Raw genomic sequence first — 55103 nt, 5'->3', positions numbered from 1 at the left:
GTGCATCAATACGACGGTAATAATGCTGACCAAACTCCTGCTCCAACGAACGATAGTGATCCGCAGGGGAACGGCCGGTCACCGCCTGGATCTCCGCCGCCAGCAGGCACAGGATAAAGCCATCCTTGTCGGTGGAGAACGCCTGCCCCTCGAAATCGAGGAAGCTGGCACCGGCACTCTCTTCGCCACCAAACACCAGGGTGCCCGATGCCATGCCGTCGACAAACCATTTAAAGCCCACCGGCACTTCCATCAGGGTACGATCGTGCTTGGTCACCACCTTATCGATCATGGCACTGGACACCAGGGTCTTGCCCACCGCCAGCTCGGTTCCCCAGCCCAGCCTGTGTCCCATCAGGTAATCGATGGCCACCGCCAGATAATGGTTTGGGTTCATCAAACCGCCGTCTTGACAGACAATCCCGTGGCGGTCCGCATCGGGATCGTTGGCCAGGGCCAGATCGTAATCTTCTTTCAGGGCAAGCAAGGGAGCCATGGCGGCTGAGGAGGAGCAGTCCATCCGGATCTTGCCATCCTTATCCAGTGCCATAAAGGCAAAGGCGGCATCGACCCGGTCGTTGGTCACCGTCAGATCCAGGCCATAACGCTGGGCGATCCGAGACCAGACGGATACCGCAGCCCCCCCCATGGGATCGACTGCCAGGCGTAGCCCCGACTTGGCGATCGCCTCCATGTCGACGACTCGTCCCAGAGCCTCGATATATTGGCCAATCAAATCGACCGGCTCGATCAACCCCGTCGCCTGAGCGACGTCCCGGTTGATACGGCGCACGCCCTCCAGGTTGGCGGCCAGATAATCGTTGGCACGCTGAGCGATAAAGTCGGTGACGTCGGTATCTGCCGGTCCACCATGGGGCGGGTTGTACTTGATCCCCCCATCCTGGGGGGGATTGTGACTCGGGGTCAGGATCAACCCATCGGCCAACACGTGATGACGACGGTTGTGATCGATCACGCCATAGGAGAGCACCGGCGTCGGCAGGAAAGCCCCACGGGTTTGGATCTGAACCCGCACCCCATTGGCCGTCAGCACCTCCAAGGCACTGTAAAAGGCGGGCTGACTCAGCGCATGAGTATCGTACCCCAGCAGCAAGGGACCGGTGATCCCCGCCTCTTTGCGGTAATCGACGACCGCCTGGACAATGGCCAGGATATGACACTGATTGAAGCTGCGCTGAAGTGCCGTTCCCCGGTGACCCGAGGTGCCAAAGCTCACCGCCTCACCGGGCCGATCACTGCGCGGAGACAGGGTGTAGTAACAACTGATCAGGTGGGGGATATCCACCAGATCCTCGGTACGGGCCAAGGTGCCCGCACGGGGGTGTAGACTCATTGTTCTTCCTTGAGTAACACGAAATATAATTAGATGCGCTCGGCAATCTGTTCAGCCAGTTCCGAGCGACAGCCTAACTCTTCCAGAACTTCTACAAGGATAGCCTGCTTCTTACGGGTGTTATTGTTGGCCGTAACCCAAAACGGGCTCTCGCCAATCTGTTTGGGGTTGGCGGTTTTGCTGGCCTTGAGTAGGGCTTCTTTGCTGGTAGAGAAGTAGAGGCGATCGCGCCCCCGGATCTCCAGAACCTTTTCGAAGGCATTCGGGTACTGACGATACAGGCTGTCAAGCAGGTACAGGAAACGGCCTACGGCACCTTTTTGCTTGGTCAGGTAGGTATCATCCAGCAACTCCTCGAATACCCCGGCCTCGGCAAGGGCTGAGCGTACCTGAGTCACTGGGCGTTGCTTGCGGGTCACCGGCTTACCCTGACCTTCCAGGCCCGGCTGACTGATGGTTGTGGGTGCCGGCGTCTCGCTGACGATACTGTCCAGCCCCAGCAAGCGACGCAGGATATCGGACGCGCTCTCCCCGATCATCTGGGTATTGCTGGCAATGTGGCGGTACAGCTCGTCGTCGATTTCAATGTATTTCATATTTGCTCTGGCTAATTTTCCCGTACTAAATCAGCACCATTATACCCATCCCTCGACACGGTAACCATGCTTTCGGTTGCAAAGGTAACGGCGAGGTTGCGACAATGCCAACATCACACACATGACCACCTTTGCGACAGGGATCAATCCTGGGTGCATAAATGGAACCAAGGAGTCGATGCATGCGCTATCAGTTGGAGGGCCAGGGCCCCTGTGTGGTGTTGATCCACGGCCTGTTTGGCGATCTGGACAACCTGGCCGTGGCGGCCCGAAGCCTGAGGCGATCGGGCTTCCAAACCTTGCGAGTCTCATTGCGCAACCATGGGGGCAATCCGCCCACCCCGCAGATGAACTTTTCCGCCATGGCCGACGATCTGGAACGACTGCGTCAGCAATTGGCATTGACCCGCTGGTCCCTGCTGGGACATAGCCTGGGCGGTAAGGTCGCCATGACCTATGCCCAGGCCTATCCTGAGCAAACCGAAGCGCTGCTGGTCGCCGACATCGCCCCGGACGGCTACCCTCGCCGCCATGACGGGATCCTCAACGCCCTGGCCGGTATCGTTCCAGAACGCCTGACCAGCCGCCGTGACGCTCAATCCCAGTTAGCCGACGCCGGGATAGACGCTGCCACCATCGCCTTCTTGCTAAAAAACCTCAAGCCCGACGGCCACGGTGGCTATGCCTGGCAGATCCAACTCGGTGCCATTACCCAGGCCTACCCACAACTGATCCAGGCGATCCCCGACAATCCCCCCTATGCAGGCCCAACCCTCTTTATCAAAGGCAGTGCCTCGGATTACCTGCAGCCGGATCACCGCCCCGGGATCCTCACACGCTTTCCCCAGGCCCGAGCCAAGATCCTGGCCAGCGCCGGCCACTGGCTCCATGCGGAAAAACCGGAACAGTTTAACCGACTGATCTCTGACTTTTTGCACGCACATGCGCAAGCCGTAGTCAGCCCATAAGGGCTGTGGTATAGTTCGCCGCCTCAGGGTACCAGGAAAGGTAACGGCATGTTGAGCAGCCATATTGAGCAGTTGGAAGCCTTGGGGCTAAACCTGTTTTTTGCGGCCATTTTTTTTCTTATCGGCATGTCCATCAGGGACGTTCTCAAACAAGGTAAAGTACCGACTTTCGGTCGCTTTATCGTCTGGTTAGTACTGTTTTTAGGCTGTGCCGGCTTCATTGCCAAAGGAGTGATCCAACTGCTTTGGGAAGGCGCGGGTATAAGCTGACCGTCACACAAATGGCTATCGAAAAATCCGACAGAACCACGCTGGACATGTTCGCCACGGAGAAACGCCGTGGACGTCCCAGATCCAACCCCCTGCCGCGGGATGAACAGTTGCGCATCAATAAGCGCAACCAGATCCTGCGCGACAAGTCCAAGGGGCTAAAACGCATCGAGTTCAAGGTCTCGGAAGAGCTTTACAATGCCTTGAATGACCAGGCCCTGGACAGTAATATCACCCGCAGTCAATTGATTGAGTCGATACTGCAGGCGCAGTTAAATATCGACTCGGAGCACCCCTGAAGGGTGCAGTTTTTCGCAAACAGAACATAGGTATACGAATGGCAAGCGTAGGTCTGTTCTTCGGCAGCGACACCGGCAATACCGAAGCCGTTGCCAAGATGATCCAGAAAAAACTTGGCGCCCTGGTGGACGTCAAAGACATCGCCAAGAGCAGTAAAGAAGAGATCGACGAGTTCAGCTTGCTGATCTTCGGGATCCCCACCTGGTACTATGGCGAAGCCCAGTGTGACTGGGATGACTTCTTCCCTGAGTTGGAGTCCCTGGACTTCAACGACAAACTGGTGGCGATCTTCGGCTGTGGCGATCAGGAAGACTATGCAGAGTACTTCCTGGATGCCATGGGCCAACTCGGTGACATCGTGCGTGAGCGTGGCGCCATCATCGTCGGCCACACCTCCACCGAAGGCTTCGAATTCGAAGCATCCAAGGCACTGGTGGACGACAACACCTTCGTCGGCCTGGGCATTGACGAAGATCGTCAGCCAGAGTTGACCGAGCAACGTGTTGACGCCTGGGTCAAGCAGCTCTATGAAGAGATGTGCCTGGCTGAATTGGGCTAAGTTCCAGTCACCACATAAAAAAGGACCCTGATGGGTCCTTTTTTGTCGCTCTACTCCAACTGCTCTTTGGCCACCATGGAGTCATCGCCACTGCGCGGCGGCTTCTTGCGAACATAGAGTACCCGGCGCAGTCGGCAAACCAAGTCGCCGGTTTCATCTTTCACGTCTACCAGGAACTCTGGCAGCACCTTATCGCCACAGGCGGTCGCCCTGCGGATCGCCTCCAGTTGCCCCTCGGTCAGATGAAATTCGGCATAAACCCGACCTTTGCCCGGTCGGATGAAATTGATGTCTGCCTCTTTATCCCACACCCTGTACGCCTTACCAAAGATCCCCATCAGCATCATGGCATAGATGGGATCGGTCATCGAAAACAGGCTACCGCCGAAATGACTGCCGTTGGCATTCTTGTTCCAGGGGCGCAGCCGCAATGCCACCCGACAATACCGGTAATCTTGGGATAACCGCTCGATGTGGATCCCACTAAACAGGAACGGCGGCCACAGGTTGAGCACCCGTTTCACCGTCCTGGCACTGAACGACCAACTCACAACCCCTCCACTGGTCCAACCTCACTAAGGGCAATGATCTTATGCCGTGATACAGATCACATCAAGCCCCTCTTCCCTGTCCATCACAATTTGGCTATTGTGGTATATCTTTCCCCCCAGTATATCAAGCAGTAAGGTACCCCATGCGTCCCATCAACAAATCCAGCAAACTCAACACCGTCTGTTACGATATCCGTGGACCGGTGGCGAGGGAGGCCAAACGTCTGGAGGAAGAGGGACACAGGGTACTCAAGCTCAATATCGGTAACCCTGCCCCCTTTGGCTTTGAAGCGCCAGAAGAGATCATCCGTGACATGATCCTTAACCTACCGGAAAGCCAAGGGTACTGTGATTCAAAGGGGCTATTTTCCGCCCGCAAAGCCGTGATGCAGCACTACCAGCCCCATGGCATTCGCGACGTGGATGTCGAGGATATCTACATCGGCAACGGCGCCTCTGAACTGATCGTGATGGCGATGCAGGGCCTGCTCAATAACGACGATGAGATCCTGGTACCGGCACCGGATTACCCACTGTGGACCGCCGCCGTCAACCTTGGGGGCGGCACCGCACGCCACTACCTGTGTGATGAGCAGTCCGACTGGATGCCCGATCTGGACGACATTCGCCGTAAGATCACCCCCAAGACCCGGGGCATAGTGATCATCAACCCCAACAACCCCACAGGTGCCGTGTACAGCCGCGCCATGTTGCTGGAGTTGCTGCAGATCGCCCGGGAAAACAAGCTTATCGTGTTTGCCGATGAGATCTACGACAAGATCCTCTACGACGGTGCCCAGCATATCCCCATGGCCTCGCTGGCCGACGATCTCTTTATCATCACCTTCAACGGCCTCTCCAAGGCCTATCGGGCAGCAGGCTTTCGTGCCGGCTGGATGATGCTGTCCGGTGATCGCAGCCAGGCCAAAGGCTATATTGAAGGCTTGGAGATGTTGGCTTCCATGCGTCTGTGCGCCAATGTTCCGATGCAGCACGCGATCCAGACTGCGCTGGGGGGCTACCAGTCGGTCAATGAACTCTTGCTGCCAACCGGCCGACTGTGCCAACAAAGGGATCTTGTGGTCGATCGCCTTAACGCCATCGACGGGATCAGCTGCTACAAACCCAAAGGGGCCATGTACGCCTTCCCCAAACTGGACACCAAGAAGTTCAACCTGGTGGACGACCAGAAGCTGGTGCTGGATCTATTGATGCAGGAGAAGATCCTGCTGGTCCAGGGCACCGCCTTTAACTGGCCGGAGCCGGACCACCTGCGTTTTGTCTTCCTGCCTCATCTGGAAGATCTCAACAAGGCTTTGGATAAGTTTGAGAATTTCCTTTTCAAATACAAGCAGTAGGAACTCCTATGGCCACTGACTCCAGCACCTTCCTCGCCTGGCTATTCCGGATGCCACTGATCCGTCGATGGTCACTGATGTACTGCGTCAAGCCGGAGAACGTAGCCGAACACAGCCATCAGGTGGCCATCGTGGCCCACCTGCTGGCGGTGATCAAAAACCGCAAGTTTGGCGGTCAACTCGTGCCGGAGAAGGCCGCGACCATCGCCCTATATCACGAGTGCTCAGAAACTCGCCTTGGGGATATTGTCAGCCCGGTCAAATACTCCAATGCCAAGATCACTGAGGAGTTCAAGCGACTGGAAGCCGATGCGGAACGACAGTGTCTCGACAGCCTGCCCGCCGAATTGCGCGACGACTTCGCCCAGTTGCTGGTACAAAGCCAGGTTCCCAGGGAGTACGCCGCCCTGGTCAAAGCCGCCGATGTGATCTGCGCCTACCTCAAGGCCCAGGATGAGCATCGTCATCAAAACCATGAATTTGACCATGTCCTGGAGAAGCTGGATCCCCTGATGGCGCAACTGCGTCAGCAACCGGAAGTGGCCTACTTCCTCGATGTCTTTATGGCCTCCTGCAGTGCCACACTGGACGCCCTCGCCGCCCCCGAGGGATAAAAGTGGCTTGACCGCTGCCAAACCACTGCGCCAGACTGGACCTAAGTGGTTGAGGAGGCAGCATGGAAACAGATCCCGATCCCTGGCAGCAGCGACGCTATGATGAGCAACGCCAGCGCCAACACGATCAACGCACCGCCTATCACAGAGACAAGGGCCGAGTGCTCCACTCGGCGGCCTTTCGCCGCCTGCAATCCAAGACTCAGGTCTTGGGTGTGGGCATGAACGACTTCTATCGCACCCGTCTGACCCACTCCATCGAAGCCGCCCAGATCGGCACCGGTCTCAATGCCCAGCTGCGCAGCAAGCACCCTGAGATCGCCACCTGGCTCGACGATCAGCTGATCGAAGCCCTCTGCCTGTCGCACGACATCGGTCATCCCCCCTTCGGCCACGGTGGCGAGGTGGCCCTCAACTATATGATGCGGGAGCATGGCGGTTTTGAGGGTAACGGCCAGACTTTTCGGATCCTGACCCGGCTGGAGCCCTACACCCAACATTACGGCATGAACCTGGCCCGGCGAACCCTGCTGGGCGTGCTCAAATACCCGGTGTGCCATGGCAGCGTCGCCAAACCGACCCCCCATCCGCCACCGATCAACTTCCGCCAGCTCAAGGCCCGGGACTGGCAGCCCGCCAAGGCGGTCTTCGACGAAGACAGCGAAATTCTGGATTGGGTGCTGGCCCCCCTGTCGAAGGCGGACCGCACGCGCTTCCAGAGCGTTACCGATGAGCCCGGCCCCAACGGCCATCGCCGCGCCCATTTTCGCTCCCTCGACTGCTCCATCATGGAGCTGGCGGATGATATCGCCTACTCGGTGCACGATCTGGAGGACGCCATCGTCCTGGGGATCGTCCACCCGGATGCCTGGGAGCTGGAGGTGATCGCCCCCCTGGCCGATGGCAGCGGCCCCTACTCGCTCGACCAGATGAAACGGCTGACCGACGATCTCTTCTGCCAGGCCCCCTACCGGCGCAAGGATGCCATCGGCACCCTGGTCAACGGCCTGGTCTGTGCCGTCACCCTCAAGGCCCAGGACGGCCTGACCGCCCCCCTGCTGGCCCGACGAGCGGTGCTGGAGTCCCCGCACCAGGCCCTGCTCAAACTGCTCAAGCGCTTTGTCCTGCATAACGTGGTGCAAAAACCCGAGGTGCAACTGCTGGAGTTCAAGGGGCAACAGATCGTGATGGAGCTGTTTGAGGCCTTCGCCTCCGATCCCCAACGCCTGCTGCCTCGCGCCACCAGCCGGATCTGGCAGCAGCAGACCGAGCTGGGCCACAACGGCAACCGGGTGATCGCCGATTACATCTCGGGACTCACCGACGATTTTGCCGCCCGACTGCATGAGAACCTGTTCAGCGCCAACAGCGGCAATCTGTTCGAGCTGCAGTCGCGCCTGTAAAGCATGCCGACAGGGAGATAATTATGAAGAGGAATCGATTGGCCATGGAGGCTTTACGGCGCGGTTTCTTTTCCCCCCCAACGCCTCACCCCGAATAATTGTGTTTTTTCCTTCCACCCGCGCAAGCGCCGATCACAGATCGTTAACATCTGATATATTGATAGTAACTGTCGCCACAGGAGGTAAGTCGTAATGGAGTCACGTCTACTCATTGTGTTTCTGGTGATGGTATTGGGGAATCTGTACTGGTGGTATCGTTACCGTCAGACGGAAGCAAACCAGAATATCGACGGTAGGGAGCGGGAAGAACAGCTCAATGCCCTGCAAGATCACTGGGTTCAGTTTACCTGCGTTGCCATCATCATCATCATGCTGCTGGCCCCTCTGGCCCACGCCATCATGCAAGCGGGTGTCCAAGCCGGCCCATAAAGAACAAAACCGGACCCCATAGGCTCCGGTTTTGTTGTATCGACTGTACTCAGCCTATCAAGCTGGGAAACAACCCCTTTATGCCAGCGGCAATCACTTCGATGCCGATGGAGAGCATCAACAGCCCCATGATCCGGGTGATCACGTTAATGCCGGTTTGGCCCAACAGCTTAAAGATCACCGGAGCCAGGCGGAATATCGTCCAGCTCATCAGGCCAAAGGCGATAATGGCGACGCCCATACCCAGCATATTCACAGGTTTGCTGTATTCGGCGGCGAACACGATCACCGAACTGATCGCCCCTGGACCGGCCATCAGCGGCAGTGCCAAAGGCACCACGGCCACAGATTCACGCGCCGCAGACTCTCTGTCTTCCGCCTTGTTATGCTTCACCTCGCCCAACTTACCCTGCAACATCGACATGGCGATAAAGACGATCAGAGTACCGCCAGCGACTCGGAAGGCGGAGAGGGAAATACTGAACATATCCAGGATCAATTGGCCAGCCATCAGGGTAACCAGCAGGATCACCACCACGGCAAAGTTGGCGATGGTCCCGGTACGACGGCGCTCTGCCTCAGACTGGTGACTGGTCAGGGTGACGAAAACCGGCAACAGGCCGATGGGGTTGATGATGGCCACCAAACCCAAGAAAAACTGGAGATATAGAGTCAGATCCACGTCGCGTGCGTCTCAAAGTTAAGGGGTTTAAAAATCAGGCGTACTCTATTGCAAAACCCCGCCGCTGAACAGTGAATTATTTACCATGACACAGCACCAATTGATTAGTTTTCCTAATCTAAAAGCACCCATGACAACGCCTTCAAGTCTCGACAGTATAGAGGTTTTCAATTCAATCCGTGGTTCCGAACGAGAGGCTTGGCTGCCGTTACGGCGTTCAGAACGCAAACAAAAACGGCCCGCACTGGGCGGGCCGTTTGGGATCGAACCTTAGGGCGATCAGGCTTTGGCGGTCTGTGCCACCGGCTCACCGGCTTTATCAACCCAGATGGACAGGGCGCCATCACAGGTGATGTTACAGGCGGTACCGAAGCTGTCCTGAGCCATATACAGGGCAATCATCAGGGCAACTGCGGCTTCACCAAAGCCCAGCATGGCGGTCAGCAAACCCAGTGCGGACATGACCGCGCCGCCAGGTGCCCCGGGTGCGGCGATCATCACCACACCCAGCATCATGATGAAGGGCAGCATCTCAAACAGACCCGGTACCGCCATATCCGGCAGCATCTGCATCACGGCGATGGAGCAGGTGGTCAGGGTGATGGTGGAGCCCGCCAGGTGAATGGAGGCAAACAGGGGAATGGAGAAGTTCGCCACTTCCGGAGTGACACCATTTTCCTTGGCCTGGCGCAGGGTCACAGGGATGGTCGCGGCGCTGGACATGGTGCCCAGTGCGGTGACGTAGGCAGGCAGCATGGTTCGGATCAGAGTCCAGGGAGAACGCCCCTTACGCAAGCCTGTGGCGATGTACAGCACGGAGATGTACAACCAGTGCATCATCACCGCCATCACCAGAACCACGCCAAAGGTCTTCAGAGTTTCCAGTACTTGGCCATCGGCCCCAAAACCGGTAAATACCCCCGCGATGTAGAAAGGCAGTACGGGAATGATCACCTTGGCGAGCAAGCGATCGATGATCTCTTTGCCTTCGTCAACCACCTTCTTCAGAGTGGAAGCGCCGGTGACACAGATCCCAAGACCGAAGATAAAGGCTGCCGCCAGGGCACTCATGACCCCAAACAATGCCGGCACTTTCAGCTCGAAGAAGGCAGTCAGACCCACACTTTCAACCTGGGTCGCTTCCTTGGCTTCCACCAGCATAGGCACGAAGGTGGAGGCGACCAGGTAAGCCAGCACGCCGGCCACCAGGGTAGAGCCGTAGGCAATGGCCACGGTGCGGCCCAGCAACTTGCCGCCCTGATCTTGCAGGTTGGCGATACCGGAGGCTATAAAGAACAGGATAATCAATGGGATCACAAAGGATATCAGTTGCCCAAGTGCCATCTGAATGGTGAGCATCAGGCGAACCAGGAGATCCGGACCCAGCATGCCGATCGCCAGACCAGCCAAGATCCCTGCCAACAGGCGGAGAATCAGTTTCATCGGTAATTCCTTCTTAGAGCGTGTTGTTATTGGACGGATCGTTTGCCCGCCTATTTCACCGCAATGCTAACCGATCAAACCAGGCATAACCAACCAAGCCAGTGTTTATAACTGGTTATATCTTCATTCCTAGTAACAGATCCAAAATACCGTTCAATGGTTTGCGTGAGCGGGCCCTTAGCCAAGACGCAAGAGCCCGGCTCTTGGCCGGGCTCTTATTGAGAGTACAGGTGTTAGGCTAGGCAGCAGCTTTGGTAAAAGCGCTGCGCGCTCATTCGGGACATTTTTATCCCGTCGACGATACCAAGCAGGGTCGGCACCAGGGTCCAACAGAACGCCAGATAGAGGCTCCCCCGGACAGGTTGCCCCAGATAAAACCTGTGCACCCCAAAGGTCCCAAGCCAAAGGCCGAAGCGGCTGGCCTTTCTTTGGCTTCGCATCCGCACCTTGGGATCGAGGCCCGCCAAGGCATCGAGCCCCATGCCGGCATGGCAATGGGGACAGAGGATCCTGTCACTGATCACACTGGCCTGACAATGGCCACAAGTTTCAATTCTCATAGGGCTTTCCTTGTAAACACAACTGCCCCAATTATAGGTACAGGTGTACGCCAAAACAGGATCCGCGATCACAGGATGGTAAGTTCGATTGGCAGGTTCGTGCAAATAGAGTCGCCATGGTAACGGCTCTGTTGCCGCTCAAGTGACTCGGCGCATCGGGTCACGGCCCAATGAGGGGGGAGCAATGTACAGAGCAATGTACAGAGCAAGGAGAGAGGAGAGAGGAGAGAGGAGAGAGGAGAGAGGAGAGAGGAGAGAGGAGAGAGGAGAGAGGAGAGAGGAGAGAGGAGAGAGGAGAGAGGAGAGACACACTCAGGTTTTGTTCCGTTCCGGACGCTTCGCGATGCCATCGGCTCGGTCATCACCAGGATGACCGAGCCGGATGGGACTTAGAAACGGTAGGTCAGACCCACGGCCACGTTGTCGGTACCATTAGGCAGGGCTTCGTCATACCAGGCACCACTGAGGTAGGCACTGAGTCCCTGGCCCATATCGTACTCGGCACTGGCGATCACCAGGGTGTTGTTATCCACACCCGCCTGATCAAAGTCTTTAAATTGCGCCGACAGCCCCAATTTGGTCCGGTTCAACTGGTAAGAACTGGCCACGGAGAAGACGTTGCTGTCACCCACGGGGCTGGGATCATCAGAGTTGTTCTCCCACAGCCCGCCCAGGTACCAGTCGCCCAGGCTCCAGCCCGCTGCGATGGAGCTGCGCACATAGTGATCCTCCAGCCCATCAATCTCAATGTCGATGTAGTTGCCCACCACGGCGAAGGTGTCAGCGGTGTACAACGCCCGGACGTTAATCACATTGGCGGTTTCCGATGGCTGCACCGAGATAAACTTCATCTTGAAGCCGCCCCAGGTCGGGGTGATGTAGCACAGCACGTTGTCGGCATACTTACCCTGACGGAACAGATCCGCGTCCGTGGTGTCCTCCATATTGTTATAGGGGTGAATATCGACCTTGCTGTAGAGATCGCTCCAGCTGCCTGTGGTGCCGTTGCCCACGAAGATGGCGCCCCACTCCTTGCTGTAGATCACCACGCCGGCTTCCTGGATCTTCACCTCTTTGTCGATCTGCGCCTGGCGCACCGACATGGGGTTGTTGTACTGCAGGCTGACATGGTACTTGAGGCCAAAATCGCCAAAGCTGGTGCCACCCTTGGCGTGCAGGTTAGCCAGGAACAGCTTGTGCTCCACATTACGGTGGTTCTCCCAGCCATCGGGCAGATCGTGCCACACGGTGGCGCCCTGAACATCGCCGGACCAACTTGGCGCCAGGCTATTGTCACCGGCGAATGCGGCGCCGCTCAGGCCCAGAAGAACGGCCGCACAGGCCAGAGTTTGTGTGGTTTTCATCGTGCTTTCCCTCTCAATGATGGCAATGACGTCAAAGCGTTTGCCTGTTGTTTTCCCGACCACTTCCTGTCCATGACAGTCCTGGGCATTTAGTTAACAATTTAAGTATTTGGCTAAAACTCCCCCCTGCGGGCCAACGGCGCCCACCCAATAGAGGCTAGGGAGGAGAGTTAACCGGCCTTAGAGGCCGCCGAAACAGACGTATTTGAGATCCAGGTATTCATCCAGGCCGACACTGGCCCCTTCACGGCCCAGTCCGGATTGCTTGACGCCGCCAAAGGGGGCAACCTCGGTAGAGATGATCCCCTCGTTGACGCCCACCATGCCGTACTCCAGCTCGGCCGCCACCCGCCAACAGCGGGCCACGTCCCTGCTGTAGAAGTAGGCAGCCAGGCCATAGATGGTGTCGTTGGCCATGGCAATAAGCTCGGCCTCGTTGTCGAACCGGATCACCGGGGCCACGGGGCCGAAGATCTCCTCGCCAACGATATCCATATCGTGGGTCACGCCCGACAGCACCACGGGCCGAACAAAGAGGCCCTCCAACGGCTCGGCACCGGTGACGATGGTCGCCCCCTGCTCCACCGCCCGAGCAACCAGCGCCAGGGTATTCTCCTTGGCTGAAGGCTCAACCATGGGGCCGATGGCCACACCGGGCTCGGTGCCATCACCGATCTTGAGTTTGCCGACCTCCTCGGCGAAACGTGCCACGAAGCGATCGTACAGGGAGCTGTGGACATAGAAGCGATTGGCACAGACACAGGTCTGGCCCGCATTGCGGAACTTGGAGGCCAAGGCGCCCTGCACCGCCGCCTCCAGATCGGCATCTTCAAACACCACGAAGGGGGCGTTGCCGCCCAGCTCCAGGGAGAGCCGCTGGATCCCCTCGGCCGCCTGGGCCATCAGGATCCGCCCGACCCGGGTAGAGCCGGTGAAGGAGAGTTTGCGGATCTTGGGGTGGCCGCAGAACAGCTTACCGACAACGGAGGAGCGGTTGCTCACCACCAACTGCAGCAGATCCCGCGGCACCCCGGCCTGGTAAGCCAGCTCCACCGCCGCCACTGCAGTCAGCGGCGTCAGCTCTGCCGGCTTAACCAGGAAACTGCAGCCCGCCGCCAGGGCCGGGGCGGCCTTACGGGTGATCATCGCCAGAGGGAAGTTCCAGGGCGTGATCGCCGCGGCGACCCCAACCGGTTGCTTGATGGTGGCCAGCTGACGTCCCGCCACCGGGGCCGGGATGGTCTGGCCATAAGCCCGCTTGCCCTCCTCGGCAAACCACTGGACAAACGACGCGCCATAGGCCACCTCTCCCAGGGCTTCGGCCAGGGGCTTGCCCTGCTCCAACGTCATGATCCGGGCGATATCGTCACGATTGTCCATCAGCAGCTGGTACCAGCGCTGAAGGATCTCCCCTCGCTCCTTGGCACTCACCCTCTTCCACGCCTTCTGGGCCAGCTCGGAACGTTCGATCTGATCCTGGATCTGCGCCTCATCGCACAGGGGCAGATGGCCCAGCAGATCCCCGTTGGCCGGATTGGTCACCGCCAGGGTGTCGGCACCGGGCTCTACCAGTGCCGCCAGCAGGCTGTGATTCACGATTTTATCCATTGTCTTTCGTTTCCTTTGTTTCTTTCTTCTGCGCCAGTGGCACGATCAACACGGGTCGGTGGCTGTGGCTCATCACCTTTTGCGCCGTCGATCCCACCAGGAACTGGCTCAATCTGGAGTGGTGGCGACTGCCCATCACGATCACGTCGGCGTCGATCTCATCGGCCACCTCGAGGATGACGCGCCAGGGCTGGCCTTCGGCGATGCGCGCACTGACCTTCAGCTCAGCCTGCTCCTCCGGCGTCTGCAACTCATCATCGATAAAGCGCTGCAGCCTCAGGGTCAGGCGCTGGTGCAGATTCTCCATCGCCTCCTCATGACGGGCCGCCAGCTCCTCGGCATCGAACACCTTGGCCACCTCTCGCTGGGCCGAGGACAACGCCGGCTGCAAGACATGCAGGTAGGTGATCTCGGCCCCGTAGTGACCGCACAGGCTCACCGCTCGGCGAAACGCTGGCCGGGCCCCCTTCTCCAGATCGGAGGCGTACAAGATCCGTTTTACATCAGGCAACATGGGCCACTCCTTAGCGATACAGCAATGTGGGCAGGTACAAAGAGAGCGGCACGATCAGGGTGATCAGGGCCAGCCTCACGACGTCGGCACACCAGAAGGGGGTGATCCCCTTGAAGATGGTGCCCGTCTTGATGTCCCGCAGCACCGCACTGAGGACAAACACATTCATGCCCACCGGCGGGGTGATCAGGCTGATCTCGGTCACCACCACCACCACGATCCCGAACCACACCAGATCGAATCCCATGCTGGCCACCAGAGGGAAAAACACGGGCACGGTCAGCAGCAGCATCGACAGGCTTTCAAACACCATGCCCAGCAGCATGTAAACCAGCAAAATGGCGAGGATCACCAGCATGGGCGACACATCCAGGCCGGTAACGAACTGCAGCAGCGCATCGGGCAGCCCGCCCCGGTTGACGAAATCGGAGAAGATCAGGGCACCGATCACCACGGCAAACAGCATGGCGGTGGTGCGCCCGGTCTCCACCAGGGTTTCGAACAGGATGGCCAGGCTCAGGCGACGACGCGCCAGGGCGATAAGGAAGGCGCCCCCGGCCCCGATCCCGGCGGCTTCTGTCGGGGTAAACAGGCCGAAGTAGATCCCGCCCATCACCAGGGCAAACAGCCCGATCATGCCAAACACACCGCGGAAGGCCGCGACCCGCTCCGGCCAGCTCATCTGCTCCCGGGCCGGGCCCGCATCGGGATTGCGCCACACCACGTAGCGCACCGCCACCAGGTAGAGCAGAATGCCCACAATTCCAGGAATGAAACCGGCGGCAAACAGCTCGCGAATGCTGGTTTCGGTCAGCAGGCCATAGATCACCAGGATCACGCTGGGCGGGATCAGGATCCCCAGGCTCGAGCCCGCCGCGATGGAGGCGGTGGCCAAGGAGTCGGAGTAGCCATATTTGCGCATCGGCGGCATCGCCACCTTGGCCATGGTGGCCGAGGTGGCCAGGCTGGATCCGCACACCGCCGAGAAACCCCCGCAGGCCACCACGGTGGCCATGGAGAGGCCGCCCTTTCTGTGGCCCAGCAAGGCATTGGAGGCGTGGAACAGATCGTGCGACAAACCACTGCGGGTCACCAGGTTGCCCATCAAGATAAACAGGGGCACCACCGACAGGCTGTACTCCTGCACGGTATCGATGATCCGGTTGGAGGCCAGGGACAGCACCCCTCTCCAGCGAAACTCCATCAGGTTGTCAAAACTCAGGCCCTGCAGTACGGCAAAGCCGAAAAAGCCCACCAGTCCGGTGGCGTAGGCGATGGGCACCCGTACCACCAGGATCAGGAACAGCAGGACCGCAAAGCCACCCAGTACAACTTCCATGAGAATGTCCTTATCTATTGTCCGTTAGCGCTGGCGCAGGATCCGGTAGATCCCGTAAAACAGCATGCCGGCAGCCGTTACCCAGCTCATCACGGCGATAAACTGCACCAGGTAACCGGTGGGCAGCTCAAGAAATTCGGTCACCACGCCCCGGCGCATGGAGCGTTCGGCCAGTTCGAAGATCCGATCACCAACAAAATACATGGAGACGGAGATCAGCAGGGCCGCCACAATCCCCAGATTGTGGATCAGCCGCTGACTGTAGAAGCGGTCAAGAATGTCCACGACCACATGACCACCACGCCAGGTGACGATGGGCAACTGGGCGAACACCAGGATCGCCAGGCCGATCTCGGTCAGCTCGGTAGCACCGTTAACCGGGCTGGAAAACAGGTAGCGACCAAACACATCGACACCGGTCAACACCATCAGGCCCATCAGCACCGAGGCCGACAAGCAGTCCAGGGCAAAGGCGAGCCACTTGATCGGGCCGACCTCTTCGTAATGGGAGGAAACCCACTGGGCAATTACCATGATGAACTCCTGTTACTCCTCGGCGGCATCGTACTGCCGGGCCTGCTGCCACAGCTCGTCGATGGCGGCCTGGGCATTAACCTTGCGATCTTTGACACTCTCAACCCATTGGCTGCGCATGTCTGAGGTCAGTTCGGCATAGGCCTTGGCCGCGTCACTCTCCTCGGCCAGGTAGATGAGGTTGGTGCCCACTTCGGCGGCCGTCTGCAGCGCCGCTTGATCGCCGGCATCCCAGGCTCGGCCAGCCAGGGCGGAGAGTTTCTCACCGGATACCGCCAGGATCGCTTCACGGTCCTTGGGATCCAGGTCATAGAGGAAATCTTCGCTGATGAACATGGCAAAGCTGCCCAGGTACCAGCCACCGGGCATCACGGTGACATGGGGGGCCACCTCGTGCAGGCGCATGGTTTTCAGGTCGTGCAGCGCCATAAAGACGCCATCGATCACCTTCTGCTGCATCAGCTCATACACCTTGGAACCGGGGGCTGCCACCGGGGCGACTTCCAGCCGCTCGCCGATCACACCCTGGACCCCACCACCGACCCGGATCTTCATCCCCTTGAGCTGCTCCAGCTCGGTCACCGGAGAGGTGGTGTAGAGCACGCCCGGACCATTGGTAAACAGGCCCAGCAACTCGACGCCATCATACTCGTTGGCCTTGGCGAAATACTTGTCATGGGTACGCCACAGCGCCACGGAGGCCGCTTCCGCCTTCACTCCCAGCCCGGGTTGCTCCACCGCCATCGGCAGCTTGAAGCGGCCGGGGACATAGCCATGGAAACTGAAACTGGCATCGGCAATGCCATCCTCCACCAGTTGGAACATGGTCTTGGGATGGCCCAGGCCATACTCCAACTTGACCGTGACCCGGCCCTCGGTGGCTTCCTCCACCCATTTGGCCCAGGTCGGCCACACCACCTCGTTCTGTGGGTTGGTCGGCCCCATCCAGGTGGCCACATGCAATACGGTTTGTGCCATGGCATTGGCCCCAAGCAGCAGGCTGCCGATGGCGGCGGTCTTAATGGCGTTGATCAGAATCGGCTTTTTCATTGTTATCCCTCTCCATGAAACCGGGCCCAAGTCGAACCCGATGGACGTGTTATCGTTCGCTTTCCTGCTTGAGCAGTGTATGGATGTTGTTCTTGTTAAACTTGAGAACGGGGTCCAGCTCAGTCAGCTCAAAGGAGATCTGACAGTAGCCTCGCTCGGTAATGGGGGTCATCCAGTCACAGAGGATCTCAAAGATCTGTTTGGCCACCTGCTGTTTCAGTGCCATCTCCCGGCCGTGACCGATCTTCAGGCTCAGATGGACAAACCCGAAGCCGTCACGACCGTCCGCCACGCGGAAGTCATCGCAACGGATCGCCCGGCTGCGCACCCCACCCAGGGGGAACTCACCGGTGGCCACCACATAGTCATGCAGCGCGGCAAACAGAGGCTGAAACGCCAGCTCACCGTGCAGATTTCCCGAATACTCAACAACAAAATGCGGCATCGCCTACTTCCTCTGTGTCTGCCCGGTGGTGTCACACCGGAGCCCGTTTTGTGCTCTAGGTCACCGCCACACTATTTAACATGTTAACTTTTGCCAATACGCCAAAAGTCTAATACCCGGGTATGGGTCAATTCCCTTATGGTTTGCTTCGTTAACATGTTAACTAATTGGCGGCATACCCACGACACTGGAAGTTTGCCCTTTGCCACTGGTTGACCCACGCCAACAGTTCACACGCAAGGAAGGTATCGCATGCTGAACAAGGAACGGATCCAAGCCGCCGCAGAGCGGCTCTACCAGGCGGAGCTTGACCGCCAACAGATCCCGGCACTGACGCTGGAACACCCCGAGATGACCATGGATGATGCCTACGCCATCCAAAAGGCCTGGGTGGATCAAAAGATACAGAGCGGCCGCAAGGTGATCGGCTATAAGGTCGGGCTCACCTCCCGCGCCATGCAGATGGCGGTCAATATCGATGAGCCGGACTACGGCGTACTGCTGGACGACATGGCCTTCGAGGACGGTGCCACCCTGCGCGCCGCCGACTTCCTCGATCCCCGCATCGAGGTAGAGCTGGCCTTCGTCCTGAAGAAACCCCTGTTTGGCGAGAACGTCACCATCTTCGACGTGATCAACGCCACCGACTATGTGATCCCGGCACTGGAGCTGATCGCCGCCCGCTGCCACCGCACCGATCCCGCCACCGGCTACACCCGCAAGGTGTATGACACCATCGCCGACAACGCCGCCAATGCCGGCATCATCCTCGGCGGGCGTCCCATGAAGCCCGATGAGCTGGACTTGCGCTGGGCCGGCGCCCTGCTCTACCTCAATGGCCAGATCGAAGAGACCGGCGTGGCCGCCGGGGTCCTGGGCCATCCCGCCAAGGGGATCTGCTGGACCTGCAAACGCTTCGCCCCCCACGGCATCGGCCTGGAGCCGGGTCAGATCATCCTGGCCGGCTCCTTTACCCGCCCGGTTCCGGTCAAGGCCGGCGACACGGTGCACGCCGACTTTGGCCCCCTGGGTGGGATCGGGCTGAACTTTGTCTGAGGGTATGACAGTGACAACACTCGCCAAAAACCGCTTTAAAGAGGGCCAGAAGTTTGCCCAAGAGCAGGGCAAGACCCAGTTTGGCCTCTGGCTGGGCCTGCCGCATCCCAGCGCGGCGGAGATCGCCGCCGGAGCCGGCTTCGACTGGTTGCTGATCGATGCCGAGCACGCACCGTTCGACATCAATGGCGTCATGCGTCACCTCCAGGCGGTCGCCCCCTACCCGGTCGCCCCCATCGTCCGTCCCGTCGAAGGCGATACGGCGCTGATCAAACAGTTGTTGGATATCGGCGTGCAGACCCTGCTGATCCCCATGGTGGAAACCGCCGAGCAGGCCCGACAACTGGTGCAGGCGGTACGCTATCCCCCTCAAGGGATCCGCGGCCTGGGCACCTCCATGGCCCGGGCAGCCCAGTGGGGCCGGATCCCCGACTACCTGCAAAAAGCCAACGACGAGATCTGCCTGCTGGTGCAGGTGGAGAGTGCAGCAGCGCTGGAGAACCTGGACGCCATCCTGGATGTCGACGGCGTGGACGGTGTCTTTATCGGCCCCTCGGATCTGTCTGCCTCCCTGGGCTATATCGGCCAGGCCGGCCACCCCGACGTGGTCAGCGCCATCAACCAGGGACTCAACAAGATCCGCGCCGCCGGCAAGTACGCCGGGCTGCTGTGCCTGGATCCCAGCCTGGCCGACCAATACATAGCCCAGGGCGCCAGTTTCGTCGGCGTCGGCGTCGACACCATGCTGCTGGCCAAGGCCACCAGCGCCCTGGCCGATCGCTTCTGCCGGGGCACCGAGACCCAGGAGCAGGTCCAGGCCGGCTACTGACCCTATTTACGGACGCACAAAAGCAAAAGAGAGAAAATCATGGCTTCCAATCTTTTACTCGACAGCAAGCTCTGCCTGGTGGCGCTCAACGACAGTGAGCAGATCACCCGGCTGGCCGACACCTTTACTCAGGCTCCCTACAAGGCCGCACCGACCCAACCGGTGCTCTACTACAAGCCGCGCAACACCTGGAGTACCGACGCTGCCCAGATCCCCTGGGCCCGCGACGCCCAGGGCACCCCGGCGCCCGCCATGGTAGTGGGCGCCAGCCTCGGCGTGGTGATCGGCAAGGAAACCTGCCGCATCGCCCCGGAGCAGGTTCGTGATCACATCGGTGGCTACACCATAGTCGCCGACTACTCCCTGCCGGAGCAAAGCTACTACCGCCCGGACATCAAGGGGAAATGCCTGGACGGCAGCGCCCCGGTGGGGCCGGTGATCCTGCCCGCCAGCCAGCTACCGGATCCAGCCAAGCTGGAGGTGGTGATCAGCATCAATGGTGAAGTGCGCTCCACCCTGCCCCTGCAGCGCCTGGAGCGGAGCATCGAGGAGCTGGTGAGCACCATCTCCTACATCATGACCCTGCAACCCGGCGAGATCATCGCCGTCGGCTTTGCCGGTGAGCGCACCCCGGTCGCCCCCGGGGACAAGGTGGACGCCTGGATCGAAGGGATCGGCGTACTGAGCAATACCCTAGAGGGGCCGATCCAGGCTGACACGGCGCAGCAGGCATAAGGAGAACAACTATGAGACAGGCACGCATCATTCACCAGGGTCGTCAGCAGGACATACAGATCAACGCTCAGGACCAGTTGCTGGCCCAGGACGGCACCCCGCTGGGGCTGGATATCCACAGCACGGAGATCACCTGGCTGCCACCGGTGAAAAATCCCGGCACCATCTTCGCCCTGGGGCTTAACTACGCCGATCACGCCTCCGAGCTGGCCTTTGAGCCACCCAAGGAGCCCCTGGTGTTCATCAAGCACGCCAACACCCTGACCGGCCACAAGCAACCCAGCTACCGTCCGGACAACATCGAGTTCCAGCACTACGAGTGCGAACTGGTGGTGGTGATCGGTAAAAGCGGCAAGAACATCAAGCGGGAAGACGCCCTGGATTATATCGCCGGTTACACCGTGGGCAACGACTTCGCCATCCGCGATTTCCTCGAGAACTACTACCGCCCTAACCTGAGGGTGAAAAGCCGCGACTCCCTGCTGCCTCTGGGACCCTGGCTGGTGCCCGCCAGCGACGTGAAAGACGTCCACGCCCTGCGCCTGACCACCCATGTCAACGGCGAGCTGACCCAGGATGGCTCCACCAAGGATCTGATCTTCGATGTGCCTTTCCTCATCGAATACCTCAGCCAGATCATGACCCTCAATCCCGGCGACATGATCGCCACCGGCACCCCTCACGGCGTGGTGGACATGCAACCCGGCGACACCGTGGTGTGCAGCATTGAGCAGATAGGCAGCCTGGAGACCCCCATCGTCTCCGAGCAGGAATTCTACGGCGAGCGCTACTGAGCCCCTCGGGATCAGTGAAGCGCTCCCCAGAACAAGGAAGATAGATATGACCACCAACACTTACGACGCCAACCTGAGCCGCGCCCAGGAGTACCTGGCCCGCTTCAAGGCCCAGCCCATCGGCCACTACATCAACGGCGAGTTCAACCTCGGCAGCGAAGGGGAGCTGTACGACAACGTCACCCCCACGGACAACAGCGTACTGGGCCAAGTGGTCAAGGGCACGGTCGCGGACGTCAACGCCGCCTGTGATGCCGCCGAGGCCGCGTTCAATGGCTGGGCAGACATGCCCGGGGCCGAGCGCAAGCGCCTGCTCAACCTCTTTGCCGACAAGCTCGAGGAGCGGGCCGACGAGATCGCCCTGGTGGAGTCCATGGACTGTGGCCAGCCCATCCGCTTTATGAAACAGGCGGCCCTGCGTGGCGCCGCCAACTTCCGCTTCTTCGCCGACAAGGCACCGGAAGCGCAAAACGGCCTGGCCCTGCATCAAGCCGAGCACGTTAACTACACGGTACGCCGTGCCATCGGCCCCGTGGGGATCATCACCCCCTGGAACACCCCCTTCATGCTGTCCACCTGGAAGATCGCCCCGGCCCTGGCCGCCGGCTGTACCGTGGTGCACAAGCCCGCCGAGCTGACCCCGTTGTCCGCCTACATCCTGGCGGAGATCGCCGACGAAGTGCTGCCCAAGGGCGTGTGGAACATGGTCAACGGCTTCGGTGAAGTCGCCGGCAAACGCCTGACCGAGCATCCGGCGATCAAGGCCGTGGCCCTGGTGGGCGAGAGCGCCACCGGCTCCCACATCATGCGCCAGGGCGCCGACACCCTCAAGCGCATGCACTTCGAGCTGGGGGGCAAAAACCCGGTGATCGTGTTCGACGATGCCGACTTCGATCGCGCCCTGGATGCCGTGGTCTTCATGATCTACAGCTTGAACGGCCAGCGCTGCACCTCCTCCAGCCGACTGCTCATTCAAAACGGTATCAAGGAGACCTTCCTCGCCGCCCTGGCGCAGCGGGTGAAGAACCTCAAGGTTGGCCACTGCCTGGATCCCAACACCGAAGTGGGTCCCCTGGTACACACAGGCCACTACAACAAGGTGATGAGCTACTTCGAGATTGCCCAGCAGGATGGTGCCGTGACCCTGGTCGGCGGCGAAGCGATCAACGACGACCGAGGCAACACCAGCGCCACCGGCAACTACCTGACGCCAACCCTGTTCACCGAGGCCAACAACCAGATGCGCATCGCCCAGGAGGAGATCTTCGGCCCGGTATTGACCGCCATCGCCTTCGACAGCGAAGCCGATGCCATCCGGATCGCCAACGACACCCAGTACGGCCTGTCCGGCTACATCTGGACCAACGACACCGGCCGCGCCATGCGCATGGCCAAGCAGGTCGAAGCCGGCATGCTCTGGGTCAACTCAGAGAACAACCGCAACCTGCCCTCGCCCTTTGGCGGGATCAAGATGTCCGGCATTGGCCGTGACGGCGGCGACTGGAGCTTCGACTTCTACATGGAAACCAAGAACGTCTGCATCGCCCACGGTACCCACAAGGTGCCCCAACTGGGCAAGACCAGCGCCTAAACGGCAAACCCGTGTTGGCGGCGCCCCAAAGCCCGCCAATACCTCAAATTTGAACCCTCAGGCATCCACAAGAATTAACGTCTGAGCCGGGTGACACAAGGGCAAGCGCCGTCCTGTCACCCAAACCATCACAAGGAGAGAGTGTTATGGGCAAACTCGCATTGGCCGCCAAAGTCACCCACGTCCCATCCATGTACCTGTCGGAGCTGGACGGTCCCCACAAAGGCTGTCGCACAGCGGCCATCGAAGGTCACCAGGAGATCGCACGTCGCTGCCGAGAACTGGGCGTCGATACCATCATCGTATTTGACACCCACTGGCTGGTGAACTCCGGCTATCACATCAACTGTGCGCCGAGCTACCAGGGCAGCTACACCTCCAACGAGCTGCCGCACTTTATCAAGAACATGCCCTTCGAGTTTGACGGCAATCCGGCACTGGGCAAGGCAATCGCCGAAGTGGCGGCGGATCAGGGCGTCAATATCCGCGCCCACGCCGAAACCTCGCTGGATCCGGAATACGGCACTCTGGTGCCCATGCGCTACATGAACCAGGACAAGCACTTTAAGGTGATCTCCATCGCCGCCATGTGCCAGGTCCACAGCCTGGATGACAGCGCCCGCCTGGGCTGGGCCCTGCGCAAAGCCGTGGAGGAGCACTATGACGGTACCGTAGCGATCCTGGCCTCCGGCTCCCTGTCCCACCGTTTTGCCCAGAACAACCAGGCCGACCAGTTCCTCCATAAGGTGTGGAGCCCCTTCCTGGAGTCGCTGGATCAGGGCGTGGTGAAAATGTGGGAGAGCGGCGACTGGGCCAACTTCTGCGCCATGCTGCCGGAGTACGCCGCCAAGGGCCACGGCGAAGGTTTTATGCACGACACCGCCATGCTGCTGGGCGCGCTGGGATGGTCTGAATACGACCAGCCCGCCGAGATCGTCACCCCCTACTTCGGCAGCTCAGGGACCGGCCAGATCAACGCCGTCCTGCCGATCACCGAGGTCAGCGGCAATGCCGTGCCTCTTGCAGAAACCCGCCAGGGGGCCAACGCCGCCTGATCAACCTGGTATCGTCTGACGACCGTCGCTCCGATACCGACCGCCATGCCATTCTCAACTGGCATGGCGGATATCCCCAGATCGCCGTCGATGGAGAGCCCGTGAGCCTTTCAACGCAGCCCAAACCCAAGGTCAGCCTTCCCAACCCTGGCCGTCTGCTGATCCTGCTCGCCGCCCTGCAGGCGTTTGGTCCCCTGTCCATCGATCTCTACCTGCCGGGCCTGCCTGCCATCGCGGCCGATCTGGCCAGCGACGACGGCCAGATCCAGCTAACCGTCAGCGCCTTCCTGCTGGGTCTGTTTCTCGGCATGCTGATCTACGGGCCCCTCTCCGACCGATACGGTCGACGCCGCCTGTTGCTCGGAGGGATCGGCCTCTACATCCTCGCCAGTATCGGCTGCATATTGGCCCAGAGCGGCGAAAGTCTGATTGCCACACGCCTGCTGCAGGCCCTTGGCGGGGCTGCCGCCTCGGTGTTGGGCCGCGCCATCGTCCGGGATCTGTTTCCCATCACCGAAGCCGCTCGGGTGCTGTCACTGATGCACCTGATCACCATGCTAGCCACACTGGTCGCCCCCCTGCTCGGCGGCTATCTGCTGCTGCTGCTCGACTGGCGCGCCCTGTTCTGGCTGCTCGCCGGCTTTGCCGCCCTGGTGCTGTTGGCCGTGGCCTGGAAGATCCCCGAGACCCATCATGGCGCCAGCCGCAACGCCGGCCTCCTTTGCGCATTCAAAGCCTATGGTCAGATCGGCCGAAACCGGGTGGCCCTGGGCTATATCCTCTGCCTGGCACTCTCCTTCGCCGGCATGTTCGCCTACATCACCGCCTCCCCCATCATCTACATGGGCTATTTTGGCCTCAGCCCACAGCACTATGCCTGGCTGTTCAGCCTCAACATTGGTGGCATCATCCTGATGACTGGCCTCAACGCCCGGCTGGTCGGACGCAAGGGGCCCAAACGCATGCTCAAGCTGGGCACGGGGATCGCCGCCGGTTCCGGTCTCGCCCTGCTGCTGATGGTCTCTGTCGATGCCCTCTCCCTGCCCCTTTTGGTGATGGGACTGTTTGCCTACATCAGCGTCACCGGGCTGATCGGCGCCAACTGCATGGCCAGCCTGCTGTCGCGCTTTCCCGAGCAGGCCGGAGCGGCTGCGGGGCTGGCAGTGGCCGCCCAATTTGGCCTTAGCGCCCTCACCAGCAGCCTGGTCGGCACCATCAACGGCTGGCAACTGACCCACACGGGCCAGATCACGCCGCTCGCCATGGTCCTGATCGTCGGCGTCACGGGTTTGGGCACCCTGCTGGCCCTGAAACAGACAGGCACCGACCCCAAAACACACCGTCCTCATCCGCCGGAAGAGGCCCCGGAAGAAAACTCAGCAGAGCTGCAATCACTGGACAGCCAGTGAGAGCCACTTACAATAGTGAGCGTCGAGAAACCATGAAAAAGCAGATAATTATGAGAAAGTTCGAAGACTCTTTGCCATTGAAACTGCTCAAGGCCCGGGAAGTTTCAATGAGCTTCTTCCGCCCCCTGCTCAACGAATACTCCCTGACTGAGCAGCAGTGGCGGGTGATCCGCGCCCTTGAAGAGTTTGGTGAGCTCGAGTCCCGCCAACTGGCCGGCCACTGCTTTATCCTCAGCCCCAGCCTCACCGGGATCCTCAACCGGCTGGAGGAACAAGGCTACATCCAGCGACGCAAGTCCGCCGAAGATCAGCGCCGTACCCTGGTGCGCCTCAAACCCAAGGCGGAGTCCCTCTACCAAGAGATGATCCCCAAGATCGAGGCCCGTTATAACGCCATGGTGCGCCAACTGTCTCAAGAGGACATGGACAGCCTGGACCGCCTGCTCAACCAACTGCTGAAACTTAAGCCCTAAGACACAGCCTCAGCTCACCATCGCCCCACCGCCTGTCTGCCCGAAGCGGGCACAGTGCCCGGCCAGCGTCGCGCCGGGCTCAGCGCCAAACGAGTCGCGCCGTTACGACTCTTGGCCTTTGAGCCCCTTCCCCTGCGCCGCTCTCCCGTTCGATACGCTTCTGCCCTATCGACAACAGCCGCACCGACCCCTGCCCTTCGCTGCTGATCCGGCGATTATCGCTCGCTAACTCATGGATCCCGGAAAAGGCGGGACCCAGCGCCAACACACCATTGCGGATCACCGTGCCAAACGGCGTACTCGCCTCAGTCAGCTCTCCCCGCAGTGGCATACCACAGGGATCGGTGTTCAACCCAAGCACTGGGATCAAACCAGCATCGCGGCACCGGCAGGTTATTCACCGCCCCCTCTCAGCCCAAACGCCTGGGTCAACAATACAATCCCATTCATCTCAAACAGCACCGACTCAAAATAAACAGCGTTAACCAATCACGCTATTTTCAACGGGTGTTATACCAATATTTCCTTTATTTTTGCCCCGTCTCACCACCCTTGACTTGAATTACATTCCCCTGGAGATTAATCGCCTTGGCCGGCTGCATCAGTGACAAGAGATCACGGCTTCGTAAGGCTGGCTGACAAAATCGTGATCGTGCCCTGCCATACCGCCCTCGGAGTGGATAGTGCACCCCAATAGAGATGCCATCGCATTTGGCGCTGGTTACCGGCACCGTGGCAGGCTGGCAACAACTCGCAGTATCCGACATCAGAGTGCCCAGTGAGATGACCCCCAGAATGATTGAAACAGACAGGCTGGTTTTGACTCAGGTTACCGGCGAAGACAGAGCGCTCTATGAGCGCCTGCTGAGCTGCCCCAAGATCACTCGCTACCTGCCGGGAGGCCGACCTTTTCGCATAAGGGATATTGAACAACATCTGCGCCAACGGATCGAACACTGGGAGAATGGGTTCGGTACCTTTACCCTTGCTTTGAAGACGCCCCCATTTATGAAGATCGGTTATGCGGGGATCGAGTTGCTCCCAGACCTCAAGCATTGCGATATCTGCTACGCCATACTGAATGAGCACCAAGGGCAGGGATATGCATTTGAATCGGCAAAGGCAACGTTAAACTTCGCACTGTCAAATACGCGGGTCAAAGAGGTATATGGTGTCGCGGTAACTGAAAACCGGGCATCCATTCGATTGCTGAAAAAACTGGGCATGAAGCAAACCGATAAGAAGTTATACGACAGCGAAGATCTGATCACCCTGTCCACGCAAACCTGCGTATAACACACCACTCAATCAGGCTGCCAAGTCCGTAGCTTGAAATAAACGGCAGTTCGGCCCGTTGTCCCCCATAAAAAGAGGTATTGATGAAGTTTCTACTCCCCATACTCTTAGCTCTGCTGCTGTCGGGCTGCATAACGACCGCCTTGTGGGAGCAAACCTTGAATGAGACGCACGAAAAAACCCACAGAGATAATATTACCGAGGAGCAGCTGTCTGAATACAAAGCCCTGTCGAAGAGCAACGGTATGATCCAGATTGATCCGGTAACCGAAGATGTCTATATCAGAAAGTCGCGGTCTGAACGGATGAAGCATGTTGGCGCACTGGCGCTGATCACTCCCTTTGTGCTTATCATCGACATTCCCCTGTGGGTGATCTATCAGGAGGTCAAAGGGGATGACTGACGCTGATTGATCCAGAAGCGCCAAAAAGCCGGACTCTCGTCCGGCTTAAGTACTGGCTGTTGAGCCGTTACAGGTTTACGCGCTCATAGTCCCGGGCAATCTGCCACATCTCGTCGATCCCTTTCTGGGCGTCCACGTCACGGTCCTTAACACTCTCAACCCACTGCTGACGCATGTCCGACACCATCTCCAGGAACTGCTTGGCCATGGGATCGTCTTTGCTGATCTGGATCACTTCGGTGCCCGCATCCTTGGCTGCCTGGTAGCCTTGCTGATCGCCGTCCTGCCAGGCACGCCCAGCCAATGCAGAGAGCTTCTCACCGGACACCGCCAGGATCGCCGCCTTGTCCTTGGGATCCAGATCGTCCAGGAACTCCGGGTTGATAAAGATGGAGAAGCTGCCCAGGTACATGCCGCCGGGCAAAACGGTGACATAGGGCGCCACCTCGTACAGACGCAGGGACTTGTGATCCTGCATCGGCATGAAGACGCCGTCGATCACCTTCTGCTGCAGCAGCTCATACACCTTGGGTCCGGGCGCCGACACCGGGGTAACCGCCATCCGCTCCCCCAGGACACTTTGCACACCCCCGCCGATGCGGATCTTCTTACCCTCCAGATCTTCGAAGCTGGTGATGGGCGTCAGGGAGTGGATCACCCCAGGGCCATGGGTAAACATGCCCAACAACTCAAGCCCTTCGAATTCACCCGCCTGGGCAAAGTACTTGTTGTAGGTACGCCACAGCGCCACGGAAGCGGCCTCCGCATCCACCCCAAGGCCCGGCTGCTCAATCGCCAAAGGCAGCTTGAACCGACCCGGCACATAGCCATGGTAACTGAAGGCCGCATCCACCACGCCATCCTCGACCAGCTGGTACATGGTTTTCGGATGTCCCAGCCCATGTTCCACCTTAACGGTTACGCGCCCTTCGGTCGCTTCCTCGACCCACTTGGCCCAGGTTGGCCAGACTACGGCATTTTGCGGATTGTTGGGCCCCATCCAGCTGCCCACATGAATAACGGTTTGTGCCATAGCCCCACCACACCAAAGCAAGCTGCTAATGGCTGCGGCTTTCATCAAGGAGAACCGTGTTTTCTTCTGCATCCCAATGCCTCATTTATTATGAATTTCGTCATGATGCCGGCCATATATGCCTGGCCAGCCAACCAAGTTGGAGCGGAAAATAAAAAGACTGCATTACTTCCAACCCTGGACATTCCACGATGGAAGACAAACAATGCGGCACAAATACTGGCTATTGACCCTTCCTACTCTTTCGACCCCGCTTTCTACTGCAGAGGGTGTCCTCTCATTCAATATCGGTATCAGCGTCCCACACCGCCTTGGTATACCCCCCTTTAGCCCTTCAGGACACGGTTTCCATGCCACTGTCATCGACACTCAGAAGACACCAGGGCAGGTGAATAACGAAAACATTCTCCCACCGACGCAAACGAACCTACTTAACATGTTAAGTTTTGTCAACTTAGCCAAAAGTCCAATGGGTCAGGACTATTTAACCGCTTAATTTAGTCTTGTTTTGTCCTAAAAATCACAGTGGCAAGACAGGCATGACGACATGAAATCAGTAATTACTCCAACCTTTCCAGTGAGTTAAATAAATGCCCAAGGAACAAGGGCGCGAGGGCTAAAAATACAAGCCAAAGCCGCGACCAATTAAACCGACGCGCAGGATAAACAACAAAATGAAGATGGCTCAGCACAGCAGTTCCCAGAGCCCGGCGACGACCGGGAGGATCCCAAACCTCGATCTGCTCCAGGATCTGGAGCAGGGGCAATGCGATCTGCCCCTGCACTACGCGCGCCAGGAGACCCTGGCCGAGCACTTTGGCCGAGAGATGCCAGTCCATCGCCATGCCCAATACCTGCAGATCCACTACATCGATCGGGGGGATATCCACTTCCAGATCGATGACCGCCAGTTTCAGTGCCGGGGGCCAGCCTGTTTCCTGGTCCCGGCTTCCGTCCCTCACGGCTTCCACACTCAGACCGAGGCTCGGGGTCACGTGATCACCCTGCATCAAACCCTGCTGAGCGGATTGAGTCAGGGCAACCTGCAGCGCAGCCTCAATTGCCAGTTTGAACATCCCATTCACCTTGAGCTTGCGTCCCTGGGCGAACCCGAGCGATCCGGGCTCGAAATAGAGCGCCTGCTCAAAGCCATCGCCGATGAGTGGGAGTCTTCCCGGGTTGGCCGGGATCTGGCGATGGAAAGCCTGCTTAGCCTGTTGCTGATCCAGATTGGTCGACTGAGCGAACTCAAGCAGCAAACCCGGATTGGAAGCAACGCCGAGTTGCGCCAATTCAACCGCTTTGCCAACTTGCTGGAAGCCCATTATGCCGAGCACTGGCCCCTGAGTGCATACTGCCAGCGCCTGGGGATCTCAGAAAGTCGGCTCACACAGATCTGCCGCCGGATCAGCCAACGCTCACCGAAAAAGCTGATCCATGAACGCCAGATCCAGGAAGCCAAGCGGCAGTTGGCCTTTACCAACCTCGCCGGCAGCGAAGTGGCCTACCAATTGGGCTTTAGCGATCCCGCCTACTTCTCCCGTTTTTTCAAAAAACATACAGGTCAAACCGCCCAGCAATACCGTCAGAATTACCGATAAAAATAATACAAAGTCTTTTATTACAACGATTAAGCGTTATTCCAGAGCGCTTTTTACTTCCCTTTAGGAGTGCATCTACCACTTTGGTCTATGTCCTGATTTGTCCAAGAACTCAAAAGATTTGAACATGGCAGCCCAGTGTGTCAGGGCGCACTATGGACACATCTCCCGACCAGAGCATCCTGGCGGAACGAGCCACTGATAAGGACCGGATCATGACTAAGACCAACCCCTTGCTTGAAGATCTTAAAGGTGTACTGCCGCAGATCGCCGCCAATGCCTCTGAGGCCGAACAACTGCGCCGCGTGCCGGACGAGAACATTAAACTCCTCAAGGCCGTGGGCTTGCACAAGGCGTTCCTGCCCAAGGCCTATGGCGGTATGGAGATCTCCCTGCCGGAGTTTACCGACTGCATCGCGGCCCTCGCTGGCGCCTGCTGCTCGACCGCCTGGGCCTTCAGCCTGCTCTGCACCCACAACCACCAGATGGCAATGTTTTCCAAACAGGCCCAGGACGATTTCTGGCAAGCCAATCCGGATGCCACCGCCTGCTCCAGCATTGCCCCCTTTGGCAAGTACGAGGAGACCGAAGGGGGGATCCTCTTTAACGGCGACATGCGCTGGTCCAGTGGCTGTGATCACGCCGAGTGGGCCATCTGTGGATTTTTGCGGGATCAGCCCGATGGCTCCAAGCTGTACTGCTTCGCCGTGATCCCCGCCACCGACTACCAGATCCTCGATGACTGGCACGCCATGGCGATGAAAGGCAGCGGTACCAAGACACTGCAGATCAAGAACGCCTTCGTCCCGGAGCATAGGATCCAGTCCGCCAAGGCGATGATGACAGGTGAAAACGAAGGGTTTGATCTCTACCCGGATAGCAAGATCTTCGCCACCCCCTACCGCCCCTACTTTGCCTCCGGCTTTGCCGCCATGAGCCTAGGCGTGGCCGAGCGGATGATCGAAGTGTTCCGCGACGTCACCAAAAACCGGGTGCGTGCCTACACCGGAGCCAAGGTCGGTGCCGCGACGCCCGCACTGATGCGCCTGGCCGAGTCGACCCATCAGGTCGCCGCCGCCCGCGCCTTTATGGAGAAGACCTGGGAAGACCACAAGGCCCACGGTGAGCGCAAAGAGTACCCAAGCCAGGAAACCTTGACCTACTGGCGCACCAACCAGGCCTACGCTGTCAAGATGTGCATTCAAGCCGTCGACCGCCTGTTTGACGCCATCGGTGGCAACAACTGGTTTGACGATAAAGAAGCTCAGCGTCTGTTCCGGGATTCACACATGACCGGCGCCCACGCCTACACCGACTACGACGTCTGCGCCCAGATCTTGGGCCGCGAGCTGATGGGACTTGAGCCCGATCCCAGCCTGCTTTAATCACCCTTGTGAGATCAGGAGGAGCAACCGGAAGTACGCCTCCTGATCTCACTTTTTTCGACGACTTCTCCCAACAAAGCGGCCGCCTCTCGGCCATCAATAGCGACAATGAGGCCCCCCATGTCCCAGATCCAACCCTCCGAGTTCGATGCTAAGGCGTTTCGCCGCGCATTGGGTAACTTTGCCACCGGGATCACAGTGATCACCGCCGAGGCGCCCAGCGGTGAGCGTGTCGGTGTGACCGCCAACAGCTTCAACTCCGTCTCTCTGGATCCACCGCTCATCCTCTGGAGCATCGACAAGCGCTCCGGCAGCTGCAGCGTGTTTGAGCAGGCCAGCCACTTCGCCGTCAACATCTTAGCCTCAGATCAGATGGATCTCTCCAACCGCTTTGCCCGTCCCGCCGACGACAAGTTTGCCGGACTCGAACTGGGCAGCGGCGCGGGCAGCGCACCCCTGCTGGCGAACTGCGCCGCCCAGTTCCAGTGTGAGAAGTATGAAACCGTGGACGGTGGTGATCACTGGATCCTGATCGGCAAAGTGGTGGCGTTTGAGGATGTGGGCCGGCCCCCGCTGCTGTACCACCAGGGCAGCTACTGTGTCGCCCTGCCCCACGATCAGCTCACCGGCGTAAAACGGGCGCCCTCTGCTCAGGACAACGCACAGCCGCAACAGCCCAATCAACTGGATACCAACCTGTTTTATCTGATGAACCAGGCCGTCCGGCGCTACCAGCAAGGCTACCAGCCTCGCCAGCAGGCCTCAGGATTGAGCAGCCGTGAGGCAAGGCTGCTTATGGTGCTCGACGCTCAGGGAGAGCTCAGTGGCAAAGCGCTGCTGCCGGAAGTGAACATGCCCCCGGTCGACGTGGAGGACGGCCTCAATGCACTGCTGGGCAAGGCGCTGGTGCAGGAGCGAGACGGCCAGTACGCCTTGAGTGAGTCAGGTAAGGACAAGGTCCAAACTCTGTGGGCCATCGCCGAGCAGGAGCAACAGCGTGTGTTCGCCGATTTTACCGCCGACGAACTGGCCCTGTTCAGCAAGATCCTGCGCACCATCGGCTGAGTTCAGCTTTGGCAAGCAAGTAAACCGGGCTCAGGCGCTAATGCCACAACTGAGCCTAACAAAGCCAAAAAGCCACCTTCCAGGGTGGCTTTTTTTCCCACCGTTAATCGCCAGGCTCCATCGGGGAGGCGCCACACCGCAAGAGTCTTGAGGCATTACCCGAAGGCACAAAAAAAGCGCCCCGAAGGGCGCTTTCATGGCACTTTAGCATGGGAAATCCCAAGTAAATCAGTACCAGCTATCCTCACCTATCCCCCTCAAACCACCTGTTTTCGCGCCAACGTCGACACTTTGTAGTCAAGATCTGAGTCACTCGACCCAAGCAGAGTAGCCAGGGGATTCAGTGAGATAGCGTCCTGCAGATGACAAGGGCTGAAGTGGGCGTAGCGCATCGTCTGCTTCAGATCCGTGTGGCCGAGTATGGTCTTAAGGACCATGATGTTGCCCCCGTTCATCATAAAGTGGCTGGCAAAGGTATGGCGCAGTGCGTGGGTCAGTTGGCCCTTGGGCAGAGCAAGCCCCAGGTTCTTCTTGATGGTACGAAACACCACAAAGCTACAGTGAAACAACCGATCCCCTTCACCATGGCTGAGCAGGCGCTCAAACAGAGACTGAGAGATAGGCACCGTTCGGTTCCTGCCGTTCTTGGTGCCGACAAAAGTCACCCGGCCGTTGGCAACATGGCTCCGCTTTAAGTCGGCCGCCTCGCTCCAGCGGCACCCGGTGCAAAGCGCCAGCTCGACAATCAACAGAATGTCCGGGTGTTGGTGGCTTCGACAGGCTTCCAGTAACCGAGCAATATCCTCTTTGCTGAAAAAGCCCATTTCCCGTTCCTTCTCCTTGAGCTTCTTCATTGCCTTCACCGGGTTCGCGACCGGCCACTCGCCCAACCGGATCAGCTCATTGAACATGCTGGCAAGCCACTTGGCTTCCTTGTTCACCATGCTTACGGAGACCTTCTCAAGCCGATTCCGGCGATACGCAGCAAAATCGCTCTGGGTCAGCTTACGCCCCAAGGGATTGCCCATCCCTTCACAGGCTCGATTCAGTGAACTGAATATCCGCTTGCCGCTGACCAAACTCTTACCGTGCAAGTCATACCAAGTCTGTACCAGCTCGCTCAGTCGCCGGTTATCCTCCTTCGCCACCTCCCAGGGCTTGCGTTCGGCGTTGGCCATCACCCACTGCTCGAACCGTCGCGCCTCCCCCGCCGTGGCAAATACCTTGCGGATCCGCTTGCCATGCCGCCCGTTGGGGTACATATCTACTTGGTACTTACCATTGTCTAAACGCTTCATGTGCCTATGCCATTGTTGAAACCAATGGCTTCTAACTAGACCAGCAACGCACAGATTTTAAGGGGGGGATAGAGATAAGCGCAGGGAAAGGTGGGGGATCCACTCCTTTGGGACACTGTCAGGCGAAAGTGATTTTCACTAGATAAAAGCTATATAACAGAAGAAGTTACCACACAAAACTCAGCTTCGCCTTTATCTGGGCAAAGCCTTTCTGAGTCCTTCCAAAACCCGGCTCCATTTAATACGCTGTTACCTAAGTCGTTGGTAAAAAGTGACCATCAATGTAAACATCATAGCAGTCGATCCGGTCCGTTCGATGCAGTTCGATACGATGATGTATCGGCTTACCTGTATCGTAATCCGTAATTTCTATGACTCGGCGCAACCTAGGGAGACATGTTTCAGCAATGGATGCTTCACTACCGACACCACCCTCCGCCTTGCGCAGTTTCGCCCGAGCAGCAGAAACGATATTTTTGCGGTACTTCCTGTTTTGTCTGTACATATGCCCCTCCAACCTTACAAGGTAGGAGAAGCTTGCAAGGTCGCACTAATACACTGTTATATTTTTGTTCAAGTTTGGAGGCAGTATTGAGTAATAATGGTAGAGAATATGAGGAGTTTGTAGCTTCTCTGCAAAAGGCACTGTTCGAGTCTGAGCAATGGACTGAGTTGCGAAATATTCAAATTGAGCAGAACAAAAAGATCAAAGACAACTTTGGCATCTTACGTGAGTTTGACCTTTATTGGGAATATGAACTAGCTGGAATTACATATAAAACAGTTATTGAGTGTAAGGATTATGCATCCAAAGTAAGCATAGAGAAAATTGACGCTCTTCTAGGTAAAATCCGAGATATACCTGATTTAAAGCCAATATTTGCGACTAAAACAGGTTACCAGTCCGGTGCAAAAGCCAAAGCACATAATAATAAAGTCGAGCTTCTAATCGTGCGTGAACAGAATGACACAGATTGGGAATTAGATGATGGTACGCCTTTAATTAGAGAAGTCGTGATAAATATGCATGCAATACCAGCAGCAAGAATTGTCTCATTCTCGCCAAGTATTGATGGTAATTGGGTTAAGGAAAACACTGAAATCGATATATCTAGTGGTAACTTCCAACTTAATATGCGCAACGACATGACTTTTATCGAAGACATTTCTAAATCAGAGAAATACTCACTTCTTCAACTTGAAGAAAGGTTAGGTAGAGGAACTGAAACTGATTTTGGTGAAAGAAAGCTGACTTTGAATTTTGATGACGCATTTTTACATTGTGCCGATATGAAGTTAAAAATGAGAGCCGCTGAAGTTACGTACTTTATGCCAAAGCCAATTGAACAACCTATTCATATCGACTTTTCAAAAGAACTAGTTGGCGTCATCGAGTATCTAGGTAAAAGCTCAAAGACAGCAATCTTCAAAGATCGTATTGTCAAAGACTGGGGTTCAAAAATATAACAAAGCATTTAAGAGTGATTCGCAACGCTCGGCATTTTCGCTTCGCTCAAGTATAGCCGAGCGCAGCTCACACCTTAATGCGGCGTTAAGCGCTACCAACCATCAGCATTTTGGAGTACATCAAAGTGGTAATAGAAAATGCAATTTAGAGTTCTATCTGCCTTTATAATTTTTATTGGCTCATACTTGCCACTGGCTTTGATCCTCGCAGTGCAAGATATTCCTATGTCATGGTGGGACAAATCATTCTGTGATTTCTCTGATATAGACAATTGCTTATTTAACCCATTTAATAGTCCGTATTTATCAATCATATTTATTGTTGTTACTTGCATATCTGTAGTTGTATCTAATTTTTCCTTGAAGAAAATATCATTCCCGTTTGATGCGCAGGTAGAAAGTTCTAAAACAATATCAAACGACATTATCAATTATGTATTTCCATATGTCGTTTCATTTATGGGGATAAGTTACGAAGCACCAGAAAAACTCTTAGGGTTTGCAGTTTTTTTACTTTGGATGTTTGCGATAACATACAAGTCTGGGCAGATCATTATGAACCCACTTTTGTTAATGTTTGGCTGGAGGTTGTACGAGGCAAAGATCAATATCAACGGACAGTCTAGAGATGTAAGGATTTTAAAAAAGGGCCATTTAACTCCTGGTAATTATAAAGTCCAAACGATACAAGATTTTTACATTGCACGAGAAAACTAATGACAGCTGATTTTCAATCTTTAAAATCATTTGATTTTGCAAATTCAACACCACATTTGTGGGTTTTCAAAGACAGTAGCAGTGCGGCACGCTTCAGAACATTTTATGTTCAAGCTGAAGACGGCCTAAACACACAGTTAAAGAATTTCATTGCAACAGAGATTGAAAGAATCACTGAGCATACACATTATACTTACATATCTCAGACAAATGAGAATAGCTGCCTGTCTATAGACCCTACAAGTACAGATTTTCCACAACTGAAAGCTCTGGTGGATCGGCTTGAGAGTGAGCATAGAATTACAGATGCAAAAGACCTGAAAGGTGCAAAGGGATATGTAGTTAAATTTACCTCAGACGGAACTACTGTTTATGCAGTAAAACGATCCACCTCTACATGGAAAACATCATATCCCAAAAAATACATCAATATGATTTTTTCAAATGGTGAGTTATCTGGGGTTGAGGACAATAGCTTTTCCATAGAGAAAAATTTTGACTTCTATGTCATTAACAATACTGTTTTCATCGCTAATAAGCGCGGATTTGAGTCCGCTATGCAACATAGAACTGCATATGTTCAAGCATTTACGCAGCTCCAACAAACCCCAGCATTTAGTGGCTTATTTTCTGACATAACTCCTATCATCGAATATGTTGGCACAAATTCTATACAGTTGAGGCGCATGGCTGTTATCGAAGAAAAAGGTATTTACAGCAGACCAAGCTTCATTCCTACTCTGCAAAGAGTAAATACTACAAGAAATTGGGGTATTAACTTTGACCCATCAAACAACACTATAATTCCTTGTGAAACTACAGCGGGCACTATCATAAATGTTCTGCTTGATCACAGGCTTATGAGTGAGATAACAGATAATATCTATGATGTTCCTGATACGACTCAAGTCTAGGCGCTTAACAAGAAAATCCAGGTGACGCCTACGGCGCACCTGATTTAGGCTCTACATGACTCAAAAGGGCGAACCTATCACTGATTCGCCCTAAACCTGCGCTACTTCCCTTTCAGCCATTGCTTGATGGCCCTGTAGGCGACTACCCCGCCAAGGACTCCGTTTCGGAGTCCATACCTCCGTCGCGCTCTATATCGGGACTGATCTGACCGACTTCTGGTGCGACCTTACCCGTCATTAGCCAAAGCGTGTATTTCTCGTAATCGGGGTGGTTAGTTAGCTTCACCAGGGTTTCACTACCTACTCCTGTATAACCCGCTTCAATTTTTTTTAGCGAACTAATAGAAATACCTGTTTTTTCAGAAAAAACAGGTTGAGAGATCCCCTCGGCCTCCCGAATTTCTCGAATTTTTTTACTTAGAGCGTTGACATGGTTCGTCACGACGAACTACCTTCAATGGCGTACGGTTCGCCCAAACGAACCGTTCAGTTGTAAGAGTATGGACACTAACCAACTGAGGCTAACACCATGGCTACACCCCTATCAATTCAAATAGATACTCCCTTCCTCACAATCGAGGAATACGCCAAGCGCGTGGGCCTGACCAACCGTGCGGTTGAAGCTCAGGTTTACCGGGGCCAACTGCCCATCAAAGCCAAGACCAAAGCCAAAGAGCGCACCTTCATCAACATGCTTGCCCTGTTCGATGAAGCCGCCTCTCAGATCGGCTATTCGGTCAAGCTGGGCTAAGGCGTCATCATGTTAACCGTCTACTTCCAACAAGAACCCTGGGGCGATATCTCCGTCATGCTGCGCGGCGATACCCACATGTTCTCCAGCGTGTTTGAACTCGAAGCCTACTGCACAGAGCTGTACGGCCAAGAGTTCACGCTGATGGAAGTCACCGACGACAACTGGACCGAACTCTACCAATCCGGTGCCTTCCACCAGGGAGGCCACTCATGAAACTGCGTACCCATCGCCGCGTTCGCCAAGTGCTGCCGCAAACCATCATCGACTACCTCACCGTCACTTGGAGTCCCGAGGCACTCTATCAGATCAAGGCACTGGCTCGGGTCGGCGTCACCATCCGCTCACCCAAGGACCGGCGCGAATTCGAGTCCCCCTCCTGCCAACGTCACTGGGACAGCCAGTACCACAAAGGGATCGACAAACTGGCCCACCAAGAGCTGGCCGACCAACTAGAAGTCGCCAACCTCACGCCCAAGGGTCTGCCTTATCACGAAGCCCTGGAAGGACTGTGTGAACACCTGGGCTATGACCTGATCGACTCCGTGTGCCGGGGCGATATCGACCACTTCATCGGCCATATCAACGAAGGGCTGACCACCAACTACGATGCCCAGTGGAGCATCCACAAAAACGACAAGGGCCGCTTCCAATATCCCCACAGCGCCAACCTCAAGATTGGCGGATCGCTGGCTGGCTTGATCTGCTGGGGCGGCACCAACCTCGGATGCATGGTCTCCCTCACCGGCACCGGCTGTCAGTCCATCAACATGGCAGAGCTGTACCAGATCTTAAAAGGGATCCCCGGTATCAAGATCACCCGTGTCGACATTGCCCACGACGACCACACCGGCCAACGCTCCATCGACTGGGCCAGAGAGCAGGCACAGGGCGAGGGCTTTATGCTCTCCAACCGCCCTCCCCGCTACACCTACATCGAGTCCGGCCACATGGAGAGCACCGGGGCCAACAAAGCCGCCATTGCTGCCGGTCTGCCCCGCTACAAGTTCACCCCGGACTTGGGCCGCTCCTTCTACGTTGGCTCCCGTACCTCCGGCAAGCTCTACCGCGCCTACGAAAAGGGCAAGCAACTGGGCGTGACCTCCTCCGCCTGGGTACGCCATGAACTGGAGCTGCGCGATCAGGACCGGGTGATCCCCCTGGAAGTCCTGCTCAACCCCACCGACTACTTTGCCGGGGCCTATCCCTGCATGGGCTTCCTCAGTCAGATCCAACACCGCATCGAGACCATTCGACGCACCACACAAATCAACTTTGCCAAAGCCGTTGAGCATGGCGCGAAACAGGTTGGCCGGGTGCTCAACCTGATGAAGCAGATCGGCATGGCACCGGAAGCGATCATCGAGCGCCTGACCGCTCACCTGCAAGACGACGATATCCCGCTGCGGATGATGGGGCCTATCCCGCCGCCCCCGCCGCGCTATCAACCGAACGGATTTACCCCAAACCCTGCTTAAGGAGAAGCTGCTATGTCGACCATCAATGCCCTGGTTATTGCCGCCAAGATTGGTAAAGGCGTGTCCACCAAATCCGGCTCTGCCAAACCCTACGAGTTTGCCAACGTCACCTACCTGATCCCGGCAGATTCCTATGTCAACGAGAACCACAACATTCAGGTGGCCGGTATGGCCCCCACCGAGATCAACATGGCCCCGGATATGAAACTGCTGGGCCGCTTTCAGAACGAGGTGGAGCTGCCCATGTATCTCGACCTGGAACTGAGCCCCGATCCGAAAAAACCGGATCGCAACATCGTCACCGCCTTCAACGTTCCCAAGTCGTAAGGAGGCATCGCCATGTTGACCGTTCTGGGATGGCTGCAGGCCCTGCTGCTCGCCGGGTTAGTGCTGCGGCGCAAGTACCGGGAGTCCACCCGCCACTTCCTGCCGATGGACCGCTGACATGGCAACCTGCGTGACCTACGACGCTCAGACCGGGCAGATCCTGATGACAGGAGACACCCCTGAGCTGTGTACCGATTACGTCATCCAGTCCTCAACCGACTACGCGATGTTAAGTAGCGGCTCGGACTTTGACCAAGAGGTGTTCAACACCGTGACGGGCGTTCTGTTGCTTTCGTTCATCACGGGACACATGGCCGGGCGCATTGTGCGTTGGCTCGGCAAATAACCTAAGCAACACAACCTAAAAGGACTTACCACTATGAAAAAGTACGTTTCCACCCTCAAGAAAGCCGCCACTGTTGTCTCTGGCACCTTCGTCTCCGGCGCCGCGTTAGCTGCTGACTACTCCACCCAGATCGGCACCGCCACCACCGAAGGCCAAGCCAACGTGACCCTGGTTGTCGCTGGTGTGATTGGCCTAGCCGCCCTCACCTTCGGCGTGGGCGCGCTGGTTAGCTGGCTGCGCCGTTAATGCTGTTGTCACTGGCGCCCTACGACGCGCTGCTGTTTGCCTGCGCCTTTGTCTTGGTGTTCGTCAATGGCTTCGTCTCGGGCGTCCAGTGTCATTGACAGCTAACCCGGAGGGGGCGGCTCCGCCGCCCTTTTTTCTATGGATAAGGGACAAATTATGCACATCGTTTTCAGGATTGCCCTACTGACGATGTTCTCTGTAGCACACGCAAGTGAAGATTCAGTTCCGGCCGACTTTTCTCCATCAAAGTTGTATAAGTGCACATCCCAATCCCTGTACTTTGATAGCCTGAGTGACTCCGCCCAAAGCAGTGATAGCATCGGTGCCATCATCAAAAGCTGCCTTGAACATGCGAAGCAAGAAGTAAAATCAACATGGCCCGGCTACATAAACGCACACTGCGCCGACAACGGATTCTATTACGACGCCCATGTGACATCATCCGGCCCTGATTCCGCCTTGATTCAATACGGCATGTTCTACTGTGACGGCTCTAATAATTGGAGCAAGAATGCATTCATCGTAAGCGCCACCGATGGCCCCAATGTCGCAGTTTGTCCACCTCAGGCCCATCCGAAGTACGTCATCGGGCCAAAAGATGATCTCTGCTTTACCCTCTTAAGCGAGTGCGAAGACGGCTACTTCAAATACAAGATTGGCGATCCCCTGCAGTGTGTTCCCGTTCCCTGCTCTGTGGCCGGAACCCAGACCGATGTGATGGTCGATGGCCGCATGATTGGCGATGAAGGCGGGATCTACTGTGACGGCAAGTGCGCCTACAGCATCGATCCGGCCCTGCAACCTGTCTGGACCGGCGCACCAAACGGTAACAGCTTCCTCAACGGCGTCAGCCTGGGCGGCACCTGTGGCCAAGGTCCCGGTGACAACTGGGGCTTACCGGATGCCGATCACACCACCTGTACCTTCAGCACCAACGCCGCAGGCACCCAGTCTATCTCCTGTGAAGCCGCCGTCACCGAGCCGGATCCCACCAGCGACGAAGTGATCTCCACCACCCCAGAGGTACTGGCCGACGCTCCCACCGAACAAGTGCAACCGCTAGAGCCTTGTGTACCGGGTGACGCCGACTGCCAGCTCGGCAACATCATCAAGTCGGTGGAAAACACCTCCCTGGAGGAACGTACCGAGAAAGCCGAACTGCATAACAAGGCCGTTAAACATCAAACCCAGATGACCGAGATCCTCCGCTCCAACATCGTGTCGGTGGGCAGCGCCCAGAACAACAGCACCTATGTCCTGGGGCAGAAGCTCGACGCCATCAACACCACTTTGCAGGAAGGACTTGGCACCGGCAGCGGCTCAACTAACGGTAACGGCGATGGCGGTGGCAACGGCGATGGCGATGGAGAAGGCAGTGCCGGGTTCAGTCCGGGCAGCTCGCCATGGACCTACTCCGAACTGTTCGGCAGCGAGCGCCAGGCGCAATTAGCACAGCAACTTCAGGACGCCAAAACCACCCTGTCCGACACCTACCAGCAGATCAAAGGCGCGTTCTTTGGCTCCAGCCTCAATCTCAGTGGCGGCTCAGTGCCGGATAACAGCTTCGTAGTAAAAGGCGTCACCGTCCCCAGCGGCATCAACCTGTTTATGGAGCAGGCCAGCTACCTCTCCATCATCTTTCTTTTCCTCGCCACCCTGTTGGCGGTCTTCATCATCTTCAGGAGGAACTGACCATGGATTTCCTGATCGACTTCTTCGCCTGGATCGGTGAGTGGTTCGCCACCGTAAAGGAGTTTTTCACCTACCTGCCCCAGATCATCGAGGATGCATTGGTGACGCTCGGCACCTGGGGGATCCTGCTCTGGTTCAAGATCCAGATCGCCGCCCTGGAGTTTGCCTACGCCATCGGCCAAGAGCTGCTTGGCAACTTCGACGCCTACGCCGTGGTCTCCAGCGCCTTCAACGCCCTGCCCAGCGATCTGCGCGCCCTGGCTCACGCCTACGCCATCCCCGACTGTCTGCGCATCGTCATGGATGCACTGGCAACCCGTTTTGTCCTGACCTTCATGGGGTGGTGATATGGCCATTACCTTTCGTTACGGCCCCGCCGGCAGCTACAAAACCGCCGCCGCCGTCTGGTTCGATCTGCTTCCCGCCCTGGAGTCCGGGCGCATCGTCTACACCAACGTCGAAGGGATGCAGCCCCTCCACGTCATCGAGAAGCGGCTCAACAAGAAGTTTCCCGACTCCACCCGCCTCGTTCGGATCAGCTCCCGCAACACCACCGGCATAGAGCTGTGGCGCAACTGGTACAACTGGCTGCCCATCGGGGCCTTCGTCCTGCTCGATGAAGTCCAGGATGTGTTCGGCACCGCCACCGGCTTCAAGATGGCCAACTACCCGCACCGGCCCATCGAGGAGTTTCTGCCAGACCTGCCAGACAACCACGCCGAACTGTTCTATTCGCGCTGGCAACCCGTGGAGCAACTGGACGATGGGGAAGTGGATGACACGGGCCGCACCCAGTTCGACGAACAGGGCCGACTGCTCTACCCCTTCGACTTCAACGGCGCATGTATGCGTCACCGTAAATACAACTGGGATCTGGTGCTCTGTACCCCGGACTTCAAACAGATCCCCACCGAGGTTAAGGGCGTGGGCGAGATCGCCCGACAACACCGCTCCAAGGATTCCCTGGTGGTGTTCAAGCGCCGCCCCCGGATCTTCGAGCATCACCCGACCCTCACCGTCGCCAACCCCACCAAGCAAGACTTGGTTTATCAGCTCAAGGTGCCTATCCATGTCCATCTTCTCTACTCGTCCACCGGAACCGGCCAGATCACCGACAGCGGAGCCTCCGCATCCATTCTTAAAAATCCGAAGTTTCTCTTCGCTTTGCTGGGCATTGCGGTGGGCATTATTGCGATTGTACGAATGTTTTATAGTCTGCTGGTTGCAGATCCAGACGACGCTACGGCCACACCTGAAACCCTTAGCCCAGGGATTGAAGCGGCTGCTGCGCCCGGTGTGGTCCCTACTGGGCAAAGCCAGTCGGATCGTGCTGGCCTTCCTGATCGGCGCAATTCTGCTGCGCCTACTGCTTCGAGCGCTGGGGCTGCTGATGGTGTAGATCCCTTCTATCCGCTTCATCCCTATCAGGCGATCTACACCACCGGCTTCAGTGAAGTGCGTGGCCGTCATCTGGAGCGCACCGTTCTGTTCGAAGTGGTCACCGCCACCGGCACCTATCCGCTCACCTCAAAAGACCTTGGCTTCTTCGGGGTCCAGGTCGTCCAGTTCTCCGACTGCGTGATCCAACTGCAGAAAGGCGAACTCACCAAGTACGTGGGCTGTTTACCCCAACAAGCACCAAACGGTTCTCCGACATTAACCACACCAACCGACCAGCAAATTAAACGACCGGAGATCAACTTGCCTATTGCTTCAGTCTCCTTATAAGCGCCGCACAGCGAAAGCTGCAGCGAAGCGGCGCATATAAGGAGACAAAACAAAAGAGATATATAAAAGAAAATAACACCAAACACCCTTAATAACGTTAACTAAAGTTATTAGATCAAAATGCGATCAAAACAATCCGAAACTCAATGGATATATATCACTACTGACCTAAACTATATATACAACCTAAATATACCGGAGTTCATCATGTTTGCTTTAAATAAGGACGTTGTAGAAAACAAGAACTTTCCACTGCCCCACACTTTGAACAATAAGCAACTGGTCATGGAATACAAAGACCTGAGCATGTTCTGCCGTCTGCTGGCTGAAATGGCGTGTGAAATTAAAAACGACCAAGTGTATATCAAGTGCCGCGCCCGCTATCACAAGATGTTCGAGCTTCGTCGTCAGTACGAAAATGAAATTAACCTGCGCTTCGAGGATTGAGCCATGGAACTCTACGACCTGAGCGACGTACTGTTATGCGCCACCGCCTGGAGCCTTGCCATGCTCTGGATCTACTTGGATGCTAATTAAACTTCGTTTGCTCACACACTCGCTTACCCGTGCGTTGAAAAACCCCCTTCTCCAGGGCCGCGCGGACCCCCTCAGCTAACGCCCCACCACTGCCCGTTCGGAGGAACGGCCCACCCACTCCCTGCCAGACCGCTCTGCTCCTAAGACTTTCGTCCAGTATGCCCACACAAAAAGTGCGATTACCCTTGCCCTGAGGTCAACCACAGCGATACCCAGCAAGGAGGCTCAGTATGGCTAGTTCAACCCTCAATTGTTACGTGTGTTACGACTGCGGCTGCAGTGTGGACGCGCTCTATGGTGGCAAGTGCTACGAGTGCACCCATATTCGGCACAGTCCCCATATTAAGAAAGACACCCACGAAGAAGCGATGCACCACACCCGGATCACCCTCGGCCAGGAACCCATCCCCATACCCAAGTCATCCATCATCGACTGAGCAGGCCAGGATGGCCCAGCATCAGATACAGAACAGCCGGGGCATCTGCCCCGGCTGTTGCTTTGGTTCTTGGCCTTTGGCCTCTGGCGGAGCAGACTCAACACCACTCAGCGAGCCACATAGCTCCGAAACCGACTTTGCCCCCCCTTACTAATAGGGGGGGAATGGATACACCGACTACCAATTCGAATTTAAGTACAGCACTTCACTACTCGTAAAGAACCCAATCACAGACTGCAATACCTTGCCTTAGCCGCTGCTATTTGGGGTTCTTCCCAAGCTTTATACTGCAAGCCGTAAGTCTTCATCACTCTGTCAAAGCGCAGCAAATACTGACACCGAAACTCTTTGCGTGGTGGCAGCCACTCGGCTGGTCCTTGGGCGCCTTTCTGCCTGTTCAGTGCGGCTATGGTAATCACCAGATTGGCGTTATCATTGGCAAAACGCTCTCGCTTCTGCGCATCCCAATGCTTACTGCCTCGGTCCCATGAGTACGCGAGAGGAACAACATGATCGACATCCAGATCCCTTGCTACGTAGTGGGTTTTTCCAGAATAAACATCCAACCACTTTCCTCTATCCACTGTGCATTGGTTGTCGTTGGTAAAGGTTGTGTTAACAGCAGTTGATTGTGCCAGTAAGATCTCATGACGAGTATTCGGGCATGAACCATTCCAATGGCGGAAGGCACTGCGGTCGTAAGCGTTGGTATTATTCGATGCAGATCGTGGCCGCTGGGTACGATTAGCAGGAAGACGGCCACCAGCATCCAGGCAACTTTGCAAATCAAAATATGGCTCGTAATTTTTGGTATGGTTATAGGAAGGGCTAAGGTTATCGTGGCAAATCCCAGATCGAGAGAGTTTAACTACATCAGCAAATGTCAGGGCCGGTAGAGCCATCAGCCACAAGGCTAAAAACGTAGATTTCATTCTAATTTACAATTGGTTGAACTGGAGCTAGCCTATCAGTGAAAGGCCATGCAATTCAATGGGCGGGTATGACCGCTATGGCGCCAAAACCAGCCCTTGAGTGCCCCCTTGAACCTTCGATGCCTCAACGTAGCTGGGCTTCAATAATCAAATTGTGTACGGTGTATAGCGATCGTTTTATGATGTTTCAATCACTCTAAAAGTATTCAAGGATTAGAAATGCTTAATAAAGTACTTGTTGTTTTTTCTGTCATCTCTGTACTAGCTGGTTGCGCCAGTACTTCTTCACTAAATCAACCAACCTATACAAATGTGTCCATTCCCGAATTGAACACTGAGGTAACTGCCTATCTTGGCGATCAGCTAGTTCGTCAAGCACTAGGTTATTCAAATAAAGCACTACGTCTGGGAAGTGCAAATGGTGCTGCATCACGAATTAAAGCCGGGATATTTGTAAAAAGTTCCGATGGGAAGTACCGTCCGACAGGTAATGCGGAAGCCAAAGTAAAAAACGGATATGGACAAGATGCTGGCGATACTCCAATCACTTACAATCCCCAAAAAGGTGAAGTTTGCGCCGCATTTATGAGCTGTTATTCTCGCGACGAGATCATGATCGAAGAAATTGCTGAGCACTTCATTCAAGCCGACAACAGCCTCCAACAAGTCATCGAGTACAATGGACGTTCTGGTGATATCCTCAGATTTACATATCGAGAGTTTACAGATGGGATGGCTCGCCCCGCATTTACATCTGACTTCACGGTCGACCTGTCTGACGGCGATAATATCGCAGGATACAAAGGTGCCTTATTTGAGATTATTGATGCGACAAACAGCCGAATAACTTACAAAGTAATTCGAAACTTTAATTCATAACTGTTGGATCCCTGGCGAATGGTTGGACTGCCCTGCTTCAACTTAGATAGACCCCCACGATTATGATTGGCAGCGATGCCTTAGATTTACATCGTTGAACGGCCGGAATGGGGCGGGAAGTGCCACGTTTGAGATTGAGGTGCATTCAGGTTTCGCAATTGAGTCAGAAAGCGTCAGTCGATATGATGATTGTGCCGCAGTAATTCGACCTCTCGGCAATGAGCATATGCTCAAAACCGTTTTGAGGGTCATTACTGCGGCTTTATCATGCCTTTCTCAATGACCGCTTTGGGGCGCAAGGAGTCACCGCTCAACTGCAAAAGCCGCCTTCCTAGCAGATCTTACGGCAAGCGTCGACTTTGGTTCCAAGAGAACCCAATCGTTGTTTCAATTGCGATGACACCTTGAACCCTACAATCAGACGAGTAGGCCTTCCTTGGATTGGCGCAATAACAGGCCCTTTGAGATTGCGCCAACAATTCCTCCATTATTAATGATGTTAAACACTTGGTTCCATCTCATGGATCATCAACCTATAATGAGGAAAACCCGATTGTGAGTTTATGATATGGAAATCAAAAAGTTACTTTGCCCGTTAGTAGTTGCTCTGCTCTTCTCCTTGCCCACCTTCGCTCAAGAAGAACTGACTGATGATCAGACAGAAACTATTCAGTTAGCCGAGCAGGGCGATGTCAGGGCGCAATTCAACCTGGGTGTGATGTACCGAAACGGCCGTGGGGTGGCACAAAGCGACACCGACGCCGTCGCCTGGTACCGCAAGGCCGCCGAGCAGGGTTATGCTGACGCACAAACCAACCTGGGTGTGATGTATGAAAACGGCACGGGGGTGGCACAAAGCGACTCCGACGCCGTTGCCTGGTACCGCAAGGCCGCCGAGCAGGGTGAGGTATATGCACAAACCAACCTGGGCTGGATGTATGAAAACGGCACGGGGGTGGCACAAAGCGACACCGACGCCGTCGCCTGGTACCGAAAGGCCGCGGAGCAGGGTTATGCTAAAGCGAAATCAAACCTGACAACCCTAGAGGCCAAGATCGCAAAAGCCAAAGCGGAAGCTCAATTCACCACGGAGCTGTTCGGCGAAAAGCTGATGGTCACCAACCGAGCCAGCATGCGTAAAGCCACCAAGCAGGCAGGTGCAACAGTCAAACAGGAAGACAGTCAAAAATGGGGTGACACCTACAACAGCGCAGCGATCCTCAAAGGTTCATCCGAGCTCTACCTTGAGTACACCGTCGACGACAGCGGGCTATCGTTCGCGCGTTATACTTTTCCAGGCTTCATGAAAACCCAATTAGTGGTTGAGGTAAAAAACTTTGTTGCACGCAAATACGGTCAACCTGACCGCAGCAGTGGCAACCCTGGCTTGGGGGAGGTAACTTACAGTTGGCGGTTAAAAGATGGGGTTGAGTTGGAAGTCAGCCGTGGGTGGCCCGACACCACCACCTATTTGACCTTTACCCACCCTAAGAACTACGCTGCCACCAAAGCAGAGCAGCGGCGTCAAAAGGAGCAACGCGAAGCCAAGGCGTACGATAACCAGAGTAACGCCTTCTGAGTTCGGTCAACTACAAAAGCCCGCTAAACGGCGGGCTTTGCGCATTGCCGTTCGGTGGGAGTTCGAACGGCTCAGGGTGTTTAGTAGGTCAAAGCCATTTTAAGCCGAAACGACCGACAAGGGCGATTGCTGCCATCTGGATGCCTGTCTGCAAAGACGTTGCGTAACTTGCTGGCTATGCCCACGTCGGCGCCAACAGCGGCCGTTCGCTGGGGCTGGCGCACTTTTACCGGATGGATTCTCTGTTTCACCCAATGGATAGTCTCAATCGACACCTAAGCGATTGATTAAGAGGAGATCGATTGCTACGTTGGAAGCACTTTCAACGGTGTTAATGCGACAACAAAGGTACTAACAGGCGCGATAACACCACTGTTATGCCTATTGGAGTAAGTTTTGACAGAAGATGATAAATCTGGCGTTTCAGTTTACGCGTCAATTGACGAATATTGTAAGGCTAACAATTTACCTTTGCCGCATAGAGTTGACTTTGATCGTTCCAAAGTTAATCCAAAAGAATTGAAAGTGCTGAAAAGCTATTTTGTTAGTTTGTGTACTGATTTAACGTTGTATAGTGAATTATTCACGTTTCAAGAATCAGTAGATGTTTTAAACGAGTTTAATTCATTGGTTTTCTCACGTATACAAAAGGCGTATATAGAAAAACTATGCTTAAGCATCGCTTGTTTATTAGATCCAGCTGAAACAGGAAAGAACAAAAACCTATCGCTGGACCGCATAGTAACACAGTGTGACTGTCCAGAGTTGGATGACAAACTTAGCAAACTTAATGAACTTTATGAGTCAACAGGTATAAAACAGTGGCGGCAGAAGTTACTGGCCCATAACGACCTAAGAACATTGATGGGCGCTAAGTCTTTGAACTTGAAATTTGGGCATGATGATATAGAAAACATCATAGAACTTATCCAAGAAATCTTTGATGACATATCTGACCCAACAGTTCATACAGATATAAAAGTAGTATTGCCGTACGATAAAAATGGTAGAGCATTCATCAGAAAACTACAGTGCTCATTGGGCGATGAGGCATAACAAATAAGGATAGACCGCAAGCGGCCCTGGTGGCGCAACGCTCCGCCGCTTTTTAGGCGTTACCGCTGAGCTTCTGAACGGCTGGTGTGGGGCGTTAGCTGCCCGTTGGCTCGTCGTGGCCTGCTCTTCCTGATAACCATGACTCCGAGTATTACTTGCCCACAACGGTGCAGATCGCAATGATGGCATCGTAGACAAAAAGTAGACAGCAGCCAAGAACAAGACCAGCTAAATAACTAATATAAAACACTTTTAATATGCCAAAAAAAGCGCCCCGAAGGGCGCTTTGACTTTCTTGCGGGTGGGTTTAACCGAAGTCCCCGGTAATGTAACCGTGGGTACGTTTGTCTTTGGGCGCAGTGAAGATCTGCTCGGTGTCGCCGTGCTCCACCAGTTCGCCCATCAGGAAGAAGGCGGTCTTGTCGGCGATACGACGGGCCTGAGCCATGGAGTGGGTGACGATCACCACGGTAAACTCCTTGCGCAGATCTTCCATCAGCTCCTCGATACGGGCGGTGGCGATAGGATCCAGCGCTGAGGTCGGCTCATCCATCAGGATCACATCGGGCTTCATGGCGATGGTACGGGCAATACACAAGCGCTGCTGCTGGCCGCCGGACAGGCCAAAGGCGTGGGAGTTCAGGCGGTCTTTCACCTCATCCCACAGCGCCGCTCGGCGCAGCGCCTGCTCGACGATCTGATCCAGGGTTTTCTTATCTTTCACGCCCTGGGCCTTCTGACCGTAGGCCACGTTCTCGTAGATGCTCATGGGGAAGGGGTTCGCCTTCTGGAACACCATGCCGCAACGCATGCGCAGTTTACGGACATCGACATCGGCGTAGATGTCAGCACCGTCCATCTTCACGCTGCCATCGATGCGCACGCCGGCGATCAGATCGTTCATGCGGTTCAAGGTACGCAGTAAAGTGGACTTACCACAGCCGGATGGGCCGATAAAGGCGGTCACCTGCTTCTGCGGGATCGCCAGTTCAATGGATTTCAGCGCCTTGTTCTCGCCGTAGTAAAGGTCCAGATCTTTGATTTCAAAAGTGTTCATTGTCATATACCGCAAAAGTCTGTTTAGTAAGTCGCTTTACTGAATTTGTTAGAGATGAACTTGGTGACGAGGTTGATCGTCAGCACCACCAGCACCAGGACCGTGGCAGTAGCAAACGCCATATTCCAGTCATGTTGGGTGTAGAGTTCGGTGGTCAGCATATACAGGTGCACCGTCAGGGTACGGCCGGAGTCAAAGACCGATTCAGGGATCCGTGCAACCATACCGGCGGTCAGGAATACCGGGGCAGATTCCCCGACGATCCGGCCGATGGAGAGGATCAGTGAGGTCACGATCCCCGGCATGGCAGCAGGCAGGATCACCCGCCAGATGGTGTACAGACGCGAGGCACCCAGACCAAAGGAGGCTTCACGGTAGGACAATGGAACAGCGATGATCGCTTCTTCGGTAGTACGAATTATCACGGGCAAAATCAGAATAGCCAGGGTCAGACTGCCGGACAGGATGGAGAATCCAAGGCCCAGCGCCACAACGAAGAAGGTCATACCAAACAGGCCGTAAACAATGGAGGGGATCCCCGCCAGTGCTTCGGTACAAAAACGGATCAGTTTAACCAGTTTACTTCCCGGCTTTGCGTACTCCGTCAGGTAGATGGCCGTCATGATGCCAATTGGCGCGGCAATGGCGATGGACAGCAACACCATGTAAACGGTCGCTACGATCATCGGCCAGATCCCCTCTTCATCACCGGTACGGGTGTAGTTGTCGGTGATAAAGCTCCAGTCGATGTAGGCAATGCCGTTGCTGACGATGTAGAACAGGATCCAGATCAGAAAGCCCATGGTGAGGACGGCGGAGGACCAGATCAGGCCGGTCAGGATCTTATCTTGATTATCGTTGGAGAACATATTATTTGGCCTTCTCACGGTTCAGGTACATCAGGGTCCCGTTGAGGAGCATGACAAAGATCAGCAGTACAACGCCTGAGGCGTAGAGGGCACTGGCGTGAACACCGGTGGCGTAGGACATCTCCAGGGCGATGTTTGCCGTCAAAGTCCGAGCTGAGTCCAAGATCCCCTGAGGCATCGCTGGCGTGTTGCCCATTACCATGATGATGGCCATGGTCTCACCGACCGCACGGGCGATCCCCAGGATCACGCCGGTCAGGATCCCAGAGCGGGCCGCGGGCACGAGAACATGGAAGATGGTGTAGATCTTGGAGGCCCCCAAGGCCAAAGAACCCTCTTTATACTGCCGAGGTACTGCACGCAAGGAGGTCTCGGACACGGCAATCACCGTCGGCAGGATCATAATGGCCAGAACGATGGAGCCTGCCAGGACCGTCGCCCCCGTCGGAATACCGAAGAGATCCTCCAGCAGTGGCACAATCACCACCAGGCCAAAGAAGCCATACACCACGGAGGGAATGCCTGCCAGCAGTTCGATGGCTGGTCGCATAATACTGACCAGGCGTGCTGGGGCGATCTCGGCCAGGAAGATGGCGGTCAATACACCGACTGGTACACCGAGCACCACGGCAACACCGGTGGCCAGCAGCGAGCCAACAATCATAGGTGCAATGCCGTAAAGGGCTGGCGGCAGCCAATGCATGCCAAAGACCATGCCACCCACACCGGCTTCCTGGAAGGAAGCGGCACTCTCTTTCACCAGAAAGAAACCAATAACAATTACCGAGGCGACCCCGATAAAGGCGCTGAGCAAAAACAGCCCATGGAACGCGTGCTCGATGAAATCGCGGCGGCGGCAGCTTTTCAGCTCAGCCTGCGTCAATTCACCCTGTACCATTGCGTTTACTTCAGACATAAATTCTTAACAACCCTTTGAAACCCGCAAACAGGCTGCAGCACCCCTGCCGCAGCCCGCTAGAATCGCTTGGCTTATTTAGCCAGCGATTGGCTTATTTAGCCGGTACGTAGCCTTTCTTGGCGACGATTTCCTGACCTTCTTCAGACAGGATCCAATCGATAAACTCCTGAGCGTAACCCGGGGTCTTAGGACCGGTCATCAGTACAAAGGAGCGAGCTACCGGGTAGCTTCCGTTTTGTACGTTGGCTACCAGGGCATCAACGCCGTTGACGTCCAGAGCCTTCACTGACTGATCGACGGTCCCCAAAGAGATGTAGCCGATAGCGCGGGGGTTTTGACCCGCTGTGGTTTTCACCATGCCGTTACCATTGGCCACTTGGGCACGAGGCGAGATGGCGGAAACCTTCATACCGTTGATCTTCTGCTTCAAAGACAACACGTCTTCGAAACCTGCGCGGGTACCGGATGCAGTGTCACGGGTCACGGCAACAATCGGTGCTTTTTCACCGCCGACCTGGGCCCAGTTCGTGATCTCACCACGATAGATGGCGGCTACCTGCTCTGTGGTCAGGTTTCCAACCTTATTGTTAGGGTGAACAACGATAGCGATGCCGTCATTCGCCATCACGATGCGCTTCACGCCAGCTTCGACTTCGCTGTCCGCAACGGCACGAGAAGCCATGCCGATGTGGGAAGTACCCTGGTTGGCAGCGCGAATGCCGGCAGAGGAACCAGGCCCCTGAACTTCGACAAAGTGACCTGTCTTCTTGCCATAGGTCTCAGCCAAAACTTCCATCAGGCTGGTCATAGAGTTAGAACCAGATACAGTGATGGTTTCGCCAGCAATGGCGCTGGATGCGGTGAACATAGACATCAGCGCCAAAGCGCCAGCAGCAAATTTTTTCATGGTAAAAACCCTAAGTTTTCCTTGTTTGGCCACACTCTCTGGGCGGCGAGTGCATTAAGCCAAAACGAAATGACAGAAATATTTCACTTAGGTTCCAGTTGTGTGTCAGCGATCCCCGAAGAACTGGCCAATAGAACAAGCGCTTCATAGTTAGTCGATTTCCCGCCTTTTTAGAACTCTATTTGACCAGGGGTGTCTTGGTTTGCAGCAGCATATCGCAAAGTCACAAACACAAAAAAACGCCCTTTTGGGCGTTTTTTTCTGTTATCGGGGTCGAACCTCAATCCTGTCCGTGACGCTCAAGCGGATCCTGGCGCCATCCAAGGTCTCCATTTCACGTTTATTGAGCTGAGACCGACGGACGATATAGATCTGCGACTCACCATTTTGGCCAATCACTCGAACCTCTACCGGCTGTTGTCCATCCCAAATACGATGGGCTGCCCAACCCAGAATGCCGATCAGGACAAGGCCTCCCAGGCCCAGGAGCCAGGGTGAGGCATTCGGCAAATTCCTCACCGGTTGCGAAGATGGCGATGCAGAGCGCTTGCGAAGGTAGGCCACCACAATCGCGATAACCAATAGAGTAAAAAGAAGTTTTGTCAGCATGTTCGGCACTCAATAAAGTCTGCCGACAGTATACCCTGGCCCTTTCCAATTGACGCAAAACGCTGTCTAAAACACCGCCGACGTCGCAGCCACGCTGCCACGCTCTGCGATCAGTCGATACCAGCCTGCCAGCCTCTCCTGTGCCTCACCCTCCTGTCCCCTTAACAGGGAAAACAAACACAGATCAGCAACGCTGAGGGCGCCATCCACTAAATAGTCACCACGCGTTAGATCATCCGGTAATACCTGAAGCAAAGGGGTCAGCCATGTAGAGTCGTCACGTTTGGAGAGCCTCACAAACAAGGATACCCACTGCAATACTCTGGCTCGCGCCAAGGGCTCATTGGGGAGGAGATCCGGCCCAGGCGCGACATCATTGATGTAGTACAGGATCGCTAACGTCTCCCAAAGGGTTTCTCCTTCATGCTGTAAAACCGGCCCCTGCCGTTCGCCCAGTTCACGCAATAACGAGGCAGGCAGCTCAGGCTCATGACAGAATGCCAGGCCCTTCTCTTCGCAGCATAAGGCCACCATAAAGGTTGTCACAGCCGTCCTGGGGCCATAAAGCGTGATTGGCAACATCTTCGCCTCCAATTACTGACACTGTAACAAGCTTAGCTATCGCGGGATCAGCTACCAAACTTATTGGGATAAAAGCATTTACTGTCCCCACATTTCGGTTCTCAGTACACAAGACATAAAGCCTGAATCCATCTGCCAAGACACCCAGTCTCACACTGTGTGCATTAAGTGGGTTCGTTTCCGGGACTCAAGGGGGGCGCCCAGCCACGCGACCACGGGCAAAGCCCGTCAGGGAGTAGATATGCGAAAAAACCCAGCCGTTAGGCTGGGTTTATCGAAATAATGGCGGGTGAAGCGGAACCGAAGCACAGCTTCGCAGTTCGCTGAAGTGGAGGCAGGACGCCGACAGGGCACCGTCACAGGGAGGTGTTGCCGTAATATGCCAAGTACGAACCTCTTCAGCGACGCAGGCCCGTAGCGGCTGCCAGGGATGGCAGCCTGGGGGATGACACAGGATGTGTTGTTCGCACCAAAGGCGCACGTACCACTGCACCGTCCACTCATTGAACTTCATAAATGCAAAAAAGCCTGAGTCTTTCGACTCAGGCTTTCTGCAAATAGATGGCGGAGTGGACGGGACTCGAACCCGCGACCCCCGGCGTGACAGGCCGGTATTCTAACCAACTGAACTACCACTCCGCACTATTCTGTGCTGCTACCCGCCTTAGCGAATAACAAAATTGGCGTCTGGCGATGACCTACTCTCACATGGGAACTCCCACACTACCATCGGCGCAACTGCGTTTCACTTCCGAGTTCGGCATGGGATCGGGTGGGGCCACAGCGCTATTGTCACCAGACAAAAAACGTACAATTTGGATAAGCTGACGACCTGACGGTCATTCTCTTCAATTCTTACAAGGCTTTGATATCCAGCACAAAACCACTTGGGTGTTGTATGGTTAAGCCTCACGGGTCATTAGTACAGGTTAGCTCAACGCCTCACAACGCTTACACACCCTGCCTATCAACGTCGTAGTCTTCGACGGCCCTTTAGAGACCTTAAAGGTCTAGTGAGAACTCATCTTGAGGCTCGCTTCCCGCTTAGATGCTTTCAGCGGTTATCGATTCCGAACTTAGCTACCCGGCAATGCATCTGGCGATACAAC

At 56.0% G+C, this 55103-nt stretch carries 63 protein-coding genes, 1 tRNA gene and 2 rRNA genes (1 of these 66 running past the window's edge); 38 read left to right on the top strand and 28 right to left on the bottom strand.

Annotated elements, in window-relative coordinates; translation table 11 throughout:
• Nucleotides 1-1354: the 5' portion of a phosphoglucomutase (alpha-D-glucose-1,6-bisphosphate-dependent) gene (gene pgm / locus AC2D8U_RS16165; RefSeq protein ID WP_484620108.1), read on the bottom strand. The gene continues 284 nt to the left of window position 1, outside the view; only the first 1354 of its 1638 coding nucleotides appear in the window; it begins with the start codon at nucleotides 1352-1354; the stop codon falls past the left edge of the window.
• A 29-nt stretch (nucleotides 1355-1383) separates the two neighbouring features.
• Entirely contained in the window at nucleotides 1384-1950 is a 567-nt protein-coding gene (gene seqA, locus AC2D8U_RS16160) for a replication initiation negative regulator SeqA (RefSeq protein ID WP_484620107.1), read from the bottom strand.
• A 182-nt stretch (nucleotides 1951-2132) separates the two neighbouring features.
• On the opposite strand from seqA, the gene AC2D8U_RS16155 reads away from it, so the two are divergent.
• Genes AC2D8U_RS16155 through fldA form a run of 4 tightly spaced genes read left to right on the top strand, consistent with a single transcriptional unit; the run spans nucleotide 2133 to nucleotide 4047 of the window.
• On the top strand, nucleotides 2133-2918 hold the full coding sequence (locus AC2D8U_RS16155; protein ID WP_484620106.1) for an alpha/beta fold hydrolase: 786 nt from the start codon (nucleotides 2133-2135) through the stop codon (nucleotides 2916-2918).
• Nucleotides 2919-2966: 48 nt separating this feature from the next.
• Nucleotides 2967-3188, top strand: coding sequence for a DUF2788 domain-containing protein (locus AC2D8U_RS16150; RefSeq protein ID WP_484620105.1), 222 nt, complete (start codon nucleotides 2967-2969; stop codon nucleotides 3186-3188).
• 11 nt (nucleotides 3189-3199) lie between these two features.
• The gene (gene ybfE, locus AC2D8U_RS16145) at nucleotides 3200-3487 is read left to right on the top strand and encodes a LexA regulated protein (RefSeq protein WP_484620104.1); all 288 of its coding nucleotides are present in this window, start codon (nucleotides 3200-3202) and stop codon (nucleotides 3485-3487) included.
• Between the two features lie 38 nt (nucleotides 3488-3525).
• Nucleotides 3526-4047: a flavodoxin FldA gene (fldA, locus tag AC2D8U_RS16140; RefSeq protein WP_484620103.1), complete on the top strand. Its 522-nt coding sequence runs from the start codon at nucleotides 3526-3528 to the stop codon at nucleotides 4045-4047.
• 50 nt (nucleotides 4048-4097) lie between these two features.
• Here fldA and AC2D8U_RS16135 read toward each other — a convergent pair whose 3' ends face one another.
• Nucleotides 4098-4598 carry a DUF4442 domain-containing protein gene (locus AC2D8U_RS16135; RefSeq protein WP_484620102.1) on the bottom strand — a complete coding sequence of 167 codons (501 nt, stop codon included), beginning with the start codon at nucleotides 4596-4598 and terminating at the stop codon, nucleotides 4098-4100.
• Between the two features lie 143 nt (nucleotides 4599-4741).
• Between AC2D8U_RS16135 and AC2D8U_RS16130 the strand changes: the two genes are divergently transcribed.
• From AC2D8U_RS16130 to AC2D8U_RS16115, 4 genes are all read left to right on the top strand, one after another.
• A complete protein-coding gene (locus AC2D8U_RS16130) occupies nucleotides 4742-5956 on the top strand; it encodes a pyridoxal phosphate-dependent aminotransferase (RefSeq protein WP_484620101.1) in 1215 nt (404 codons plus the stop codon).
• Nucleotides 5957-5964: 8 nt separating this feature from the next.
• Nucleotides 5965-6570: a 5'-deoxynucleotidase gene (gene yfbR / locus AC2D8U_RS16125; RefSeq protein WP_484620100.1), complete on the top strand. Its 606-nt coding sequence runs from the start codon at nucleotides 5965-5967 to the stop codon at nucleotides 6568-6570.
• 62 nt (nucleotides 6571-6632) lie between these two features.
• Entirely contained in the window at nucleotides 6633-7973 is a 1341-nt protein-coding gene (locus AC2D8U_RS16120) for an anti-phage deoxyguanosine triphosphatase (protein ID WP_484620099.1), read from the top strand.
• A 192-nt stretch (nucleotides 7974-8165) separates the two neighbouring features.
• Complete coding sequence (locus tag AC2D8U_RS16115; RefSeq protein WP_484620098.1) at nucleotides 8166-8402, top strand: hypothetical protein; 237 nt, start codon at nucleotides 8166-8168, stop codon at nucleotides 8400-8402.
• Between the two features lie 49 nt (nucleotides 8403-8451).
• On the opposite strand, the gene AC2D8U_RS16110 is transcribed toward AC2D8U_RS16115, so the two are convergent.
• From AC2D8U_RS16110 to AC2D8U_RS16065, 10 genes are all read right to left on the bottom strand, one after another.
• Nucleotides 8452-9084, bottom strand: a complete 633-nt coding sequence (locus AC2D8U_RS16110; protein WP_484620097.1) for a YchE family NAAT transporter — start codon at nucleotides 9082-9084, stop codon at nucleotides 8452-8454.
• Between the two features lie 279 nt (nucleotides 9085-9363).
• Entirely contained in the window at nucleotides 9364-10527 is a 1164-nt protein-coding gene (locus AC2D8U_RS16105) for a dicarboxylate/amino acid:cation symporter (protein ID WP_484620096.1), read from the bottom strand.
• Nucleotides 10528-10760: 233 nt separating this feature from the next.
• Nucleotides 10761-11087: a TM2 domain-containing protein gene (locus AC2D8U_RS16100; protein ID WP_484620095.1), complete on the bottom strand. Its 327-nt coding sequence runs from the start codon at nucleotides 11085-11087 to the stop codon at nucleotides 10761-10763.
• Between the two features lie 389 nt (nucleotides 11088-11476).
• Complete coding sequence (locus tag AC2D8U_RS16095) at nucleotides 11477-12451, bottom strand: porin (protein WP_484620094.1); 975 nt, start codon at nucleotides 12449-12451, stop codon at nucleotides 11477-11479.
• Nucleotides 12452-12631: 180 nt separating this feature from the next.
• On the bottom strand, nucleotides 12632-14059 hold the full coding sequence (locus tag AC2D8U_RS16090; RefSeq protein WP_484620093.1) for an NAD-dependent succinate-semialdehyde dehydrogenase: 1428 nt from the start codon (nucleotides 14057-14059) through the stop codon (nucleotides 12632-12634).
• Entirely contained in the window at nucleotides 14052-14573 is a 522-nt protein-coding gene (locus AC2D8U_RS16085; RefSeq protein ID WP_484620092.1) for a universal stress protein, read from the bottom strand. The genes AC2D8U_RS16090 and AC2D8U_RS16085 overlap by 8 nt, the downstream gene beginning before the upstream one ends.
• Nucleotides 14574-14583: 10 nt before the next feature.
• Entirely contained in the window at nucleotides 14584-15912 is a 1329-nt protein-coding gene (locus AC2D8U_RS16080) for a TRAP transporter large permease (RefSeq protein ID WP_484620091.1), read from the bottom strand.
• 24 nt (nucleotides 15913-15936) lie between these two features.
• Complete coding sequence (locus AC2D8U_RS16075) at nucleotides 15937-16446, bottom strand: TRAP transporter small permease (RefSeq protein ID WP_484620090.1); 510 nt, start codon at nucleotides 16444-16446, stop codon at nucleotides 15937-15939.
• A 12-nt stretch (nucleotides 16447-16458) separates the two neighbouring features.
• Nucleotides 16459-17496 (bottom strand): TRAP transporter substrate-binding protein, encoded by a 1038-nt coding sequence (locus AC2D8U_RS16070; RefSeq protein WP_484620089.1) that lies wholly within the window; start codon nucleotides 17494-17496, stop codon nucleotides 16459-16461.
• Nucleotides 17497-17545: 49 nt separating this feature from the next.
• Nucleotides 17546-17941: a hypothetical protein gene (locus AC2D8U_RS16065; protein ID WP_484620088.1), complete on the bottom strand. Its 396-nt coding sequence runs from the start codon at nucleotides 17939-17941 to the stop codon at nucleotides 17546-17548.
• Nucleotides 17942-18193: 252 nt separating this feature from the next.
• On the opposite strand from AC2D8U_RS16065, the gene hpaH reads away from it, so the two are divergent.
• From hpaH to hpaR, 8 genes are all read left to right on the top strand, one after another.
• Nucleotides 18194-18997, top strand: coding sequence for a 2-oxo-hept-4-ene-1,7-dioate hydratase (gene hpaH, locus AC2D8U_RS16060; protein WP_484620087.1), 804 nt, complete (start codon nucleotides 18194-18196; stop codon nucleotides 18995-18997).
• Nucleotides 18998-19007: 10 nt separating this feature from the next.
• Nucleotides 19008-19826, top strand: coding sequence for a 4-hydroxy-2-oxoheptanedioate aldolase (hpaI, locus tag AC2D8U_RS16055; protein WP_484620086.1), 819 nt, complete (start codon nucleotides 19008-19010; stop codon nucleotides 19824-19826).
• Nucleotides 19827-19865: 39 nt separating this feature from the next.
• Complete coding sequence (locus AC2D8U_RS16050) at nucleotides 19866-20561, top strand: fumarylacetoacetate hydrolase family protein (protein WP_484620085.1); 696 nt, start codon at nucleotides 19866-19868, stop codon at nucleotides 20559-20561.
• A gap of 11 nt (nucleotides 20562-20572) precedes the next feature.
• On the top strand, nucleotides 20573-21355 hold the full coding sequence (locus tag AC2D8U_RS16045) for a fumarylacetoacetate hydrolase family protein (protein WP_484620084.1): 783 nt from the start codon (nucleotides 20573-20575) through the stop codon (nucleotides 21353-21355).
• A 46-nt stretch (nucleotides 21356-21401) separates the two neighbouring features.
• Nucleotides 21402-22946, top strand: coding sequence for a 5-carboxymethyl-2-hydroxymuconate semialdehyde dehydrogenase (gene hpaE / locus AC2D8U_RS16040; protein ID WP_484620083.1), 1545 nt, complete (start codon nucleotides 21402-21404; stop codon nucleotides 22944-22946).
• Between the two features lie 146 nt (nucleotides 22947-23092).
• On the top strand, nucleotides 23093-24001 hold the full coding sequence (hpaD, locus tag AC2D8U_RS16035) for a 3,4-dihydroxyphenylacetate 2,3-dioxygenase (RefSeq protein ID WP_484620082.1): 909 nt from the start codon (nucleotides 23093-23095) through the stop codon (nucleotides 23999-24001).
• Nucleotides 24002-24102: 101 nt separating this feature from the next.
• On the top strand, nucleotides 24103-25410 hold the full coding sequence (locus tag AC2D8U_RS16030; protein WP_484620081.1) for a Bcr/CflA family multidrug efflux MFS transporter: 1308 nt from the start codon (nucleotides 24103-24105) through the stop codon (nucleotides 25408-25410).
• Nucleotides 25411-25460: 50 nt separating this feature from the next.
• Nucleotides 25461-25883 (top strand): homoprotocatechuate degradation operon regulator HpaR, encoded by a 423-nt coding sequence (gene hpaR, locus AC2D8U_RS16025; RefSeq protein ID WP_484620080.1) that lies wholly within the window; start codon nucleotides 25461-25463, stop codon nucleotides 25881-25883.
• A gap of 79 nt (nucleotides 25884-25962) precedes the next feature.
• On the opposite strand, the gene AC2D8U_RS16020 is transcribed toward hpaR, so the two are convergent.
• Complete coding sequence (locus AC2D8U_RS16020) at nucleotides 25963-26253, bottom strand: hypothetical protein (RefSeq protein WP_484620079.1); 291 nt, start codon at nucleotides 26251-26253, stop codon at nucleotides 25963-25965.
• A 341-nt stretch (nucleotides 26254-26594) separates the two neighbouring features.
• Here AC2D8U_RS16020 and AC2D8U_RS16015 point away from each other — a divergent pair, with 341 nt between their 5' ends.
• Entirely contained in the window at nucleotides 26595-27179 is a 585-nt protein-coding gene (locus tag AC2D8U_RS16015) for a GNAT family N-acetyltransferase (protein ID WP_484620078.1), read from the top strand.
• Between the two features lie 83 nt (nucleotides 27180-27262).
• On the top strand, nucleotides 27263-27583 hold the full coding sequence (locus AC2D8U_RS16010; RefSeq protein WP_484620077.1) for a hypothetical protein: 321 nt from the start codon (nucleotides 27263-27265) through the stop codon (nucleotides 27581-27583).
• A 67-nt stretch (nucleotides 27584-27650) separates the two neighbouring features.
• On the opposite strand, the gene AC2D8U_RS16005 is transcribed toward AC2D8U_RS16010, so the two are convergent.
• Entirely contained in the window at nucleotides 27651-28688 is a 1038-nt protein-coding gene (locus AC2D8U_RS16005) for a TRAP transporter substrate-binding protein (protein ID WP_484620076.1), read from the bottom strand.
• Between the two features lie 602 nt (nucleotides 28689-29290).
• Between AC2D8U_RS16005 and hpaA the strand changes: the two genes are divergently transcribed.
• The 3 genes from hpaA (at nucleotide 29291) to AC2D8U_RS15990 (ending at nucleotide 32667) form a co-directional block, all read left to right on the top strand.
• The gene (gene hpaA, locus AC2D8U_RS16000; protein ID WP_484620075.1) at nucleotides 29291-30217 is read left to right on the top strand and encodes a 4-hydroxyphenylacetate catabolism regulatory protein HpaA; all 927 of its coding nucleotides are present in this window, start codon (nucleotides 29291-29293) and stop codon (nucleotides 30215-30217) included.
• A 215-nt stretch (nucleotides 30218-30432) separates the two neighbouring features.
• Nucleotides 30433-31602, top strand: coding sequence for a p-hydroxyphenylacetate 3-hydroxylase oxygenase component (locus AC2D8U_RS15995; RefSeq protein WP_484620074.1), 1170 nt, complete (start codon nucleotides 30433-30435; stop codon nucleotides 31600-31602).
• A gap of 120 nt (nucleotides 31603-31722) precedes the next feature.
• The gene (locus AC2D8U_RS15990; RefSeq protein ID WP_484620073.1) at nucleotides 31723-32667 is read left to right on the top strand and encodes a p-hydroxyphenylacetate 3-hydroxylase reductase component; all 945 of its coding nucleotides are present in this window, start codon (nucleotides 31723-31725) and stop codon (nucleotides 32665-32667) included.
• Nucleotides 32668-32924: 257 nt separating this feature from the next.
• Here AC2D8U_RS15990 and AC2D8U_RS15985 read toward each other — a convergent pair whose 3' ends face one another.
• The gene (locus tag AC2D8U_RS15985) at nucleotides 32925-33965 is read right to left on the bottom strand and encodes a phage integrase (protein ID WP_484620072.1); all 1041 of its coding nucleotides are present in this window, start codon (nucleotides 33963-33965) and stop codon (nucleotides 32925-32927) included.
• A 253-nt stretch (nucleotides 33966-34218) separates the two neighbouring features.
• Complete coding sequence (locus tag AC2D8U_RS15980) at nucleotides 34219-34470, bottom strand: hypothetical protein (protein WP_484620071.1); 252 nt, start codon at nucleotides 34468-34470, stop codon at nucleotides 34219-34221.
• A gap of 86 nt (nucleotides 34471-34556) precedes the next feature.
• On the opposite strand from AC2D8U_RS15980, the gene AC2D8U_RS15975 reads away from it, so the two are divergent.
• From AC2D8U_RS15975 to AC2D8U_RS15965, 3 genes are all read left to right on the top strand, one after another.
• Entirely contained in the window at nucleotides 34557-35432 is an 876-nt protein-coding gene (locus AC2D8U_RS15975) for a restriction endonuclease (protein WP_372244089.1), read from the top strand.
• 138 nt (nucleotides 35433-35570) lie between these two features.
• On the top strand, nucleotides 35571-36149 hold the full coding sequence (locus AC2D8U_RS15970; RefSeq protein ID WP_484620070.1) for a hypothetical protein: 579 nt from the start codon (nucleotides 35571-35573) through the stop codon (nucleotides 36147-36149).
• Nucleotides 36149-37063, top strand: coding sequence for a DUF4868 domain-containing protein (locus AC2D8U_RS15965; protein WP_484620069.1), 915 nt, complete (start codon nucleotides 36149-36151; stop codon nucleotides 37061-37063). Before AC2D8U_RS15970 ends, AC2D8U_RS15965 begins: the two co-directional genes overlap by 1 nt.
• A gap of 142 nt (nucleotides 37064-37205) precedes the next feature.
• Here the strand turns inward: AC2D8U_RS15965 and AC2D8U_RS15960 are convergent, their stop codons facing one another.
• A complete protein-coding gene (locus tag AC2D8U_RS15960) occupies nucleotides 37206-37505 on the bottom strand; it encodes a helix-turn-helix domain-containing protein (RefSeq protein WP_484620068.1) in 300 nt (99 codons plus the stop codon).
• 87 nt (nucleotides 37506-37592) lie between these two features.
• On the opposite strand from AC2D8U_RS15960, the gene AC2D8U_RS15955 reads away from it, so the two are divergent.
• From AC2D8U_RS15955 to AC2D8U_RS15905, 11 genes are all read left to right on the top strand, one after another.
• Nucleotides 37593-37814: a DNA-binding protein gene (locus AC2D8U_RS15955; RefSeq protein ID WP_484620067.1), complete on the top strand. Its 222-nt coding sequence runs from the start codon at nucleotides 37593-37595 to the stop codon at nucleotides 37812-37814.
• 9 nt (nucleotides 37815-37823) lie between these two features.
• Nucleotides 37824-38030, top strand: a complete 207-nt coding sequence (locus tag AC2D8U_RS15950) for a hypothetical protein (protein ID WP_484620066.1) — start codon at nucleotides 37824-37826, stop codon at nucleotides 38028-38030.
• Entirely contained in the window at nucleotides 38027-39292 is a 1266-nt protein-coding gene (locus tag AC2D8U_RS15945) for a replication initiation factor domain-containing protein (protein WP_484620065.1), read from the top strand. The genes AC2D8U_RS15950 and AC2D8U_RS15945 overlap by 4 nt, the downstream gene beginning before the upstream one ends.
• Nucleotides 39293-39304: 12 nt before the next feature.
• Nucleotides 39305-39619 carry a hypothetical protein gene (locus tag AC2D8U_RS15940; protein ID WP_484620064.1) on the top strand — a complete coding sequence of 105 codons (315 nt, stop codon included), beginning with the start codon at nucleotides 39305-39307 and terminating at the stop codon, nucleotides 39617-39619.
• Between the two features lie 118 nt (nucleotides 39620-39737).
• Nucleotides 39738-39965, top strand: coding sequence for a hypothetical protein (locus tag AC2D8U_RS15935; RefSeq protein WP_484620063.1), 228 nt, complete (start codon nucleotides 39738-39740; stop codon nucleotides 39963-39965).
• A gap of 33 nt (nucleotides 39966-39998) precedes the next feature.
• Nucleotides 39999-40211 carry a hypothetical protein gene (locus AC2D8U_RS15930; protein WP_484620062.1) on the top strand — a complete coding sequence of 71 codons (213 nt, stop codon included), beginning with the start codon at nucleotides 39999-40001 and terminating at the stop codon, nucleotides 40209-40211.
• Between the two features lie 432 nt (nucleotides 40212-40643).
• On the top strand, nucleotides 40644-41903 hold the full coding sequence (locus tag AC2D8U_RS15925; protein ID WP_484620061.1) for a hypothetical protein: 1260 nt from the start codon (nucleotides 40644-40646) through the stop codon (nucleotides 41901-41903).
• Nucleotides 41904-41905: 2 nt separating this feature from the next.
• Entirely contained in the window at nucleotides 41906-42250 is a 345-nt protein-coding gene (locus AC2D8U_RS15920; protein WP_484620060.1) for a DUF2523 family protein, read from the top strand.
• A gap of 1 nt (nucleotide 42251) precedes the next feature.
• Nucleotides 42252-43631 (top strand): zonular occludens toxin domain-containing protein, encoded by a 1380-nt coding sequence (locus tag AC2D8U_RS15915; protein ID WP_484620059.1) that lies wholly within the window; start codon nucleotides 42252-42254, stop codon nucleotides 43629-43631.
• Nucleotides 43632-43838: 207 nt separating this feature from the next.
• A complete protein-coding gene (locus tag AC2D8U_RS15910) occupies nucleotides 43839-44078 on the top strand; it encodes a hypothetical protein (RefSeq protein WP_484620058.1) in 240 nt (79 codons plus the stop codon).
• Nucleotides 44079-44398: 320 nt separating this feature from the next.
• Complete coding sequence (locus tag AC2D8U_RS15905; protein WP_484620057.1) at nucleotides 44399-44605, top strand: hypothetical protein; 207 nt, start codon at nucleotides 44399-44401, stop codon at nucleotides 44603-44605.
• 227 nt (nucleotides 44606-44832) lie between these two features.
• Here the strand turns inward: AC2D8U_RS15905 and AC2D8U_RS15900 are convergent, their stop codons facing one another.
• Nucleotides 44833-45537, bottom strand: coding sequence for an HNH endonuclease family protein (locus AC2D8U_RS15900; RefSeq protein ID WP_484620056.1), 705 nt, complete (start codon nucleotides 45535-45537; stop codon nucleotides 44833-44835).
• Between the two features lie 219 nt (nucleotides 45538-45756).
• On the opposite strand from AC2D8U_RS15900, the gene AC2D8U_RS15895 reads away from it, so the two are divergent.
• The 3 genes from AC2D8U_RS15895 (at nucleotide 45757) to AC2D8U_RS15885 (ending at nucleotide 49051) form a co-directional block, all read left to right on the top strand.
• Complete coding sequence (locus tag AC2D8U_RS15895) at nucleotides 45757-46416, top strand: hypothetical protein (protein WP_484620055.1); 660 nt, start codon at nucleotides 45757-45759, stop codon at nucleotides 46414-46416.
• Nucleotides 46417-46984: 568 nt separating this feature from the next.
• Nucleotides 46985-47995 (top strand): tetratricopeptide repeat protein, encoded by a 1011-nt coding sequence (locus tag AC2D8U_RS15890; protein ID WP_484620054.1) that lies wholly within the window; start codon nucleotides 46985-46987, stop codon nucleotides 47993-47995.
• A gap of 396 nt (nucleotides 47996-48391) precedes the next feature.
• Nucleotides 48392-49051 (top strand): AbiU2 domain-containing protein, encoded by a 660-nt coding sequence (locus AC2D8U_RS15885; RefSeq protein ID WP_484620053.1) that lies wholly within the window; start codon nucleotides 48392-48394, stop codon nucleotides 49049-49051.
• Nucleotides 49052-49358: 307 nt separating this feature from the next.
• Here AC2D8U_RS15885 and pstB read toward each other — a convergent pair whose 3' ends face one another.
• The 9 genes from pstB to AC2D8U_RS15840 all read right to left on the bottom strand — a co-directional run.
• Nucleotides 49359-50108 carry a phosphate ABC transporter ATP-binding protein PstB gene (pstB, locus tag AC2D8U_RS15880; RefSeq protein ID WP_484620052.1) on the bottom strand — a complete coding sequence of 250 codons (750 nt, stop codon included), beginning with the start codon at nucleotides 50106-50108 and terminating at the stop codon, nucleotides 49359-49361.
• A gap of 23 nt (nucleotides 50109-50131) precedes the next feature.
• Nucleotides 50132-50977: a phosphate ABC transporter permease PstA gene (gene pstA, locus AC2D8U_RS15875; RefSeq protein ID WP_484620051.1), complete on the bottom strand. Its 846-nt coding sequence runs from the start codon at nucleotides 50975-50977 to the stop codon at nucleotides 50132-50134.
• A 1-nt stretch (nucleotide 50978) separates the two neighbouring features.
• Nucleotides 50979-51893 (bottom strand): phosphate ABC transporter permease subunit PstC, encoded by a 915-nt coding sequence (pstC, locus tag AC2D8U_RS15870; protein ID WP_484620050.1) that lies wholly within the window; start codon nucleotides 51891-51893, stop codon nucleotides 50979-50981.
• Nucleotides 51894-51987: 94 nt separating this feature from the next.
• On the bottom strand, nucleotides 51988-52803 hold the full coding sequence (locus AC2D8U_RS15865; protein WP_484620049.1) for a phosphate ABC transporter substrate-binding protein: 816 nt from the start codon (nucleotides 52801-52803) through the stop codon (nucleotides 51988-51990).
• A gap of 264 nt (nucleotides 52804-53067) precedes the next feature.
• Nucleotides 53068-53412 carry a hypothetical protein gene (locus tag AC2D8U_RS15860; RefSeq protein WP_484620048.1) on the bottom strand — a complete coding sequence of 115 codons (345 nt, stop codon included), beginning with the start codon at nucleotides 53410-53412 and terminating at the stop codon, nucleotides 53068-53070.
• A gap of 66 nt (nucleotides 53413-53478) precedes the next feature.
• Entirely contained in the window at nucleotides 53479-53994 is a 516-nt protein-coding gene (locus AC2D8U_RS15855) for a glutathione S-transferase family protein (protein ID WP_484620047.1), read from the bottom strand.
• A gap of 562 nt (nucleotides 53995-54556) precedes the next feature.
• Nucleotides 54557-54633: transfer RNA gene (locus AC2D8U_RS15850), tRNA-Asp, on the bottom strand.
• A 46-nt stretch (nucleotides 54634-54679) separates the two neighbouring features.
• Nucleotides 54680-54794 (bottom strand): 5S ribosomal RNA (gene rrf / locus AC2D8U_RS15845).
• A 98-nt stretch (nucleotides 54795-54892) separates the two neighbouring features.
• Nucleotides 54893-55103 (bottom strand): 23S ribosomal RNA (locus tag AC2D8U_RS15840); the annotation flags it as partial.

This window comes from Ferrimonas sp. YIN67, assembly GCF_057219095.1.
Note: the sequence above shows the minus strand (reverse complement) of the source record. Positions and strands in the feature narration are given on the sequence as shown.

Excerpts from the sequence above, each read along its gene's own strand:
- seqA (WP_484620107.1), bottom strand. The coding sequence starts at position 1,950 with ATGAAATACATTGAAATCGACGACGAGCTGTACCGCCACATTGCCAGC.
- AC2D8U_RS16155 (WP_484620106.1), top strand. The coding sequence starts at position 2,133 with ATGCGCTATCAGTTGGAGGGCCAGGGCCCCTGTGTGGTGTTGATCCAC.
- AC2D8U_RS16150 (WP_484620105.1), top strand. The coding sequence starts at position 2,967 with ATGTTGAGCAGCCATATTGAGCAGTTGGAAGCCTTGGGGCTAAACCTG.
- ybfE (WP_484620104.1), top strand. The coding sequence starts at position 3,200 with ATGGCTATCGAAAAATCCGACAGAACCACGCTGGACATGTTCGCCACG.
- fldA (WP_484620103.1), top strand. The coding sequence starts at position 3,526 with ATGGCAAGCGTAGGTCTGTTCTTCGGCAGCGACACCGGCAATACCGAA.
- AC2D8U_RS16130 (WP_484620101.1), top strand. The coding sequence starts at position 4,742 with ATGCGTCCCATCAACAAATCCAGCAAACTCAACACCGTCTGTTACGAT.
- yfbR (WP_484620100.1), top strand. The coding sequence starts at position 5,965 with ATGGCCACTGACTCCAGCACCTTCCTCGCCTGGCTATTCCGGATGCCA.
- AC2D8U_RS16120 (WP_484620099.1), top strand. The coding sequence starts at position 6,633 with ATGGAAACAGATCCCGATCCCTGGCAGCAGCGACGCTATGATGAGCAA.
- AC2D8U_RS16115 (WP_484620098.1), top strand. The coding sequence starts at position 8,166 with ATGGAGTCACGTCTACTCATTGTGTTTCTGGTGATGGTATTGGGGAAT.
- AC2D8U_RS16105 (WP_484620096.1), bottom strand. The coding sequence starts at position 10,527 with ATGAAACTGATTCTCCGCCTGTTGGCAGGGATCTTGGCTGGTCTGGCG.
- AC2D8U_RS16100 (WP_484620095.1), bottom strand. The coding sequence starts at position 11,087 with ATGAGAATTGAAACTTGTGGCCATTGTCAGGCCAGTGTGATCAGTGAC.
- AC2D8U_RS16095 (WP_484620094.1), bottom strand. The coding sequence starts at position 12,451 with ATGAAAACCACACAAACTCTGGCCTGTGCGGCCGTTCTTCTGGGCCTG.
- AC2D8U_RS16090 (WP_484620093.1), bottom strand. The coding sequence starts at position 14,059 with ATGGATAAAATCGTGAATCACAGCCTGCTGGCGGCACTGGTAGAGCCC.
- AC2D8U_RS16085 (WP_484620092.1), bottom strand. The coding sequence starts at position 14,573 with ATGTTGCCTGATGTAAAACGGATCTTGTACGCCTCCGATCTGGAGAAG.
- AC2D8U_RS16080 (WP_484620091.1), bottom strand. The coding sequence starts at position 15,912 with ATGGAAGTTGTACTGGGTGGCTTTGCGGTCCTGCTGTTCCTGATCCTG.
- AC2D8U_RS16075 (WP_484620090.1), bottom strand. The coding sequence starts at position 16,446 with ATGGTAATTGCCCAGTGGGTTTCCTCCCATTACGAAGAGGTCGGCCCG.
- AC2D8U_RS16070 (WP_484620089.1), bottom strand. The coding sequence starts at position 17,496 with ATGAAAAAGCCGATTCTGATCAACGCCATTAAGACCGCCGCCATCGGC.
- AC2D8U_RS16065 (WP_484620088.1), bottom strand. The coding sequence starts at position 17,941 with ATGCCGCATTTTGTTGTTGAGTATTCGGGAAATCTGCACGGTGAGCTG.
- hpaH (WP_484620087.1), top strand. The coding sequence starts at position 18,194 with ATGCTGAACAAGGAACGGATCCAAGCCGCCGCAGAGCGGCTCTACCAG.
- AC2D8U_RS16050 (WP_484620085.1), top strand. The coding sequence starts at position 19,866 with ATGGCTTCCAATCTTTTACTCGACAGCAAGCTCTGCCTGGTGGCGCTC.
- AC2D8U_RS16045 (WP_484620084.1), top strand. The coding sequence starts at position 20,573 with ATGAGACAGGCACGCATCATTCACCAGGGTCGTCAGCAGGACATACAG.
- hpaE (WP_484620083.1), top strand. The coding sequence starts at position 21,402 with ATGACCACCAACACTTACGACGCCAACCTGAGCCGCGCCCAGGAGTAC.
- hpaD (WP_484620082.1), top strand. The coding sequence starts at position 23,093 with ATGGGCAAACTCGCATTGGCCGCCAAAGTCACCCACGTCCCATCCATG.
- hpaR (WP_484620080.1), top strand. The coding sequence starts at position 25,461 with ATGAGAAAGTTCGAAGACTCTTTGCCATTGAAACTGCTCAAGGCCCGG.
- AC2D8U_RS16010 (WP_484620077.1), top strand. The coding sequence starts at position 27,263 with ATGAAGTTTCTACTCCCCATACTCTTAGCTCTGCTGCTGTCGGGCTGC.
- AC2D8U_RS16005 (WP_484620076.1), bottom strand. The coding sequence starts at position 28,688 with ATGCAGAAGAAAACACGGTTCTCCTTGATGAAAGCCGCAGCCATTAGC.
- hpaA (WP_484620075.1), top strand. The coding sequence starts at position 29,291 with ATGAAGATGGCTCAGCACAGCAGTTCCCAGAGCCCGGCGACGACCGGG.
- AC2D8U_RS15995 (WP_484620074.1), top strand. The coding sequence starts at position 30,433 with ATGACTAAGACCAACCCCTTGCTTGAAGATCTTAAAGGTGTACTGCCG.
- AC2D8U_RS15990 (WP_484620073.1), top strand. The coding sequence starts at position 31,723 with ATGTCCCAGATCCAACCCTCCGAGTTCGATGCTAAGGCGTTTCGCCGC.
- AC2D8U_RS15985 (WP_484620072.1), bottom strand. The coding sequence starts at position 33,965 with ATGAAGCGTTTAGACAATGGTAAGTACCAAGTAGATATGTACCCCAAC.
- AC2D8U_RS15980 (WP_484620071.1), bottom strand. The coding sequence starts at position 34,470 with ATGTACAGACAAAACAGGAAGTACCGCAAAAATATCGTTTCTGCTGCT.
- AC2D8U_RS15970 (WP_484620070.1), top strand. The coding sequence starts at position 35,571 with ATGCAATTTAGAGTTCTATCTGCCTTTATAATTTTTATTGGCTCATAC.
- AC2D8U_RS15965 (WP_484620069.1), top strand. The coding sequence starts at position 36,149 with ATGACAGCTGATTTTCAATCTTTAAAATCATTTGATTTTGCAAATTCA.
- AC2D8U_RS15955 (WP_484620067.1), top strand. The coding sequence starts at position 37,593 with ATGGCTACACCCCTATCAATTCAAATAGATACTCCCTTCCTCACAATC.
- AC2D8U_RS15950 (WP_484620066.1), top strand. The coding sequence starts at position 37,824 with ATGTTAACCGTCTACTTCCAACAAGAACCCTGGGGCGATATCTCCGTC.
- AC2D8U_RS15945 (WP_484620065.1), top strand. The coding sequence starts at position 38,027 with ATGAAACTGCGTACCCATCGCCGCGTTCGCCAAGTGCTGCCGCAAACC.
- AC2D8U_RS15940 (WP_484620064.1), top strand. The coding sequence starts at position 39,305 with ATGTCGACCATCAATGCCCTGGTTATTGCCGCCAAGATTGGTAAAGGC.
- AC2D8U_RS15935 (WP_484620063.1), top strand. The coding sequence starts at position 39,738 with ATGGCAACCTGCGTGACCTACGACGCTCAGACCGGGCAGATCCTGATG.
- AC2D8U_RS15930 (WP_484620062.1), top strand. The coding sequence starts at position 39,999 with ATGAAAAAGTACGTTTCCACCCTCAAGAAAGCCGCCACTGTTGTCTCT.
- AC2D8U_RS15920 (WP_484620060.1), top strand. The coding sequence starts at position 41,906 with ATGGATTTCCTGATCGACTTCTTCGCCTGGATCGGTGAGTGGTTCGCC.
- AC2D8U_RS15915 (WP_484620059.1), top strand. The coding sequence starts at position 42,252 with ATGGCCATTACCTTTCGTTACGGCCCCGCCGGCAGCTACAAAACCGCC.
- AC2D8U_RS15910 (WP_484620058.1), top strand. The coding sequence starts at position 43,839 with ATGTTTGCTTTAAATAAGGACGTTGTAGAAAACAAGAACTTTCCACTG.
- AC2D8U_RS15905 (WP_484620057.1), top strand. The coding sequence starts at position 44,399 with ATGGCTAGTTCAACCCTCAATTGTTACGTGTGTTACGACTGCGGCTGC.
- AC2D8U_RS15900 (WP_484620056.1), bottom strand. The coding sequence starts at position 45,537 with ATGAAATCTACGTTTTTAGCCTTGTGGCTGATGGCTCTACCGGCCCTG.
- AC2D8U_RS15895 (WP_484620055.1), top strand. The coding sequence starts at position 45,757 with ATGCTTAATAAAGTACTTGTTGTTTTTTCTGTCATCTCTGTACTAGCT.
- AC2D8U_RS15890 (WP_484620054.1), top strand. The coding sequence starts at position 46,985 with ATGGAAATCAAAAAGTTACTTTGCCCGTTAGTAGTTGCTCTGCTCTTC.
- pstB (WP_484620052.1), bottom strand. The coding sequence starts at position 50,108 with ATGAACACTTTTGAAATCAAAGATCTGGACCTTTACTACGGCGAGAAC.
- pstA (WP_484620051.1), bottom strand. The coding sequence starts at position 50,977 with ATGTTCTCCAACGATAATCAAGATAAGATCCTGACCGGCCTGATCTGG.
- pstC (WP_484620050.1), bottom strand. The coding sequence starts at position 51,893 with ATGTCTGAAGTAAACGCAATGGTACAGGGTGAATTGACGCAGGCTGAG.
- AC2D8U_RS15865 (WP_484620049.1), bottom strand. The coding sequence starts at position 52,803 with ATGAAAAAATTTGCTGCTGGCGCTTTGGCGCTGATGTCTATGTTCACC.
- AC2D8U_RS15860 (WP_484620048.1), bottom strand. The coding sequence starts at position 53,412 with ATGCTGACAAAACTTCTTTTTACTCTATTGGTTATCGCGATTGTGGTG.
- AC2D8U_RS15855 (WP_484620047.1), bottom strand. The coding sequence starts at position 53,994 with ATGTTGCCAATCACGCTTTATGGCCCCAGGACGGCTGTGACAACCTTT.